Source organism: Jatrophihabitans sp., from assembly GCF_035474675.1.
Taxonomy (GTDB): domain Bacteria; phylum Actinomycetota; class Actinomycetes; order Mycobacteriales; family Jatrophihabitantaceae; genus Jatrophihabitans_A.
The window spans coordinates 1-48,443 of the sequence record NZ_DATINC010000107.1 but is presented as its reverse complement, the minus strand read 5'-3'; the positions used below and the strand labels follow the sequence as shown (position 1 = coordinate 48,443).

The following is a 48,443-nucleotide window of genomic DNA, read 5'->3' as shown; positions in this document are numbered from 1 at the left end:
AGCTGACCGAGAAGGCCGACACCGACGTGTGGGCGCCGATGTCGAAACCCGGACCGGTCAGGTAGCTGACGCCGGCCAGCACCGCGTTCGGGGTGGCGGCGATGCCCAGCAGAGCCACCGGCAGTCCCGCCGCACCCGGCGCGAGCTGGCGCTGCAAGGCCGCGGCGTCGGAGAAGTGCGCGAGCAGCATGCCCGCCGACAGCAGCGCGCCTGCCGCCAGGTAGCCGGCCGTCACCAGGGCCGCCGCCCGGCAGACCTGCTGCCACCGGTCAGCAAGCCGGGACCACAGGTCCTCGGCAGATCGCGCGAGCCCGCCGACGACCAGCACGAACAGCGCCGCCGCGATGGCGCTGCGCCCCGTCGGCGCATGGCTGCTGCCCAGTCGCGCCCACACCGCCAGCACCGTCGACGCTGCCGCGTAACCGACCACCAGGCCGGCGAAACCCGACCAGGATTCCTGCCGGCGGGCATGGCCGGCCACCAGCCAGCCCAGCAGGGCGGTCACCAGCAGCGGCGCGAGCGTCACCGTGGCGCCGGCCAGCACCACCCCGCCATGCGCGCCGGCCAGCGTCACCAGCGCCGCCGCCTTCAGCGCCGACAGCGCGGGTGTGGTGTCGGCGCCGGGCATCAGCCAGGCCAGAAAGGTGGGGACGGCGCAGCAGCCCAGCGCCGTCGCCAGCAGGCCGACCCCGGCGATGACACCGCGGCGAAATCGGGTCAGCCAACCGGCCGGGTGCTGCTGATCGGTGGAACTCACGCTGTCAGGCTCGCAAAGCGGGCGCCGATGTCGGACCAGGCGCGCCGGGCGCGCCGCCTATCGCGGGCCGGTGACTGCGGGGGTCGGTGGCAACCCCGTTAGCGGGGTGACTGCGGCCACTCCCCCGGCTGGCCGGGTTGGCCGGGGTGGCCGGGGTGATCGGGTTGACTCGATGCGGCGGGCTGGTTCGGTGGGCTCTGCGTGGCTGGCTGGCTCTGCGTGGCTGGCTGGTTCGGTGGCGCAGGCTGGCTCGGCGGCGCGGGGTGGCTCGACGGGCTAGGCGGTCCGGACGACGGCTGCCCGGCGGACCCCGCCGGCCGTCCCCACTCCGAGCGGCCGGGAGCCGGTTGCCAGCCGGGCTGGCCGTACCCGGGCTGGCCATGCTGGGCCTGGCCGTAGCCCGGCGGGGGCGCCGGCCGCTGGTTGTATCCGCCCGGACCGTAACTCGGCTGGCCATACCCGGGCCGGCCGTAGCCGGGTTGGCCATAGCTGGGTTGGCCATAGCTGGGTTGGCCATAGCTGGGCTGCCCGTACGGGGGTTGGCCATACCCCGGTGGGACAGAGCCCGGCTGGCCGTAGCCAGGCTGCCCGTACGAAGGCTGCCCGTACGGAGGCTGGCCATAGCCAGCCTGCCCGTACGGAGGTTGGCCATAGCTGGGCTGCCCGTACGGAGGCTGGCCATAGCCCGATGGGACAGAGCCCGGCTGGCCATACCCTGGCTGCCCGTACGGAGGCTGGCCATAGCCCTGATACGCCTGCGCGGCGGCCTGATCCGCGGCTGCCTGCTGGGCGTGCAGCACCCGGACCCGTTCGGCTCGCACCGTCTTGTTGCTGCCGCGCAGCCAGCCGAACACCAGGCTGATCGCCTGAGCGGCCGCGGTCAGCAGACCGGCCACCGAACCGGCCTGGACGGTGGCGCTGTCCGGTTTGGCGATCATCCCGCCCAGCACGATGACCGCGGCGGCGCCGGCCAGCATCGCGGCCACGGGTGGGCTCTCGGCCTGGTGCGCCCGTCCGGCCAGCACCTGGTTCACGGTCAGCGCGCTGGCGGCCAGCACCAGGGCGATGCCGGCGGCGCCGGTGCCGGAGTAGAAACCTGACGTGCCGCCGGCAGAGTCACCGGCGGTGCCGAACCACCCGAGAAAGCCCCAGAGCACCATGGGGGCGGCCAACGCGGCCCCTGCCACGTCCCACGGCCGAGCCCGCACCAGGGCGCCGGCGGCGAGCTGATCAAGGGAATTCATGGGTTGAATCTAGGCGATGAGACGTTCCGGCGGCCCGCAGCGGTCATCGCCACGAGCCGCCGGAGTGTGAGCACCGGTCCACCAGCGTCCTCAGCCGCGGTTGGGCAGCTTCCCGCCGGTGTCGGTGAACCGCTTGAACGCAAGGGCCGTTCCGGCCAGCACGGCGAGCAGGCTGACCCAGTATCCGATGCCGTGGCCCTTGTCGATCTTGACCCCGAACGAGTCGAAGCCGCCGGTGTTGCCCGGGACCACGAACAGCGCGAGCAGCAGCAGCAGCGACGCGAGCGCGAAGGCGCCCAGGACGACCAGCCGGACGGAGAACGGCAACTGCATCTTGGCGATGACCTGCACGGCCAGCAGCAGCGCGGCGACGATGACCAGCACGATGGCGATCGGCGCCAGCGCCCCGTGCCAGGCGCTGAGCGAGGCGTGCGTCGAGAAGGTCGCGATCTCGACCTTGTAGGTGTAGAAGTTGAACGTCGAGAAGATCAAGGCCACCACGGCGGCGGCGATGATCCCCCAGTCCAGCGGGTCGACGCTCCTGGCGTCGAAGCCCTGCACACCCCCGAGGCCCGGCCCGGACTGGCCGACGCCAGGCTGACCCATCGGGGCCTGTCCGTAACCCGGCGGCGGGTAGGCCGCCTCGCCCGTCGGGGGCTGCCCGTAACCCGGCTGCTGGCCATAACCGGGCTGCTGTCCGTATCCCGGCTGCTGGCCATAGTCCGGCTGCTGGCCATAGTCCGGCTGGGAGTGCCCCGGTTGCCCGGTCGGCTCCCCGTAGCCGGGTGGCGAGGTGGGCTCCGGCGGCACGTTACCGGCGCCGGGTGGCCGAGGCTCTTCTGTCATCGTCGTTCTCCGATCTATGAGGGCTCATAGCTGGTTCACAACCGAGCACAAGCTATACCCGGCGTCATCGGCGCACTGGCAAAACCGCCGAGCCTCCCGCAGAACGCCCCCAAGCCGAAACCACCCGTCCGGCGCGCCAAACGCAGCTGACCCGGACGAGAACGTCCAGGTCAGCCGAAGGAGCGCCTACCAGCAGCGGGCTAGGAGCGCAGCAGCTCCCGCATCAGCCGGGCGGTCTCGCTCGGGGTCCTGCCGACCCGGACGCCCGCCGCCTCCAGGGCTTCCTGCTTGGCCTGAGCGGTGCCGGACGAGCCCGACACGATGGCGCCGGCGTGCCCCATGGTCTTGCCCTCGGGCGCGGTGAAGCCCGCCACATAGCCCACCACCGGCTTGGTGATGTGCTCGGAGATGTAGGCGGCCGCCCGCTCCTCGGCATCGCCGCCGATCTCGCCGATCATCACGATCGCCTCGGTCTCGGGGTCGTCCTGGAAGGCCTGCAGGCAGTCGATGTGGGTGGTGCCGATCACCGGGTCACCGCCGATGCCGACCGCCGAGGAGAAGCCGAGGTCGCGCAGCTCGAACATCATCTGGTAGGTCAGGGTGCCGGACTTCGACACCAGGCCGATCGGGCCCGGGCCGGTGATGTCGGCCGGGATGATGCCGGCGTTGGACTTGCCGGGGCTGATCAGGCCCGGGCAGTTCGGCCCGATGATCCGGGTCTGGCCGCCCTTGCTGATGTTGTAGGCCCAGGCCGCGGTGGAGTCGTGCACCGGCACGCCCTCGGTGATCACCACGGCGAGGCCGATGCCGGCGTCGATGGCCTCGACCATGGCGCCCTTGGTGAACGCGGGCGGCACGAACAGCACCGAGACGTCGGCGCCGGTCTCGGCCATCGCGTCGGCGACCGTGCCGAACACCGGCACGGCGGTGCCGTCGACGTCCACGGTGGAGCCGGCCTTGCGGGGGTTCACCCCGCCGACGATGTCGGTGCCCGAAGCCAGCATTCGGCGGGTGTGCTTCATGCCCTCCGAGCCGGTCATGCCCTGGACGATGACCTTGGACTTCTCGGTGAGGAAGATTGCCATCTTTTCCAGTCCCTACTTCGCGCTGTGGGCGAGCTCGGCGGCCTTGTCGGCACCGTCGTCCATGGTGTCGGCCAGGGTGACCAGCGGGTGGGCCGCCTCGGTGAGGATCCGGCGGCCCTCCTCGACGTTGTTGCCGTCCAGCCGGACCACCAGCGGCTTGGTGGCCTGCTCGCCCAGCATGCCGAGCGCGGTCACGATGCCGTTGGCGACCGCGTCGCATGAGGTGATGCCACCGAAGACGTTGACGAACACCGACCGGACGGCGGTGTCGGAAAGGATGATCTCCAGGCCGTTGGCCATCACCTCGGCCGAGGCGCCGCCGCCGATGTCGAGGAAGTTCGCGGGCTTCACGCTGTGCCCGCCCAGCTGGGAGTACTTCTCGCCGGCGTAGGCCACCACGTCCAGCGTGGACATCACCAGGCCGGCGCCGTTGCCGATGATGCCGACCTCACCGTCCAGCTTGACGTAGTTGAGGTGCTTCTCCTTCGCCCTGGCCTCCAGCGGGTCGGCCGCGGCGGTGTCCTCGAGCTCGGCGTTGCCGGCCTGCCGGAAGTCGGCGTTGTCGTCCAGGGTGACCTTGCCGTCCAGCGCCAGCACGTCACCAGACGCCACCTTGGCCAGCGGGTTGATCTCGACCAGGGTGGCGTCCTGCTCGACGAAGGTCTGCCACAGCTTGACCACGGTCTGGGCGGTGGAGTCGATCACCTCGGCCGGAAAGCGGGCCTGGGTCAGGATCTCGACGGCCTTGGCGTGGTCCACGCCGGTCATCGCGTCGATCGGGACCCGGGCCAGCGCCTCGGGCCGCTCGACGGCCAGCTCCTCGATCTCCATGCCGCCCTCGGCCGAGGCCATCGCCAGGAAGGTGCGGTTGGACCGGTCGAGCAGGAACGAGAAGTAGTACTCGCTCTCGATCTGGGCGCCGGGATCGACCAGCACCCGATGCACGGTGTGGCCCTTGATGTCCATGCCGAGGATGGCTTGCGCCGCCGACTCTGCTTCATCCGGCGTCTTGGCCAGCTTCACCCCGCCGGCCTTGCCGCGGCCACCGGTCTTGACCTGGGCCTTGACCACCACCACGCCGCCGATCCGTTCGGCGATCGCGCGAGCCTGCTCGGGAGTGTCGGCAACCTCACCCAGGCCGACCGGAACGCCGTGCGCGGCGAACAGCTGCTTCGCCTGGTACTCGAACAGATCCACGAGACCCCTTCCGTCCTCCTCGGTGGGCGGCCGGTCAGCCGCGCCCACGTCCGGCTAGTCAGGCTAGTCCGTCCGCCGAAACCGCCGGAAACCGATCGGACGTGATGTGCGCCAGGTCCCACCCGCCCCGGCCTACCCCACGCCGGCCCCGACGTTGTCGCGCACCCAGCCGACGATCTCCTCCATCGTCGCGCCGGGGGTGAACACCTTGGCCACCCCCAGCTGGTGCAGCTCGGGGAGGTCGGCGTCGGGGATGATGCCGCCGCCGAAGACCACCACGTCGGCCGCGTCCCGCTCGGCCAGCAGCTCGGTCACCCGGCGGAACAGCGTCATGTGGGCCCCGGAGAGCACCGACAGCCCCACGCAGTCGGCGTCCTCCTGGATCACCGTCTCCACGATCTGCTCCGGCGTCTGGTGCAGGCCGGTGTAGATGACCTCCATGCCGGCATCGCGCAGCGCCCGGGCCACCACCTTGGCACCCCGGTCGTGCCCGTCCAGGCCGGGCTTGGCCACGACCACCCGGATCCGCTCGCTCATACTCTGCTCCCGCCCTGTGTTCGGCCCCTGCGCCATTCTCGCCACTTCACCGGTGCCAGCACCACAACTCTCCCGCCACGCCTGCCGGAGCCGAGCAGCGGTACGCCGGCGGGCGTGTCAGAGTGGTCAACGGCAAGCAGCGCCGACCATACGTGCAGACGTGTCTTTCGAGTCTTGCAAGGATTGTGCCGATGTCGGTCCGGGGTTGGGTGTCGCGGGGTCCGCAGCTGCTGCGGCGCACCCCGGCGACCCTGGCCGCCGAGGCGCTGGGAGCCGGCCGGGAACTGGTCTGGCTGACCGCGCACGCCCTGGCCTACCCGGCGGGCCTGCTGGCCGAGCAGGCCGCGGCGGAGGACTCCCGCTACCGCATCGACACGCTGTCCCCGCTCTCCCGTGGCCTGCTGCTGGCCGACCTGACCGCCGCCGGGCAGCCGGTGCTGCTGATCCACGGCATCGGTGACAACCGCTCCGCCTTCACCGTGCTGCGGCGCACCCTGCGCCGGCGCGGCTTCGGCCGGATCGTGACCGTCAACTACTCGCCGCTGACCTCCGACGTCCGCAAGGCGGCGGCCGACCTCGGACGGCAGGTGGAGCGGGTCTGCCGGCAGTCCGGTTACGAGCAGGTGTTCCTGGTGGGGCACTCCCTGGGCGGCATCATCGCCCGCTACTACGTGCAGTGCCTGGGCGGCGATGCCCGGGTGAGCACCCTGGTCACCCTCGGCTCGCCGCACGCCGGCAGCCAGCTGGCCCGGATGGCGCCGCTGCTGGTCGGCCGGCAGCTGCGGCCGAACTCGGAGTTGATGCGCGAGCTGGCGGCGCCGGCCCGGTGCCGCACCCGGTTCGTGGCCATCTACTCCGACCGGGACGCGGTGGTGGTGCCGCAGCGCAGCGCCCGGCTCGAGCACCCGGACCTGTCCGTCAGGTGTCTGCAGGTGCACGGCGTCGGACACCTGTCACTGCTGGTCAACGGCTCGGTGGCGCACGCCATCGCGACCGCGCTGACCGGCGACGCGAACTCGGAAACCCCGTTGCAGACAGCAGAAACCGGCGAGGGCGCGCCTGCGCCGGTTGGATAGTTGCCCTTCCAAAATCGATACGTTACGGTTCCGGCTTGCGTCCCCTTAACCTCAAGACGGGCTGCCAGCCACTTCGAACGTGCCGGGACTGCACTGTGCGCGAATTCTCCGCACGGCATGGGTCGACACGATGGGGAGGCAGCTGAGTGGGACGTCACAGCGCCCCCAGCTCGACCGCTCTTCCGCCTCCTCCCGAACCGGTTCTCCCCCGCCCCCGGCATGCCGCCGCCGAGTACCCGCCGGCCGAGCCCCGGGTCGGCATCCCCGGGCCGCTGGACAGTTCCGCACTGCACCGGCCGGCCCGGCACCGTTCGCCGTTCGACCAGCCGGGGCCCCGGCATCGTTCCGCACTCGACCAGCCGTCCCGGCACCACTCTCCGCTCGACCAGCCGGCCCGGCATCACTCTCCGCTCGACCAGCCGGCGGCCCGGCACCGTGCCGCGCTCGACCAGCCGGCCCGGCACCGCCACTCCCTCGAGCCGGCCGGCCGGCGTCGCGCGGCTGAGCAGGCCGGTTCCCGGCACCGGTCTGCGGCGGCGACCCGCGCGGCCGGCTCGCACCGGGCCAGGGCGCAACGGGCCGAGCCCGTCGTCGCGCCACCGCGAGCTCCGCTGTGGCGCCGGTCCCCGGCGGTGCCGGCCGCGGTGGCCGTGCTCGCGGTCTGGAGCGGGGCCAACGCGCCGCACCTGTTGACCCCCGGCCAGGCAGGTCCGCTGACGACGGCGACCGGCGTCAAGCTCGACCTCAGCGCGCTGGCCGCCGGGGTCGGCAATGCCGCTCCGGCCGGTGCCGCGACCCAGCCGGCCGGCAACCCGGTGTCGGACAGCCGGCTGTCGGACAGCCGGGTGTCGCGTACCAGCCGCACGCTGCTCGGGGCCGGGGCCACCGACACCACCACACCCGGCCACACCCCGGCGCCGAAGCCGACCGCCAAGGCAGCAGCCAAGGCGGCCAAGCCCGCCCCGCGGGTCGAACGCTGGGTACGGCCGAGCGCGGGCGCCGAGTCGTCCTGCTTCTGCATGCGCTGGGGCGAGATGCACGAGGGCATCGACCTGGCCGGCCCGATGGGCTCGCCGATCGTGGCGGTCGGCGACGGCGTGGTGGTCGAGGCGGGCCCGGCGGCCGGGTTCGGGCTGTGGGTGGTGATCCAGCACGCCAACGGCGACTACAGCATCTACGGCCACATGTACACCTACTACGTCAGCGTCGGCGAGCACGTGCGGGCCGGCCAGCACATCGCCGACATCGGGGCGAACGGCCAGTCCACCGGGCCGCACCTGCACTTCGGGGTCGCGCACGGCAGCCCGTTCGGCCCGTACCTCGACCCGGTGCCGTGGCTGGCGGCCCGCGGCGTCGATGTCGGCGCCTACGACCCGGACGCCTGAGCCCCTCAGCTCGATCGGCGATACTGCCAAGAGCTGCCGGTACGGTGCCGCAGCGCGACTCGAGGACGGCGGCCGCCACGATGACCATCTCCAGCGTGGTCCGGCGCCGTCCGCTCCCCCAGCTGGAACTGCCCGAGGCGATCGTGGCGCAGGGCCGGCACGCGATCGTGCTGCGCTGGCTGCTGTCGCGGGCGCTGACGCTGGCCATCCTGGTGTTCGGGCACGAGAGCGACGTCACCGGGGACGTGAAGTACTACGCCCGCAGCCTGCACCAGCTCGTCGAGGGCGGCTCGCTGCGCACCACTCTGCAGGAGTACCCGCTGCCGGTGTTCGGGGTGATCGGCCCCCAGTTCCTGCTGGGTTTCTTCAACCAGGTCGCCTTCGTCATCCTGTTCGTGCTGTCCATGCTGGCGGTGGACGCCGCGTTCACCGGCCTGCTGTGGCGCGGTGACGGCCGCCGGCGCGGTGACGCCACCAACCTGTGGCTGTGGTTCGTCCCGGCGATGGGGCCGCTGGCCTACTTCCGGTTCGACCTGGTGCCGGCGGTGCTGGCCGGCGGCGCGGTGCTGGCCGCGATCCGGCGGCCGGCGCTGGCCGGCGCGCTGACCGCCCTCGGCGCCGCCCTGAAGCTGTGGCCGGCGGTGATGCTGCCCACCTTCCTGATCCGCCGCGGCGACCGCCGCCGGGTGCTGGCCGGCTTCGTCGGCACCGGGGTGCTGGTCGGCGGTATCGCGCTGGCAATAGGCGGGATCAGCCGGACGCTGTCGCCGCTGCGCTGGCAGGGCGCCCGCGGGCTGCAGATCGAGTCGGTGGCTGCCACCCCGCTGATGCTGGCCCGGATGGTGCACCCGGTGGGCACCTGGGACATGCATATCTCGCAGTACAAGGCGTTCGAACTGTTCGGGCCGGGCGTGCAGCTGACCACCCGGATCACCACCGTGCTCACGGTGCTGGGCGGCCTGCTGCTGGTGCTGCTCTGGTGGCGCGCGCACTCGGCGGCGACGGTCTCGGCCGGCACGCTCGGCTGGCTGTTTCTGGCCACCGCCCTGGTCGTCACCGTCACCAACAAGACGCTCAGCCCGCAGTACCTGCTGTGGCTGGGCGGGCCGGCGGCGGCGCTGGCGGTCCGGGCGCCGGCCGACCAGGCGGTGCGCACCTTCGCCCGGGTGCTGCTGGTCACGGCAGTGGCCACCCATGTGGTGTTCCCGATCGGCTACAACGCGCTGCTCAAGACGCACTCGTTCATGCCGGTGGTGACGCTGGCCCTGGCCGCGCGCAACCTGCTGCTGCTCTGGCTGACCTGGTACGCGGTGCGCCAGGTCTGGACCCAGACCGGGCGGGCCAGGTGACGGTGCTGGCCACCGCTACCCGGTCGGTGCGCGCCCGGGTCGGAGCGCACTGGCAGGTGGCGCTGATGACCGGGCTGCTGTTCGTCGTCTACGGCGGCTACGGGCTGACCCGGCAGGCCACCTACCTGACCGCCGGCTACGACCTGGGCATCTTCGACCAGGCGGTGCGCAACTACGCCCGGTTCCGGGCGCCGGAGGTGCCGCTCAAGGGCACCCACTACAACATCCTGGCCGACCACTTCCACCCGATCATCGCGCTGGCCGCGCCGTTCTACTGGATCTGGGACTCGCCATCCGTCCTGCTGCTGGTGCAGATGGCGTTGATCGCGGCCTCGGTGCCGGTGGTGTACGCCTTCGCGCTGCGCCGGATGCCGCGGGCCGGCGCGCTGGTGGTGGCCGGCGCCTACGCGGTGAGCTGGGCGATCCAGGCCATGGTCGACTTCGACTTCCACGAGGTGGCCTGGGGGGTGCCGATCCTGGCGGTGGCCGTCGACGCGCTGGACCGCCGCGACGACCGGACGCTGCTGATCGCGGCCGGATTGCTGCTCGGGGTGCGCGAGGACATGGGCGCGGTGCTGGTGATGATGGGCCTGCTGCGGCTGGCCTGGCGTCCCCGGCGCACCGGCTACCTGCTGATCGGCGGCGGCCTGGCCGGCTATCTGCTGGTGACCGCGCTGGTGATCCCGGCGTTCGCACCGAACGGCCAGTTCGCCTACTGGACCTTCGACGCGCTCGGCCCGGACCTGCCGCACGCGTTGTGGACCATCGTGGCGCACCCGGTGCACACCGCCCAACTGCTGGTGACCCCGTCGATCAAGGCCGAGACGCTGGCCTACTTCTTCGTGCCGCTGGCGCTGCTGCCGCTGCGCTCGCGCTACAGCCTGATCGCGCTGCCGCTGCTGGCCGAGCGGTTCTTCAACTCCCGCGACCACCTGTGGACGACGCACTTCCACTACAACGCGCTGCCCTGGCTGGTGCTGGTGCTGGCCATGGTGGACGGCGGCGCCCGGCTGGGCGTCTGGCGCCGGATCTGGCTGTACCGGGCGATGCTGGCCTGGCTGGTGATCGTGCCGGTGTACCTGACCAGCGTCGCCAACATCACTGCCCCGGTGTTGCGCCGGATGCTGCTCGGCTCGGCCTGGCGGATGGACGATCACCTGCGCGCCCAGCAGGCGGCGGTGCGGTTCGTCCCGCACGACGTCTGCGTGTCGGTGGACGACCGGCTGGCCACCCAGCTGACCACCACCAACCGGGTGACGCTGCCGGGCATCCCCACCCCGCGCACCGACTTCGTGGTGCTGGACATGGGCCAGAAAGAGGTGGGCTACCTGCTGCCGACCCCGCAGCAGGTGCTGGCCGACTCTCGGGCGGCCGGCTTCGTGCAGGTGTTCTCGCAGGGCAACCTGCTGGTGCTGCGCTCGCCGGACTACACCGGCCCCAGCGCGCAGTGCCGCCCCTAGCTACCGGGCAGACCCGAGGTAGCTGTCAGGCTTCGCGACCGGGCGGAGCGGCGGGGTCATCCACAAACTATGCAGTCAGGGCCGCCGTAGACCAGGGCCGATGCTGAGATCGTTCTGGTCTGCCCCGCCTGGGTCAGCTTCAGGTTGGCCCAATAGGTCCTGTCCCGACCCTCTATGGAGCTGCCCTTCACCCTGATGGTGCACGTGGTAGCGCCATTGCAGTTCGTGCTCAGCACAGTGGTACCGAAGGTGACAGTCCAGCTCGTGGTATAGGTGCCGGACAGGTTGTGCGCAGCGAAGGTGATGTTGTGGTACGCGCCATCGCCTCCGCCGTCACAGGTGTTGGCCGTCCACGTACCACCGTCGAAGGAGCACCCGAGCACCTCGCTGCCGAATGCGTTGGCCGCCGGGCTGCCGACGACCAGCAACGCCAGTGCGGAAAGCAGGGCGAGGGCCGCTGTCCAGAATCTGCGCATGAGGGGCTCCTTTTAGGAGAAGTTGCGCGGACCATATAGTGCTGCACGAAATCGGTCAATACCGGGCTACATAGGGACTAACTGGAGTCAGGTTCGCGCTCATTCTGCGCGCAGTGCCGTCCCTGGTCGGGCGCTATGGCCGGCGACGCCACGGCGGGTCGGCGCGCTAGAGCTTGACCAGCGGGGCGAAGCGCAGCACCAGCCACTTGGTGCCCAGCGAGCCGAAGTCCACCTCGGCCTGGGCCTTCTCCGCGGCCCCGCGCAGCGCCACCACGGTGCCCAGCCCGAAGCCGTCGTGGCTGACCCGGTCCCCCACCTCCAGGCTGGGAATCGGCTTGGTGAGCTTGGCGGCGCCGAACGTCGACGGCCCGCTGGGGGTGAACCGGCGCGCGGCGGCCGGCCGGGCCCGGTAGCCGTGGTCGGAGTACTGGCCGCCGCCCCCACGATCAGAATCGTCCGGGTAGCCGGTGAACGGCTGCCGGTCCACCGCACCGCTCCAGCGCACGTGCTCAATCGGCACCTCGTCGAGGAACCTCGACGGCGGGTCGTAGGCCGGCTGGCCCCAGGCGGTGCGGGCCACCGCCCGGCTCAGGTACAGCCGCTGCCGGGCCCGGGTGATGCCGACGTAGGCCAGCCGCCGCTCCTCGGCGAGCTCGTTCGGCTCGGCCAGGGTGCGCTGGTGCGGGAAGATGCCGTCCTCCATGCCGGCCAGGAACACCACCGGGAACTCCAGGCCCTTGGCGGTGTGCAGGGTCATCAGGGTGACCACCCCGCCGCTGGCGTCCGGCACCGAGTCGGCGTCGGCGACCAGCGAGACGTGCTCCAGGAAGGCGTCCAGGTCGGCCGGCTCGTCGGCCTGGGCGCGTTGCTCCTCGAACTCGGCGGCCACGCTGACCAGCTCGCGCAGGTTGTCCACCCGGCTCTCGTCCTGCGGGTCGTGGCTGGCCTCCAGCTCGGTCAGGTAGCCGGTCCGGGTGAGCGTCTCCTCCAGGATGTTGCTCGGGGTGCCGTGCTCCTCGCTGGCCGCCAGCGTCCGCAGCTCACCCAGCAGCCGGACGAACTCGGCGATCGCGTTGGCCGAGCGCGGCGCCAGCCCCGGAATGGAGTCGGCCCGGATCAGCGCCTCGGCGAACGGGATCTGCTCCTGGCCGGCGAAGGTCTCGACGAACAGCTCGGCCCGGTCGCCGATGCCGCGGCGCGGGGTGTTGAGGATGCGGCGCAGGCTGACCAGGTCGGTCGGGTTGGCGATCACCCGCAGGTAGGCCAGCGCGTCGCGGATCTCCTTGCGCTCGTAGAACCGCACGCCGCCGACCACCTTGTAGGGCAGGCCGAGCCGGATGAAGATGTCTTCGAAGACCCGGGACTGGGCGTTGGTGCGGTAGAACACCGCCACCTCCGACGGGGCGGCCAGACCCGCGTCGCCGAGCTCGTCGATCTTCTGCGCGACCCAGCGGGCCTCGTCGTGCTCGTTCTCGGCGACGAAGCCCTCGATCTGCTCGCCGGGCCCGGCGTCGGACCACAGGTTCTTCGGCCGCCGGTCCGGGTTGCGGGCGATCACCGCGTTGGCCGCGCCCAGGATGGTCTGGGTGGAGCGGTAGTTCTGCTCGAGCAGGATGGTGGTGGCGTTCGGGTAGTCCCGTTCGAACTCGTCGATGTTGCGGATGGTCGCGCCGCGGAAGGCGTAGATCGACTGGTCGGCGTCGCCCACCACGCACAGCTCGGCACCCGGCAGCCCGCCGGTGCCCTCCGGCCCGGCCGGCACCGGCTTGCACAGCTCGGACACCAGGACGTACTGGGCGTGGTTGGTGTCCTGGTACTCGTCGACCAGCACGTGCCGGAACCGGCGGCGGTAGTACTCGGCCACCTCGGGCAGCCCCTGCAGCAGCGCGACGGTGCGCATGATCAGGTCGTCGAAGTCCATCGCATGGGACTCGCCGAGCCGGCTCTGGTAGCGGGAGTAGACCTCGGCGAGCACCTTCTCCGGCGCCGTGCCGGCCCGGTCGGCGAACTCGGCGGCCGAGATCAGCTCGTTCTTGAGGTTGGAGATCTGCACCGCCAGCGACCGCGCCGGATAGCGCTTGGGGTCGAGGTTGAGCTCGCGCAGCACCATGGTCAGCAGCCGGCGGGAGTCGTCGGCGTCGTAGATGGTGAACGAGGACTTCAGCCCGATGTGCTTGGCCTGGGCGCGCAGGATGCGCACGCACATCGAGTGGAACGTCGAGACCCACATGGCGTTGGCGCGGCCGCCGATCAGGTCGGCGACCCGGCTCTTCATCTCGCCGGCCGCCTTGTTGGTGAAGGTGATGGCCAGGATCTCGCCGGGCTTGACGCCCCGGGCGGCCAGCAGGTAGCCGATCCGGTGGGTCAGCACCCGGGTCTTGCCGGAACCGGCACCGGCCACGATCAGCAGCGGCGAGCCGGCGTGCTCGACCGCGCGGCGCTGCTGCGGGTTCAGCCCGGCCAGCAGCTTGTCGACCGACAGGGCCGGCCGGCGGGGCGGCGCGCTGCCGGCCGCCGGGTCCGGCTCCTGCTCCCGCTCCGCGACGCGCTGCACCTCGAAGGTGGGCGCGTCGAACAGGCCGGCGTCGGCGGCCACCGGCGCGGGGCGGCGGCGCGCACCGGTGGCGGTGGAGCGGGCATCGGCAGTCATCGCCGTTCAGCCTACGACGGGCCACTGTCAAAACCGCTGCCAGAGCACCGCCGGGAACACCGTCCGGGGCCGCGCCGACGACCATCCTCGAACAACCGGGTTGCCCGCGGCTGCCGGCACATGACACGATCAGCGATGTGCAGATCACCGGACACGAGTTTTATGGGTACCGCAGCGCGGTACCCATCCCGACCGGTTGACCTGACCCGCCACCGATCGCCCTGGGCCGCACGAGCCCGGGGCGTTTTTCGTTGTCGGGACCGGCGGCTCGATAGGCACCGCCCCATCGAGAGGAAACACCCCGTGCCGAACAGTGCCGACGCAGTCATCCCACCAGCTCCCGCCACCGCCGCCGAGACCCTTACCGCCTCGGCGGCCGACACCGCCATCGACCCCACGGCCATCGCCACCTGGCGGGGCCAGATCGATGCCCTCGACACCGCCATCGTCCGGCTGGTCGCCGAGCGCGCCCGGTTGTCCCAGCGCATCCAGGCCGCCCGGGTGAACGCCGGCGGCGCCCGGGTCGAGCTCGGCCGCGAGCGCGCCGTCCTCGGCCGCTACCGCAACCGGCTCGGCACCGAGGGCAGCGCGCTGGGCGAGGCGGTGCTGCGGGTCTGCCGCGGCACCCGCTAGCCGGGACGGCCCGCCCGGGTCAGACGATCCGGCGGTCGGCCGCCCACCGGGTCAGCTGGTGCCGGGAGGACAGCTGCAGCTTGCGCAGCACGTTGGAGGCGTGGGTTTCCACCGTCTTGACCGAGATGAACAGCTCCGAGCCGATCTCGCGGTAGGAGTAGCCGCGGGCCAGCAACCGCATCACCTCCTGCTCCCGGGGGGTGAGCTGGTCCAGCTCCGGATCGGTCGAGGTCAGCTGACCGCCACCGGGCATGCCTCCGTCCGGGCCGCCGTCGCGGAATGCGTCCAGCACGAAGCCGGCCAGCCTTGGTGAGAACACCACGTCGCCGTCGGCCACCCGCCGGATGGCGTCGGTAAGGTCCGCCCCGGAGATGGTCTTGGTGACGTAGCCACGCGCGCCGGCCCGGATCACCGCGATCACGTCCTCGGCGGCGTCGGAGACCGACAGCGCCAGGAACTTGGTGGCCGGCAGCTCCGGCAGCACGGCCGCCACCACCGCGGGGCCGCCGCCGTCGGGCAGGTGGACATCCAGCAGCACCACGTCGGGCTGGGTGTGCCGGATGGTGGCGACCGCCTCGGCCACGCTGGCGGCCTCGCCGACGATGTCCAGCCCGGTGCCGATCTCGGCCCGGACGCCGGCCCGGAACATGGCGTGGTCGTCGACCAGCACCACCGTGGGCCGGTGCCCGTTCCCGCTCGGAGTACTCATGAAGTCCCGTCCGTTTCCTCAGTCCAGCTCGACCCGTAGTTGCACCTCGGTGCCCTGGCCAGGAGCCGACCGGATGGTCGCGGTGCCGTGCTGGCGCTGCAACCGGCCCACGATCGAGCCGCGGATACCCTGCCGGCTCTCCGATATCCGGTCCGGGTCGAAGCCGGCTCCCCGGTCCCGCACGAACACCGAGGCGCTGTCGCCGGTGAGCTCGGCGTACACCGACACGGTGGTCACCTGCGCGTGCTTGGCGGCGTTGACCAGCGCCTCGCGGCTGGCCGCGACCAGCGCGTCCAGCCGGGCGTCCAGGGTGTGATCGCCGACCACCACCACGTCGACGGTGACGGCGTAGGTGTCCTCGACCTCGGCGGCGGTGGCCTGCAGAGCGGCGGCGAACCGGCCGGTGGGAACGCCGGTCCCGTACAGCTTGGTACGCAACTCGCGTTCCTGGCGGCGGGCCAGCCGGGCGACCTCGCGGGGTTGGGAGGCGTTGCGCTGGATCAGCGCCAGCGTCTGCAGCACCGAGTCGTGCAGGTGCGCGGCGATGTCGGCCCGCTCCTCGTTGCGGATGCGTTCCCGGCGCTCGGTGGACAGGTCCCGCATCAGCTTCAGCCACCAGGGCCCGGTGATCAGCGCCAGGCCGCCGGCGGTCACCAGCACCGCGGCCAGCGCCGCACCCGCCGCGGTGATGCCGGCCCGGGCCAGGATGAACACCGCGCCGGTGAGCACCAGGGTGACGCCGGCGATGATGCGCAGCCAGCCGATCCGGTCGGCGGCACCGGCGGCCAGCGACGAGCTCGACAGCCGGCGCCAGCGTTCCCGGTCGGTCTCGGAGGCCTGCCGCCACAGCAGCGCGCCGCCAAAGCAGGCCAGCAGCGACGGGGTGAACCACCAGCCCAGCGGCAGGGTGTGGGCGTTGACCAGCAGCACCCCGGCCGCGGCGACCGCCGCGACCAGGTACTGCACCGCCGAACGGGCCGAGCCTTCCTTGCCGTCCTCGGACCGGGTCTGCAGCACGATCCAGAACGCGCCGTAGAGCAGCACCCCGAGCCCGGCGCTGAAGGACAGCAGGACGAAGGCCAGCCGGACGAGCTTGCGCGGCAGGCCCAGGTGATCGGCCAGGCCGCCGGCCACCCCGCCGAGCACCCGGCCGTGCTGGGCACGGTAGAGCCGGTTGGTCTGCTGCGGCTCGGCCGGCAGGACGGCGGGAGGCGGGAACGTCGTCATCAGGTCACCATTCTGGCCGCTGCCGAGCCCGGCCGGCATCAGGTGAAGGCCCGAGTTCCTCCTGCCGCCCCGGGTGCGCGGCTCAGGGACGGTTGGGGGTGGTTCCCGATACCGTGGCAGCCGCTCCTGACCCAGGCTGAACGGCATGACGATGACTGACCCGCCGACGACCCCACCGCCCGGCCGGCCGCCTGGCTCGGCGGACGTGCCACCCGTTCCGCCGACCCCGCCGCCGCCCGGCTTCGGCGTCCCGCCGGGACCGTCCGGGGCCGGCCAGCCGCATGGGCAGCGCTGGCTGCGGCGCAGCCGTACCGACCGGATGGTGTCGGGCGTCGCCGGCGGCCTGGGCGAGTACTTCGCGGTCGACCCGGTGATCTTCCGGGTGTTGTTCGCGGTGCTGTCGTTCTTCGGCGGGGTGGGCCTGTTGATGTACGGGCTGGCCTGGCTGCTGATTCCCGAGCCCGACGTCAACACCTCCGCGCTGGACCGGGCGATCGGCCAGCTGCGGGTCCGCCGGGTGCCGCCGTGGCTGGTGCTGATCGGCGGGGCGATCGTGCTGTGGCTGGGCTGGTTCTCCTGGTGGTCGCCCGGGCCGACCTTCCCGGCGCTGATGCTGCTGGCGATCCTGCTGCTGGTGCTGATCAGGCGGGTCGGGCGGTCCGCACCGCCGGCCGGTACCGGCACTGCGTCTGGAGCGCCTGGGGCTGCGTCCGGGGCGGCCGGGGCTGCGTCCGGCGCTGGGACGGAAACGACCGGCGCAACCACCGCCGGGCCTGGGTCGGCGGAGAGCCCGACCCTGGAGTGGTCCCCGCCGGGCGCCGGGATTCCCGGCGTCGGCCAGCCGCTGATCCCGCCGCTGAACGACACCCGGCGCTCGATGCAGGCCTGGATCGCCGAGGCCAGCGCGGCCCACCGGGAACGGGTCCGCCGTCGGCGCCCGATCAAGGTCGGGGTGGCGGTGTGCCTGGCGATCGCCTGGACCGTGGTGGCGCTGGCCGACGCGTTCAACCGGGTGCCGTTCCCGGCCTACCTGTGGGTCGGCCTGGCGGTGCTCTGCACCGGCCTGGTGGTCAGCCTGGTCACCCGGCGGATGACGCTGTCGCTGCTCGTTCCGATCGGGGTGCTGACGGCGCTCACCTTCGTCCTGGGCGGCACCCGCACCAGCCTGACCGACGGCTCGGGCCAACAGGGCTGGAAGCCCGCCAGTGCCGACCAGCTGGTCGACCACCGCCAGTTCGCCGGCCAGACCACCTTGGATCTGACAGCCCTGACCGGCGTGCCGGCGGCCCGCACCGTGCACCTGGACCAGGCCGCCGGCGAGGTCCGGGTGCTGCTGCCGGCCGGCCTGAACGCCACGGTGATCGCCGATGTCCACCTCGGCGAGATCAGCAACGGACGCGACTACGACACCGGCCAGCACGTCAACGGCATGAACGTGCACTCCGAACTGCGGCCGCCCGCCGGGGTGAGCGGGCAACCGATCACCGTCTACGTCCGGCTGTCGGCCGGGCACGTCCAGGTGGAGCGAGCCACCAGCTGACCGGACCGGGCGGCGTCACACGCCGCCCGGTTCGATGGCCTCGGTGCCGGTAGCTCGCCGTACCGCCCGCACCAGCCAAAAGCCCCGCAGGTTCTGCTGATCCGGCTCGGGCCGGGCCAGGCCGGCACGGACGCGATCGATCTGCCTCTCGATGGCGTCGATCACCGACCAGCGGATCTGCGTCATGGGCCGTAATCGCCGCCAGTGCCGCGGGCTCACCGTGAGGCCGAACAGGCACGACAATGGCGGAAGAAGCCAGCACGCCATTCCGTATACGCCATTACCCGCTTCGCTGCCGATTGCATCGGCATTCATCGATTCCACCAAGCTCGCCTGCGCGACCAGGCCCACCAGCAGATAGAGCACTGCGAGCAGCGAACAGAGATAGAGAAGGTCCCAGCGTCGGGTTGCGAAGGTGACCGCTACACCGTGGGCGGCCAGTTGACCGATGACGAGGCTGGCAACAGCCTCGAGGCAGGACCTACCCAGGTAGCTCGCTACCGCAGGCCTGCCGCTGAGCATCGCCAATGCTGCGACCAGTACCAGCGCGATCACGCCCGCCGCAAGCACGGTCTGACCAAGCCGGTTCCACCGCTGGCGCCGGGCTTGTTTCCATCCGGCGTCCCGGCTGCGCCGCAACCAGTTGCTTTGGGCGGTTTGCAGGTTGGACAGCCGGTCTTCGGCATCGAGGCGCCGTAACGCCCTGTCGAGTACTCGGTCCTGTTCGATGACGAACGCGACGTCGGCGGACGCATATGCCAGCACCAAACCGAGACACAACAGTGCCGCGGCAAGGGAAAGGTTCAATCCCTCGTCCGGGCGGTGCGCCGCCCCGGCGACACCGATGACGACGCTGCCGATCCCGGTCGCGGTGGTCACGGCAGTCAAAGCTCTCCGCCGTCCTCGCGCCATGTCAGCTTCCGCGACCTGCCCGGCAGCCCAGAGGGTGGCCACCAGGGCGATCAGCACAGTTGCACTGACACCCAGCAGGCCCAGCGTGGTATCGACAGGCAGGGTCACCCCTTGGCTGAGCAATTCCTGCCCGGGCAGCGCGGTGACTATCAGCACGACCAGCACAAGAAATACATAGGTGAAGATGCCGAAACCGAAGATCAGCCAGGCCATCCGATGCGACAGGCGACTGCCGCGCCGGACGCTGACCAGATCCGGATCTACCGGCTGGCGCTCAGCATCCATCGCTACCCCATCACCTATGGCAGGTGCCCGTCAGGGCAACCGCTACCTCAGCGTTGACGCGGGCGATGCTATCTGCGCTGTCCGACGATTCCCGGCAGCTGAGTAGGTCAGCGCATGCTGGAGCCGAGTTCCTTGTCCTCCTCGGCCGCCCCGGTGGTCATCAGCTCGACGTTGTTGGCGACTTCGTCGCTGGTCAGCCGCACCCGCATCGCCAGCCAGAAGACCAGCGCCGACAGCGCGAGGATCACCAGGAAGCCGACCCCGAAGCCGATCGTCGAGGTGTTGCCGGCGTGCTTGCTCTTCTCCGGGTAGTCGCCGAGGTAGCTGATCAGGCACAGCCCGCCCAGCCACGGCAGCGCCCAGCTCGCGCCGGCCTTCCAGTCCAGCGCGGGCATGTTCTCCCGGTCGGTCAGGTGGAAGATGGCCAGCACCACGAACCCGATGGCGACCGCCACGAACAGCTTCCAGTTGGTGTCCCAGCCAGCCCAGAACACGATCATGTTCGAGCAGTAGAAGGCCAGGAACGGGATGACGTCGCCCCCCGGGAGCTTGAACGGCCGGTGGTGGTCGGGTAGCTGGCGGCGCATCGCGGCCAGCACGATCGGGCCGGAGCCGAAGGACAGCACCGTCGCCGAGGTGATGAAGCCGACCAGCTGCTGCCAGCTCGGGAACGGCAGGAAGACGATCAGCCCGACGATGAAGGTGAGCAGCAGGCCGATCAGCGGGACGCCGCGCGGGGTGGTCCTGGCCAGCGCCCGCGGGGCGTTGCCGTTCTTGGCCATGGCGTAGGACAGCCGGCCGGTGACCGTGGTGTAGATCAGGCCGGTGTCGGCCGGCGAGATCACCGCGTCGATGTAGAGCAGGGTGGCCAGCCACCCCAGGCCGATGGTGGTGGCGATCGAGGCGAGCGGGCCGGCGCTGTTCTCCAGCTGCCCCGAGACTCCCTCCCAGCCCTTAGACAGCGCGCTCGGCTCGACGGCGGCGATGAAGGCGATCTGCAGCAGCACGTAGATCAGGCCGGTGATCAGCACCGAACCGACCACCGCGATCGGGATGTTGCGCCGGGGGTTGCTGGTCTCGCCGGCGAGTTCGACGCCCTGGCGGAATCCCAGGAACGAGAACACGATCCCGCCGGTGGCGATCGCGGTGAAGACCGCGTGCAGGCCACCGTGGGAGAAGCCGTGGCTGGTGAAGTTCGAGCTGTGGAACTCGGTCAGGAAGAACGCCACGACCACCAGGGCGATGATGGCGAGCTTCCACCAGACGGCGACGTTGTTCACCCGGGCGAACCAGCGGACGCCGTAGTAGTTGATGACGACGAACGCCGCCATCGCGATCACCGCCACCACGTACCCGAGCGCGGTCAGGGTGTGCACCGTCTCACCGGCCACCTCGTGCTCGCGGGTGAAGCCGATGTAGCGGGTGGCGTACTGCAGGGCACCCTCGACCTCGATCGGGGCGACCGCCGCGGCGGCGATCCAGGTCACCCAGCCCATCGTGTAGCTGGCGAACGAGCCGAAGGAGATGTGCGGGAACCGGATGACCCCGCCGGACACCGGGAACATGGTGCCGAGCTCGGCGTAGACCAGCGCGATGATCATGATCATCACCGCGCCGATCACCCAGGAGAAGATCGCCGCCGGGCCGGCGAGCTCGGAGGCTTCCAGCGCCCCGAACAGCCACCCCGAGCCGATGATGGACCCGACCCCGGCGAACAGCAGGCCGACGGTGCCGATGTCGCGGCGCATGTTCGGTTCGACCTCGGCACCGGTGGTGTCGCGCGGTGATGGCGTTTTGTCTACGGCGGTCATTGAGGCACTCCCCAGATGCTCGCGCCGGTGGTCGCTGCTCACCCCCGGTGGTACGGGTCACACAGACCTACAACATTCTCAAGTTACTCCCAACGGTCACTGGACCGCATCCCACCCCATCCTGCCGGCGGTCACACCGGATCGGTGTCGGCCAGGGTGCCGTCCAGCAGCAGCCAGCGGGTGATGCCGATCCCGCGCAGGAACGCCGTGTCGTGGCTGGCGACGATCAGCGCGCCCCGGTAGGACTCCAGCGCGTCCGTCAGCTCGCCGACGCTGGCCATGTCCAGGTTGTTGGTGGGCTCGTCCAGCAGCAGCAACTGCGGGGCCGGCTCGGCCAGCAGCAACGCCGCCAGACTCGCCCGGAACCGCTCGCCGCCGGACAGCGTGCTGACCGGTTGGTCGGCCCGCCGGCCGCGGAACAGGAACCGGGCCAACCGGGCACGGATCTGGTTGTCGGTGGCGTTCGGTGCGAACCTGCAAACGTTCTGCGCCACGGTGAGCGCGCCGTCCAGCACGTCCAGCCGCTGCGGCAGGTAGCGCACCGGGACCGGCACCGACACCGAGCCGCCGGCGGGCTCCACGGCGCCGACGATGGTGTCGAGCAGCGTCGTCTTGCCGGCCCCGTTGCGCCCGACCAGCGCGACCCGTTCCGGCCCGCGCAGCTCCAGGTCGGTCGGCTGCTGGCACCGGGTGCGCAGCTGCCGCAGGGTGAGGACGTCCCTGCCGGGCGGCACCTCGGTCGCGGGCAGGTCGATCCGGATCGTGCGGTCCTCGCGTAGCGCCTCCTCGCTGCGGGCCAGCCGCTCCTTGGCGTCGGCGAGCCGCTCCAGGTGCAGGGTGCGGTGCTTGCCGGCCGCGACCTGGGCCTGCCGCCTGCGCTCGTTCATGACGATCTTCGGCTCGCGCTTGGTGTCGTGCATCTTCTGCCCGTAGCGCAGCCGGCGGTCCAGCTTGACCCGGGCGTCGGCGAGCTCGCGCTGCTGGCGCCGCAAGTCCTGTTCGGCCACCCGCACCACCCGCTCGGCAGCTTCCTGCTCCTGCGCCACCGCCGCTTCGTAGCAGGTGAAGTTGCCGCCGTACCAGCGGATCTCGCCCTTGCGCAGGTCGCCGATCTGGTCGACCAGCTCGAGCAGATCCCGGTCGTGGGTGACGACCAACAGGCTGCCCCGCCAGCTGCGGACGGCATCGTAGAGCCGCTCCCGGCCGGCCAGGTCCAGGTTGTTGGTGGGCTCGTCCAGCAACAGCACCGCCGGTGCCTGCAGGAGCTGCGCGGCCAGGCAGAGCAGCACCGACTCACCGCCGGACAGCTCGCCGATCCGCCGGTCCAGCGCCACTCCGGTCAGCCCGAGCGAGTCCAGGGTGGCCCGGGCCCGCTCGTCGACGTCCCACTGCTCGCCCACCACGGTGAAGTTGGCCTCGCTGCTGTCGCCGTTCTCGATGGCACGGAGCGCGGCGCGGACCTCGGCGATGCCGAGCGCCTGCTCGACGGTGACCGCCGCGGCCAGCGACACGTCCTGGGGCAGGTAGCCGAGTTTTCCGTGCACGGTCACCGAGCCGCCGGTCGGCCGCAACCGGCCGGCGAGCAGGTGCAGCAGGGTCGACTTGCCCGAACCGTTGACGCCGATCAGGCCGGTACGCCCGGTGCCCACGGTCATCGACAGGTGGTTGAACACCGGCTCGCCGTCCGGCCAGCCGAACGACAGGTCGGTGCAGACGACGGCGGACGTAGGGGTAGACATGGGTGCCCTCCGAGGGAGAGGTGAGTCGACTGGGACCCGTGGCGGTCGCGCGGGAACACCGCGGACCGCTTTCCCTCAGTAGCGCAACGGCTTGTCCTTTCCTCGGCTGGCTTCTTCACCGTACGGCGTGCCCATGCCGGGCCGCCACGCATTTTCCGGCTTTCCTTTCCCGGACCGCTGGAGAACGTTTAGCCGTCAGCGGTCAGGAGGTCTGAGTACCGGCTTTCCGCGCCGAGGGAAACGCCGACCTCACGGAGCGACCGGACCTGCTCGGCAGCCGGCCGGATGTGGTACTCGTAGAGCTGGACGCACAGGTTCTCGAAGGCAACCAGGTGCTCCCCCGCCCGGATCAGCACCTCGATCTGGTCGATGGTCTCGGCTGGCAGCCCGACCGCCGCATCCATCGCCTGGTGCAATCGCACCACCACCTCGCCGCGGTTCAGCGTCGACCGGCCGGGCGCCGCACCGTTGCGTAGCACCGGGACCAGCAGGGCCAGGGCCACCGCCTGGGTGACGAGGATGAACAGCGCGGCGGCCGTGCTGCCGTGCTCGTACAGCCAGCCGATCAGCGCCGCTCCGGCCAACCACGCCAGGCCGTAGACGGCGGTGAAGGTGCCGTACCCGGCCCCGCGGCGGTGCGACGGCACGAAGTCGGCGACGGCGGCCCGCATGGTCGACTCGTGCACGCCCATGGCCGCGCCCCACACCACGGCGCCGACCACGAACAGCGCGGCATGGTTAGAGAACGACAGGTACGGCACGGCCGCGGCCAGGAACGGCAGGGCGAGCAGCCCGCGCAGCCCGAGCCGGTCGTAGATCCTGCCGAAGGCGACGGCGGCGACCGACGCCGCAGCCATGGCCAGCGCATACAGCACCGGGACCACGGCCGGGCTGATCAGGTGCCGGCTGGTCAGCGAGTAGGCCAGGACAGCCCAGGTGGAGAAGCCCAGCATGGTGGCTGCCGAGAATGCCGCGTACTGCCAGAAGCGCCGGGGCAACCCCTTCTCCAGCCGCAGCTTCTTCTGCTCCGCCAGCTGCACGGCCGGCTCCCAGGCCAGCGGGTCGGGGGCGGCGACACGCAGCCGGGTCAGCGCGAGCAGCGCCAGGCCGCCGGGAATGGCCAGCAGTGCAAAGGACAACCGGTAGTTCCCGCCGGACGCGAGGACTGCCGCGATCAGCAGCGGCCCGACCATCGCGCCGATCTGGTCGAGGGCCTCGTGCAGGCCGAAGGCATAACCGCGGCCCAGATCCGTCGAGGCGTGCGCCAGCATGATGTCGCGGGCCGGGGCACGGACCGCCTTGCCGACGCGTTCGCCGTTGTAGAGCAGGCCCGCGGCGGCCAGGTTGCCGGTGACCGCCAGCAACGGCACGCAGACGAGGGTGATCAGGTAGCCGGCGACCGTCTGTGGCCAGGGCCGGCCGGTGCGGTCGGCCCACCGGCCGGTGAACAGCCGCAACACCAGCGCGGCAGCCTCACCGGCGCCGGTGAGCAGGCCGATCACCGCCGCGGTGGCACCGAGTGAACCGAGGTAGGGGCCGATGACCGACCGGGCGCCCTCGTAGACGACGTCGGCGAGCGCGGACACCACGCCGAACCCGACGACGAAGCGCACCGGCGAGATCCGGTTCGGGCCCGGCACGCCCGCGGCAACGGGTGCCGGGGCCGGCTCATCCGGCATGGCCATGACCCAGCCTCAGCGTCGCTCGGTTCATGTCCTCGACGGTACGAGGCTCGGTCGGGGTGCGAGAGAGCAGATCCAGCCTCCTACCTTCAGTGCGCCACACCGACGAACGTCCTGCCCATAACGTTCTGCCCAGAGGGCAGCCGCGTACAGGGCATCGCCGGATCTTCGGCCGGGACCTCGGGGGGACACGAGAAGCTGGCACAGCACCTCCTTGCCAACCCAGCGGAGGATGCGGAATTCGAGGACCTAGCCTTAGTTGCCACAACGCGGTGGTTGCAAAGACGATCCCTGCGCATAAGGTCAACCACCAGAGCGCCTTGTGCTCGCCTGCATATTCGGAAATGTGCTGCCGGATTCCCATCCCGGGCTCGGTCGGGCGTAGGCGAGGTGGGGAAGCTATCCCAATATGTAATTGATCCTAATTCCCTGCATCCTATTCTGGCTGTTCAACTAGCCCGGGAACCCGAGTACCACTGTTCGGAATCATGTTAGATTTGGATTAAATGTCAGGGGTAGCCGTTATCGTCATAGACATGGGACATGCGGTAAGGAGGTCCGGTGACCCAGTCGGCGCCTGAGCCCTCTGCGAGCGACGGCCGATCGTCGCCGCTTTCCGGACCCGAAGCCGAACAACGACGTGCTCTATTCAACTATCTCACCGCCGCCGCGTTCGACGACTATGTGGCGGTCATGGACCTGTTCACGGCCACCCTGCTCGCGGACCTGTCCGCGTCCGAGGTCGCCGCGCAGCTGGGCGAAGCCGGTATTGACTTAACCGCCGAACTCGCCGAAGAGCGTTGCCAGAAGCTGGTCACCTGGGGCAACCTGGTCCGCTCCGTGCGGGATACCCGGGTCCCCACGATCACCGCCTACCAACGCTCCCGCGCCCGTTACCAGGTGTCCAAACTCGGCGGCCGGCTTCACCGTCAGGCGTCAGAAATCCTGCAGATCGCGGACGGCGCCCAGGAAGTCGCTCGGGAGCTACTCGCCCGCATCGCCGACACGCTTCGCGACATCGGGCTACTGGTGGCGAACCCGCACCGCGAAGTGGACCAGGAAGCGCTCGCCGGTGCGGTTACCTCCGTCTTCAACGATCACCGGCTGTTCACCTCGTCGGTCACCGACTTCTACGCCTACCTATCCGGTGTCCTGACTCGCTACGACCTCGCCGGCGAGGAGTACGCCCGGTTCAAAGACTTGCTGCTGTCCTACGTCGAGCTGATCTCCGCCGATGTGAACCGCAACGCTCCCCTCATCATCGACCGCATCACCAATCTGCTGGCCATGATCGACTTAGTCATCAACAACCTGCCCGCCGTGCCGAACGACGACTCAGGCTTGCTGCACATGGAGCGACTGCCCGGCCGTACCTCAGCCGAGTGGGAACAGCTCGCCGCCTGGTATGGCGCAACCACCGGCAGGTCCGGGCCCGAACAGCTCCGCGGCGCCGCACGCCAGGCCGTCGGACAGCTGCTCGCGAACGCGAAACGAATGGTTGCCGCACCAGGCACCGGCGTATCCCGCCGGGCAGACATGCTCAAGCTCGCCGGCTGGTTCGCGACCGCGGACACCGACACCGCACACCGGCTGTTCGACGCGACCTTCGCTGCCTACTCGTCCCGTCACCTACTGCTGGGCCCGGAAGAGCTCAGCGTTCGCGGCACGGCCACCCAGTCCTGGTGGGAATCCGATCCAGTGGACGTGCCCGTCTCGCTGCGTGAACGCGGCGACCGGGCCGCTCGCGGCCGGACATCACGAGTTCCCGACCCCGCTCTGGACCGAGAACGGCTGCTGGCCGCAGCAGAGGAACGCGCCCGCCGGCGGCGCGCCGCAGCCCGGGAGCTGTCCGCTGCCGGCACCCTCAACGGGGCGCGAGTGTCACGGGTCGCCCGTGCCATCCTGCTCGACAAGCTCGGCCCGCTACTCGCCGCGGCCGGCCCAAGCGCCGCCGCTATCGAGTCGATCGATTCCGACCTGGACCTGATCGTGCGGGCCGAACCGTCCCCGGGTCGGCACACCGTCGTCTACGCCGACGACGGCACCGTCCGGGTCGAGAACATCCAGCTGACCGTCCGGCCCGTCACCGGCTACCTGGCAGAGGATGCGAGAGCCGCCCGATGAGCCCGTCACTGGGCACCACCGACCGGGCCGCGCGGGAACGTGTCGACGCGGCCCGCGCCCTGCTGGCCCGTCCAATCCTCACCAGAGCCGGCGACCCCGACCTGCTTGCCTTGGTCCGATTGCACGCCCAGGCGTTGCGTCGGGCGTTCGGTGAGTACCTCGGCTACACACTCGTCGTCGAAGCCGGGTTCGCCCGCCTCATCAAGGGCCCGCTCGACGCTGACGCACCTGCCCGGCCTGCCCGTCGTGGCGACGGGCAGGACTTCACCCCAGCGACGTATGTGTTCCTGGCGCTGCTGTGTGCGGCGCTGCTCGCACCGGACACCGGCGAGCAGATCCTCATCTCCACCCTCATCGAGCAGGTCCGCGCCGACGCGGTCACCTTGAGCATCGACATCACCGACCAACTGCCGGACCGGCGCCGGCTCGTGAACGCGCTCAGCCTGCTCGTGTCGTGGGGTGTCATCGAGGAAACCGACGGCACCGCCGTCGGGTGGAGCGAACGGCGCGACGAGACGCTGCTCACGATCAACCGAGCGTTGCTGCCGCACCTGCTTGCCCGACCGCTGCTGGCCGCCGACATCCCGCAGGACACGTGGGCGATCGACGAGCAGCTTGCCGAGCAGCCCCGCAGATCGCTGCGCCGCAAGCTCGTGGAGAACCCGCTCGTGCGCCGAGAAGACCTCACTGACGCCGAGCAGGACGTCCTGTCGCGCGAACGAACCGAACAGAGCCGCATTCTCGAGGAGTACTTCGGACTCACCCTCGAAGTTCGGCTGGAAGGCGCGCTCGCCTATGACTCGTCTTCGGCGACGACTGACATCGCGTTTCCTGGGACCGGCAGTGTCAAGCAAGCTGCGCTGCTGCTGCTGGCCGAACTCACCGATCGGCTTGAGCCCGAATCCGGCACGGCCGCCGTCACCGACGACGGTCGCGCCGTTCCCGGAGCCGCCGCGTCCCTGACCGTGGTTGACGAGGTGCTGGCCATCCTTACCGAACGGCACGCCAAAGCATGGGGTGCCGACGCAGTCGAGAACCCCGAGGGATTCCGGAACTCCGTACTGAACGTGCTGAACGAGGTAAGTCTGGCCCGTACCACCAGCGATGGCATCATCATCCACCCGGCATCGGCGCGCTACCGACCACTGCCGGAAGCGTCCGCACCGACCCGCGCCGCCCGCCGAGCCGTGACCCTGGTCGACCAGGCAGGGCTGTTCGGATGAACCCGTCGCCCCACTCGCTGCGCCCAGCACCACGGCCCACCCAGGAGACCCCGTGACCGCCACCGCCGAACCGACCGACTCGTTCGACCGGACCGAGATCAAGCAGTTCCCGCACCGGTGGACGATCGCGCGCGCCGGCATCCAAAACGTCTGGCACTACTGGGACAACGAGTTCGTCGCCTCCGGCGGCCGGTTCATCCTGCGCGGCACCAACGGCTCCGGTAAGTCGCGGGCGCTGGAGATGCTGCTGCCATTCCTGCTGGACGCCGATCGGCGCAACATGGGCACCGGCTCCGCAGTGAAGATGGAAGACCTGATGCGCGTCGGCAGCAACGGGCAGACGACCAGGCTCGGCTACCTGTGGCTGGAGCTGGAACGATCCGTACCCGAGCCCGGCACCGAACTGTCGCGGCAGTACCTCACCGTCGGCGCGCTCGTGCGCTACTCCGAATCGGCTGCCGAAGCCAAGGTCTGGTACTTCACGACAGAGCTGCGTGTCGGACACGAGTTGCAACTCATCGGCGCCGGCCGTGAACCGCTGTCACGCAAGGAGCTCGGCGAACTCATCGGCGACGACCGGATCGTGGACTCCCCCGAACGGCACCGGGAACGGATCGCTTCGCTGATGTTTGGCGCTACCGGTGAGCTTGGCAAGGACCGCTTCGACGGGCTCATGAAGCTGCTGCACACCCTGCGGGCACCCGACGTCGGGAACCGGATCGAGGAAGGCAAGCTGCCCGCGATCGTGTCCGACTCGCTGCCGCCGCTGTCCGAGGGCGCCCTCACCAACGCCGGCTCGCAACTGGACGGGCTCAAAGACACCCGTTCCCGCCAGCAGGCGCTGCTGCAGGCTCGCGAGGAGGTCCGCACCTTGCTGACCGCGTACCGCCGCTATACCACCGGCGTGATTGCCGAAGCCGCGCAGGCGGTGCAGGCAACGGCGGCCGCCGCGCGCAAGGAGAGCCGCAACGTCGAGCAGTTGCTCGGCAACGCCGAACTCCTCACCCAGCAGCAGCGGGACAAGGTCGCTGAGCAGACGTCGCTGGCCGACCGGGCCGGTGCACTGTCCTCCGAGCTCGAGGGGCTCAAGGAATCCGACGCCTACCGCAGTGCCAAGGACCTCAACGACCGGGAGCGGACGCTAGGTGTGCTTGCTAGCGGCGCCGACCTGGCGTTCACCGCCGCGCACACGTCGCGTGAGGTCCATCGCAGCCGAGTGGGCGACGCTGACCGTGACGCGCACGAGGCGGTCACCGCAGTCGAGAGGCTCGCCGCGGCTGTGAACGACGCGCGCAGGAGCCTGCTCGGCATCGGCTTGACCGAGCACAACCTGCCGGCCGCTGTCACCGCCAATCTCCCCGACCAGCCTCACGCCACTGTCGACCTGCGGATCCGGCGCGCCGAGGACCCGACCCCGGTGGACCGGCCCACACCGGCACCGCTGACCATTGTGCCCGCCGAACCCGACCAAGTGGCTGAACCGGCCGAGAGGTCCAGGCGGGCTGCCGAGGAGCGCGGCACCCAGGCTGCGAACCGGGCTAGGGACGCAGCCGACCTGGCCCGGGCGCAGCAGAAGGTCGAGCAGGCCCGGTCCCGTGCCGACGACGCTGACACGCGCGCCGACACCGACCGGGAGCAGGCCGAGACTGCCGCCAGCGGCCGCGACAGCATCGCGATCGAGCTGGCCGAGCAGTGGCGGCTGTGGGTGGCAGACCCGGACACGCCCGATCTGCTCGGCGCCGACATCGCCTGGGCCGAGCACCCCGCGCTCGGGCCCGTTCTCACCGACACCACCGAGCTCATTGGAACCGACTCACGCGTCGACCTGCGCGCCCTCGACCACGCCGTCGACCAGCCCTTGGATGCCGCGATCGCGAGCCTGACCCACCGCGTCGCGGCCGTGGACACCCAACGGGAGACGATCGCTGCGGAGGTCGACGAACTTACCCACGAGCGGGCGGCCCGCCGCGCCGAACGCGACCCCGACCCGGAACAGCCGTTCTGGCAGTTCGGCACCGACGGCCTGCCGCTGTGGCGCTGCCTAGATTTCACCGCGGACGCCGACCCGGCGGCGCGGTCCGGTATTGAAGGGGCGTTGCACGCGGCGAGCCTGCTCACCGCCACCGTTCACCGTGATGGCACGATCATCGCCGCAGACGGTCAGCTCCTGCTCCTGCCCGCCCAGGCCGCCCTGGACGGGGCGACACTCGACGCTGTTCTCACCCCAGATGAGAACCTGCCAGCGGAGACCGCGGAACTCGTCCGCGCCGCGCTGGCCGCGATCGGCTACACCAGCCACCCTGGCAACGCCCGCCCGGACAGCCCGATCTGGATCGCCGCAGACGGGTCTTGGCGCAACGGTCCGTTGACCGGCCGGCACACGCCAGCGGCGGCCCGTTTCATCGGCGCGGCCGCGCGAGCGCAAGAGCGAGCGAGGCGCCTGGCCGAGATCGAGGCACGGCTCACCGAACTCGCCGACATCGACCGCAGCCTGACGGACCAGCGCAGCCAACTCCTCGCCCGGCAACAGCGGGTCCGCAGCTATGTCCGCGACACCGGGCCGCAGTCCCGCCCGCTTGAGGTGGCCCGGGCCGCCGCGACGACGGCCGCCACCCGCGCCGCCGAGTCAGCTGCGACCGCGGCTACGCGGCGAACCGAAGCGGACACCCTTGCTCAGCAATGGGCAGCGCAACAGCGCGCCCACCAGGCGCTGTGCGCCGAGTGGGGCCTGCCCGTCGAGCAGGCCGCGCTCAGCGAGATTGCCTCCTCGGCCCGGCATGCCGCCGACAGCTGCCGAACGGTCGTCACCCAGGCGGCCTCGGTACGCGCCGCGCTCGCACGACACCAACGGTCCTGCCAGGCGGCCGCGGGTGCCGAGCAGGTGCGCGACCAGGCGGAGACGACCGCGCGGACCGAATGGTCGCGATGGCATGAGGAGGAGCGCCAGCTGCAGACGCTGCGCGACGCCGTCGGCAAGGACGTCGCCGAGGTGACCGCGAAGATCGCCCGCGCGAGCGAACAGCTGCGGAAGGTACGCGAGCGCACCGACACCGTCCATACGGAACTCCGCGCCCTGGACAGCCAGGTCGGGGAAGCAACGGCGAACCTAACCGACGCCCGCCGACGGGCCGGCGAACGAGCGCACGAACTCGTGACCAAGGTCGGGACGCTCGAGCAGATCCTCAACGCGCCCGGAGTACTCGCCTCCGCGCTGCCGGATGCCGACGAGCCACCCACCATCAACGCGGCAGACCCGCGCCGCGCCGACGCGGACTGCGAAGTGCTGCTGGCCATGCTCAAGCGAGCCCGCAGCGACGAGACGCAGCTGGCCGCTGCACGCATCGCGTTCGCCAGGTCGATGCAGAGTACCTATGACCTCGTTGAGTCCCGGGTCGGAACGCTCGCGATCATCGAGCTGACCGATTCCGCCGGCCGGCGCACGTTGGCCGCCGCTGCCGCGGATCTCGAGCGACGCTGTGAGGAAGGTCAGCGCGCTCTTACCGAGCGTGAGCAGCAGGTATTCCGCGACTTCGTCCTCGGTGACGTCGCCGAAGAGTTACGCCGGCGGCTGTCGCACGCCGAATCGCTGGTCGGCGCGATGAACACCTCACTGCGCTCCATCCGCACCTCGCACGGTATCGGCGTCCGCCTCACCTGGAAGCTCGCCGAGGACGCCTCTGGCGACGTCGGCCGGATCAAGACCCTTGTCGCGACCGCGGCCTCGGTCCGGACGCCGCTGCAGGACGAGGAACTGCTGCGACTGCTGTCGGACCGGGTATCGGCCGAAGCTGGCGCTGACCCGTCGGCCGGGTCGGCGACCCACCTGCGCCGCGCTCTGGATTACCGGTCCTGGCACTCCGTCGACGTGATCATCACCGGGCCGGAGAAGGGCCGAGAGCGACGCATCTCGCGACGCGCGAAGCTGTCGCAGGGCGAAACCCGATTCGTGTCGTACGTGACGCTGTTCGCGGCGGTCGACGCATATCTGTCCGGCCTGACACCGGACGGGTCGAACCTGCGTCTCATCCTGCTTGACGACGCGTTCGCCAAGGTCGACGAGCCGACCATCGCAGAACTGCTCGGTCTGCTCGTGCGTCTCGACGTCGATTTCGTGATGACCGGGCACGCGCTATGGGGGTGCTACCCGCAGGTGCCCGCACTCGACATCTACGAGGTATGCCGCGACGAAGGTTCACCTGCCGTCACCGCCCGCGTGCACTGGGACGGCAAGACCCAAAGCTTCCTGAGGTCGGTGTGACCGGCAAACCGCTGCCGCCGCGCATGGCGGACCTACTCGGGCACCCGGACCTCGCGCCGCTGTGGCGCACCATCGCCGCCCGGCTGGAGGGCAACGGTTTAAGCCCAGCGGGGGTCGTCAAAGCAAACCTGGGCGACGAGGCCGCGGACCGGTTGAGCGGCCTACTTGGCGCCACAGTCAACCCGGGGCCGGCGGTGCGGATCAACCTGATGCATCTCGACGCGGCGTTCCGCCGGTCGGTCGCCGCGACCGGGCTGCTCCCCGCCATCGCCGCACTCACCGGAACGGCTCTGGCCGACCGGCGCGCGGCGAAGCAGCAGCAGGATGCTGAACGGGCGCAGATGTGGAGCGAGATCGATGCCGCGCTTGCCGACGCCGGCCTAGCTACCGCGTCATGGGTGCAGGCCTGGCAGGACGCGCTGCGGCAGACAGGCATCCTGACCCGCGCAGGCATCACCACCGCGACCGTGCAGGCGAAGGTTGCGGTAAGCGCGCTCCGCCTGCTCGCCGACACCACCGTGCCAGCCCTGCGTCCCGTCAGCACCGGCGACGCTGATCCGGCCGAGGTAGCTCGCTCGTGGGAGCTTGGACAACTGGCAGCGGCGGTCAGCGGGGACGCGCACGGGCTCGACGACGACCGGCTGGCAACCGCTCTCACCGTGAAAGCGCTCGCGCTCGCCGCTGGGACGCAACCACCCGCGTCGGCCGCCGAGCGGCGCGCTGTATGGTCTGCGGCCGGGGTGGCGCCGGACTCGGTGTCGGGCACAGCAATCGTGTACGGGCTCCGCCCGCCCGGCGATGACCCGTGGTCGCAGATGATGCGTTCCCGTGCCGACCTCGGCTTGGTCAGCCATCTGACGGTGCTTGAGCTGGCCGCGTTACCAGACGAAGTCGTGCTTGCCTCACCGGGCCGTGCGGTATGGGTCTGTGAAAACCCGCAGGTGCTGCAGGCCGCGGCCCGAACCGCGACCGCCGCGACTCTGGTCTGCCTACTGGGGAACCCGTCCAGCGCTGGGTCGATGCTGATCCGGCGCCTGGTCCTCGGCGGCAGCTCACCGGCTTACCACGGCGACTTCGACTGGTCAGGGGTCGCCATCGCCGGACGCATGATCGCGGCTGGCTGTGTCCCATGGCGGCTGTCTGCTAACGACTACCGCGCGGCCGTGTCGGCCGATGCGGCCAGGCTGCCGCTGTCGGGTGCGCCGGTACGAACCGAGTGGGATCCGGATCTGTCCCGCGTGATGGCTGCCACTAACGTCGCGGTGCACGAGGAGGCTCTGCTCCCACTGCTGCTCGCCGACCTGTCCGCGACCTTCCCGGTCCGTTGACTCTCGTAGGCCATGCATTTGGCTATGCGCGTAATGTTGCGGTCGTGCGGCATGAGATCGGCATCGGAGAAGGCGAACCTGACCCAGCCGAGGTATCCACCGCGAGCGCGAACGACGGCGATGGCCGCGTCGACCCGGTCGAGCAATGCCTCGGCGTCGAGCAGCCGGTTTCAGCAGGCCAACCTGGTAGTCCATCACCAGCAGCGCGGTGCGGGTCGGATCGAGGTTCACCCGCCCATGCCGGCACGCCTCCGGGCAGCGCCCGTGCCGCGCCAAGCAAGGCCGCCGCTCCGCTCACCCCAGGAGCTGGCTTGCCGATGAGCCATACGGTGTCCTGGAATGCGAGCCGGAACACGTCTCCCACCATATGGGAGTCGCGTCATCTGAAGGGTGTTGGAGGTCGATATCCCCAATTCCGCCTGCCATCGCCCGTACCCTCTTGCCCGGAGCCATAGGTCGGTCCGGAGTGGCGCTGACCGGCATGTTAGGTGGGCTGGGGGCTGCGACGGAGGCGGGCGTGACGGAGTCGAGTAGCGGGAACGTGATCGGACGTATCGCGGGCACGGCGGACGCGACGCCGCTGAAGTTCCACGTCGCGATCGCCGAAGACCGATATCTGCAGCTCGACGACATAGTGGCGACGGCACGCGAGGTCCAGGGGCACGGCCCGGTGATGATCGCCGGCATCGTTACAGACGTCGTCTCGCGGCATGAGGGCGCGAGCTTCGGTAGCGACGTGTTCCTCATCGCGGACGGGGTGCTGCCCGCCCAGGTCCAAGAGATCGCCGAGGTGACCACGACCCGGGTGGAGCCCGAGTGGTACGTGCCACCTCGGCCGGGCGCGGCCGCACATCGCGCCACCGGCGACGAGCGGGCGCAAGCGCTGTACTTCGACCAGATGGAGCGTCGGGTGGTCGTCGGCACCGCGCGGGACGGTGAGCTGATCTACCTCAACATGGACTTTCTGGACGGCACCCGTGGCGCCCACGTCAACATCAGCGGCATCAGCGGCGTCGCCACGAAGACCTCCTTCGCGCTGTTCCTGTTGCACTCGATCTTCCGAGGCGGAGTGCTGGCCAACGCGCACAACGCCAAGGCCCTTATCTTCTCCGTCAAGGGTGAGGATCTCCTCTTCCTCGACCACCTCAACAACCGGCTAGATGTCGACACGCAAGATGAGTACGCCCGTCTAGGGCTGGCCGCCGAGCCGTTCTCCTCCGTCAGCTTCTACGCACCGCCCACTCCTGGAGACCTGACCGGTCGCCCGAACGTCACCGGGCGGACGAGCGGGATCAGCGCGTTCTGGTGGACGATCGCTGAATTTTGTGCCAACCAGCTGCTGCCCTACGTGTTCGCCGATGTCGAAGACGAGCGCAATCAGTACACGATGGTCGTCCACCAGGTCACCAACCGGCTTCGGCTCGACATGGTGCCGCACGGCACGGACGGCGCGGCCAACGTCGACGGTGAGATCTGCCGAACTTACGAGGATCTGGTCGATCTCGTCGTCGACCGGGTCAGCAACCCGAACAGCGCCGCCACCTGGGCCGGTCCGGTCGGAGCCGGCACCGTGAACGCGTTCGTGCGCCGGCTGCGGTCGAGCCAGCGGGTGCTGGCCGGATTGATCCGCGGCGACCTAACCGACACGCCGGGCAGGCGGGTCAGCACCGAGAACCAACAGGTCACCGTCGTCGACCTGCACAACCTGTCCGAGCGGGCCCAACGGTTCGTCGTCGGCGTCGTCCTCGCCGCCGAGACCGCGCGCAAGGAGGCAGCCGGAGCCGGCAGCCTCTTGTTCACCATGCTGGACGAACTCAACAAGTACGCGCCTCGCGACGGCGCCAGCCCGATCAAGGATGCGCTGCTGGACATTGCCGAGCGAGGACGATCCCTCGGCATCATCCTGATCGGCGCGCAGCAGACCGCGAGCGAGGTGGAACGACGCATCATCAGCAACAGCTCGGTGAAGATCGTCGGTCGGCTCGACGCTGCGGAAGCCGGGCGACCCGAATACGGGTTCCTGCCGGCTAGCCAGCGTCAGCGCGCCACCATCGCTAAACCGGGCACCATGTTCATCAGCCAGCCGGAGATTCCGGTTCCCCTCTCGATCAGCTTTCCGTTCCCCGCTTGGGCAACCCGACTCAGCGAGGCGGGCACACCGTCGAGCAGGGCTAACGGGCACGGCACCGGCGATCCGTTCGCGGGGCTGCCCGCCGCCGACCCACCGCCGTTCTAGGCCAACCCGCCTCAGCCACCGGATCGCACAGGAAGGCCCGGAGTGAAGTTTCTCCACACCTCTGACTGGCACGTCGGCAAGACCCTCAAGAATCGGAGCCGGCATGCGGAGCAGGCCGCGGTGCTGGCCGAGATTATCGACATCGCCCGCGACCAAGAAGTTGACGCGGTTCTGATCGCCGGTGACCTGTACGAGACCGCCGGGCCATCGGCAGAGGCGCAGACGTTGCTAGTCCAGGCGCTGATGGCGTTGCGCGCCACCGGCGCGGAGGTGATCGCGATAGCCGGTAACCACGACCATGGCACGACGTTCGAGGCGTACCGGCCGTTGATGCGTGTCGCGGGCATCCAGTTGCTGGGGCAGGCACGCCGTGTCGACGACGGCGGGATGGTCACCTTCACCGCCCGGTCCACGGGTGAGAGAGTCAACGTCGCGGTGTTGCCGTTCCTGTCCCAACGCTATGCGATCAAAGCGATGCAGTTGCTGTCGGCGACCCCGGCGCAGAACGCCGGGAGGTACGACCAGCAGTTGCGCGACATCATCGACCATCTCAAGACTGGGTTCACGCCGGGCGCGGTAAACCTTGTGATGGCACACCTGACCGTGACCGGTGCCGCGTTCGGCGGTGGGGAACGGCAGGCGCAGTCGATCTTCGAATACTCCGTGCCGGCCACGGTATTCGGCGCTGAACCGCACTACGTCGCGCTTGGCCATCTTCATCGCAGGCAGTCGCTGCCCGCTCCCTGCCCGGTGCATTACTGCGGCGCGCCGATCGCGGTCGACTTCGGCGAGCAGGACAACACGAGCATGGTGTTGCTGGTGGAGGTGTCACCGACCACGCCGGCGGAGGTGACTGAGATCCCGCTGACCCGCGGCCGACGGCTGCGCACCGTGTACGGCACATTCGCCCAACTGCTCGCCCGCGCCGACGAGTTCGGCGAGGACTACCTGAGGGTGTACGTGAGCGAGCCCGGCCGGGCCGGCCTTGTTGAGGAACTCAGAACCGCCCTGCCGAACGCGCTCGAGATTCGGATCGATCCGAAGTTCGTCGCGGCGACGACTAGATCCTCCAGCGCCGGAAGGATGGAGCAGCAGACACCGCAGGAGTTGTTCGATGCATACTGCGCCGAGCGCACGGTCGACGACGAGAAGGTGAGGGCGTTGTTCGCCCGCCTACACGACGAGGTGACCAGCGCCGACGGGCCCGGCCGGCGTCCGGCCGCGACGGCGTCGGCGACCAGCCGCGGGCCCGGCCGTCCCAGGAAGCGACAGTGAGATAGCCATGCGTCCCGTCCTGCTGGAGATGACCGGCTTCGCGTCCTTTCGCGAGCGCACCGAAATCCGCTTCAACGACACCGACTACTTCGTCCTGGTGGGGCCAACCGGCGCCGGCAAGAGTACCGTTATCGACGCGCTCACCTTTGCGCTCTACGGCACCGTGGCCAGGTGGGACAACGAGAACCTGGTCTCCCCCGCGCTTGCGCCCACCGCCAACCGCGGAGTGGTCAGGCTCATCTTCGACGTGTCCGGATCCCGCTACAGCGTCGTGCGGGAATTGCGCCGCTCCGGCGGGAAGAACTCGAGCGTCGGCATCAAGTCATCGCGCCTGGAGCGATTCGCCGATCCGAACGCGACCGGTGCCGGGCAGGACGACACCGGCGGTGGTCAGGACGACACCGAGGTGCTGGCTGCGGACTCCGAGGTCACCGGCGCCGTGGAGAAGCTGCTTGGGCTGACCTTCAAGCATTTCTGCACTTGTGTCGCACTCCCCCAGGGCGACTTCGCCGAGTTCCTGCACGTCAAGGCCGGGGAGCGGCAGCGGATCCTCACCAAGCTGCTCGGTTACGAGAAGTACGAGCAGATAGCTCGCAGCGCGGGAGCGGAGGCCACCGCGCTGCAGCAGCGGGCGGAGACACTCGAGGCCCAACTCGGCCAATACGCCGACGCCACCGAGGAGGCGGTTGCCGACCTCGCCGGCCGTGCCGACGACCTGACCGAGTTGTCGGAGAGCGTGCGGGCGATGCTGCCGCGCTTGGACGAGGCGACCCGGGCTCACCTCGCCGCCGACGGCAAGGTGACCACGCTGACCGGGGAGATCGACGCACTGACCAGCGTGCGGCGTCCGGCCGGGATCGCCGAGCTGGCAGCGACCCAGCTGGAGGCGGAGGAACAGCTGGCTGTCTGCGAGGCCGCCTTCACTGCCGCTGACGCCGCCGACCGGGCCGCGCGGCGAGCGTTGTCCGAGGCACCAGAGCGGGCGAAGCTCGAGCACGTTCGACGCGCCTGGGCGGAGCTTGCCGCGGCCGAGGCGGAACTGCCCAGCCTGGTCGAGACGGCGCGTTCGACGGCGGAGAAGAACGAACAGGTCTGCACGGACCTCGACAAGGTGAACCAGGCGCTTCCCGGGCTGCGGCTGGAGGTCGACAAGGCCTGCAAGCGGGAGACCGAGGCCAAGGAGAATGCGGCGCGGGTGCAAGGCGAACGCGACTTGCTCGCGACGCTCACCGAACCGCTCGACACGGTGGATGCCGGCGAGGCGCATGCTGCCGCGATCGCCAGGCTAGCCGAAGCCGACAGCACCTTGGCGCAAGCCGAATCGGAGTTGGCCGGCGCGCGCACCAGGCTGTCCGGTAGCAGGCAGATCGCCGTCCTCGCCGGTGCGATCTCCCGAGCGGACGATCTCGCCCAGGTGCTGACGGAAGACCTGGACGCGGCCGGCGAACGCGCCGAAGCCACCCAGGGCCTGGTCGAGGCTGAGGCCGCGCATCGTGCTGCCCGTCGAGAGCTCACCGAGGCCGAGGATGCGGTCCGGACGGCCGAGCAGGCAGAGCTTGCCCTGACCCTGCGTGCTCGGCTCAGCGTCGGACAGCCGTGCCCGGTGTGCGAGCAGGACGTCCATGCGGTGCCGGAGCATGCGGAGCTCGCACAGGTGGAGGCGGCCCGGCAGCGGCTGGACACCGCCGCCACCCGGCACACCACCGCCCAGCGCGAGCTGGCCACCGCGCAACGCCGGGCCGACCATGCGTCGGCGAACCACGGCCAAGCACTGAGGCGCGCCGGGCAACTGCGAGCGGACCTGGCCGGCGACTGGGAGGCGCTGCCCAGCACCGTGCCACCCCTCGCACCGACCATGCCGATCGCTCAGCCGATCACGGCGGACGCCGATGACGATACGATCCGGCGTCTGCTCGGCGAGGTGCGGAAGGCGTCCGGCCAGCTACACGAGGCCGACAACGCCGAGCAGGAACTCGGCCGGGCGTGCCAGCTGTGCGAAGAGCAAGCAGCCGGCGCCCGAGCCGCGGTCCGGGCTGCTCGGGACGAGCTGCGATCGACGGAGCAGGCCGTGCGGCAAGCCCAGGCCGGACTGCGCAGCGCGCGGGAACGGGTGCTCGCGCTGAACCCACCGGCGATCGACGACGAGGACGTCCGAGCGGCCTGGACGCACCTGAGCAGTTGGGCGACGGCGCAGGAGCGCGAGCGCGCCGAGCAGCTCCCGCGGCTGCAAACCGAGTCAGATGCCGCTGCCGGCGACGCGGACGAGCAGCGGAAGAAGTTGCGGGACGCCGAGGCAACAGTGGCCGCGTTGCAACGAGCCGCCACCGAAACCGCCCGCGCCGCCCAACGGGCCGAGTCCGAACTGACTGCCTGCCACAAGCGTCGAGACGATCTGACGGCATCGCTGGCCGACGGCATGACCGACGCCCAGGCGGTGGCGGAACTGGACCGGGTCGCGAAGCTAGAGGACGCCGTCAGCGAGGCGGAAGGGAGGTTGGAGACGGCGCGAGTGCGGCGCGACCAGGCCGCGCAGATCCGGCGGGAGGTTCAGGCCGATATCGCGGCGGCCCGGCGTCAGCTCGCCAGCGCCCGGGATCCGCTGGTGCGGCTCGGCGCCCCGCTGAACGACTCCGATGACGTCGCCACCGGTTGGACCGAACTGCTGGGCTGGGCAGCGCAGCAGGCCACGCACCGGCAGCAGCAGCTCGCCGAGGCCCGCGCCCTGACGGAGCAGAGGGCAGCCAACCTCCGGGATTCGGAGCAGGAGCTGTGTGACCTGCTCGCCGAGCACGCTGTTCAGATGGAACTCGCCACGCACACGCTGCGGGATGCCGCGCCGGTCGCCGTGGCCAGCGCGCTGGCCGACGCGCGCTCACAGCAGCAGCGGATGGCCGAACGGGTCGAGCAGGTCGCGGGGTTACGGGCCGGTATCCGGGACGCCATCGAACAATCCCGGGTCGCGCGGCTGCTCGCCAACCTGATGCGGGCCGACGCGTTCCCCCGCTGGCTGGTCGCCAGCGTTCTGGACGTGCTGGTGGCCGACGCCTCGGAGATGCTCGACGAGCTGTCCGGGGGCCAGTTCGCGCTGACCCATGCAGACGGTGACTTCTACATCATTGACCACAACGAGGCGGACGCGTCCCGACCGGTGAAGACCCTCTCCGGCGGCGAGACCTTCCAGGCCGCCCTGGCACTCGCGCTGGCGCTGTCGGACCGGATGAGCTCGCTGGCCGCCGACGGTGCCGTCCGACTGGAATCGATATTCCTGGACGAGGGATTCGGCACGCTGGACGAGGCAAGTCTCGGCACGGTCGCCGATACGTTGGACAACCTCGCGAGCTCCGGTTCCCGCATGGTCGGCATAATCACGCACGTCGGCGCGCTCGCCGAGCGGGTGCCGGTTCGATTCGCCGTGCGGCGAGACAGCGCCGGCTCGCACATCACCCGGGAAAGCGCATGAGTAGCTCGCAGCCCTCCCTGCCCGACCTGGATGTCGCCGGCGGCGGGATGCAGTTCAACGTCGACGGGTGGGAACCCGAGTACGGCCAGGCCCTGGACATGGAGCTGCAGCTGGCCGAGTCCCGCGCCGACGTCGATCCCGACATCGAGGTCCCGCAGGATCGGTGGCGGCCCATCGCGGTCGATCCGGCGGTCACCGCGCCGCGGGTCGTACTGTTCGTCGACGGCGTCCGGCGGGTGGACGCCCGGGTATGGATCGACGAGCCGATCGGTGCCGACGGGGTAGTACCGACAGCGGCGACCGCCGGCGTCTGTGCCTCCTACGCCGCCGGCGTCGTCTGCTGTTGCGAAGGCAAGGCACACGTCATAGCAGTCGAGCTGTGTCGCGGCATGTTCACGATCGCCCCGCACGCGACTGATGTGCACACCCGGGCCGGCACGTATCAGGCGTGTTTCACCGTCGCGAAGGAAGGCACGCCGCTGCCGGTCACGCTGTCGTCAGCGGTCCAGGAGCGGCTGGCCGGCGTGGAACTGCGGACCGCGAACCGGGCCAGGTCATCACTGGCCGGCCACGTCGAGGTCGACGACGACTTGCTGGTGGTCGACGGCCCGCTACGTGCCGGGGCGCATCTGGATCGCGCCGTCGGCTACATCAAGTCGCACCACAGCGAATACCTTTCGCGGCAGCTGAACTCGGTCGTCGGCTCGCTGGGTCCACGGCAGCGCACACCGGTGTTCCGGATGGTTACCACCTGGGACCGATATTCCTGGTACTTGCGGTTGCCGTGCGCCCCGGCCGCCCCGTGGGCCGGCGTCATCCGGGTGGAGGCGTCGGTGGATCTGGTTCCGGAGCAGGTGTTCGCGCTGGCGAATCTCACCCAGGTGGTGCTGCCCCGTTACGCCTCGGCCGAGTACAAGGACGCGAGAGCTCCGCAGAACCTGTATCCGATCGGCGGATTGGAGAAGGATCTGCGGCACAAGCTCGGTGATCAACAGCTGCTGTACCGGGCGCTGCGGCAGGCAGCCGCGATGTAGCACCGGTTCTAGCCGGTCACTGCCGCGCCTGTTTGATCGAGGATTTCCCTCAGGGCGTGCCAGGCACCGTCGACGTCCAGGCTGCGTGCGGCGAACGCCTCGTTGAGCAGCGCCTCGCTCAGCCGGTCGTCGTACTTCTCGACAACCTTCGTGCCCACCCGCGCGGCAAGCTCGACCGGGTCGGCCGGGCCCGCCTCGAGCAGCTCGGTCAGGTGCGCGACGGCCTGCTGCCGGCTGCAGTCGGGCATGGTGAGGCACACGCCGTCCTGGGCGACCTCGATGCCTGCCCCGGTCAGCGCGATCGCGAGCGTCGAGCAGATTCGGTCGCCACGCCAAGGGAAAACCAGCGTTTCCTTGCCTACCGTGAGCAACGGATCGCTCGCCAGGCCGAACCGCGCGAAGTTCGCACGACCCTCGGCAAGCAGCCGGGTGGCTAGGCCGTCCAGGTAGCTGGGTACGTCCGCGGTCAGGTAGCTGCGGCGCATCTCCTGCCGAACGCGGTCGGCGACCTCACCGCCGCCACCGGTGAACAGCGGCGGCCGGCCACCGGACGAGCGAGCCAACTCGACGACCTTCGCCTGCGCGTCGACCGTGAGCACCTTCCACCGACGGCCACCGAAGATGAGCAGCGAGCCTGGCATTAGCGGATATTCGACCGGCAGCGTGCCCAGCGTGCGGCCGTTGGCGATCAGGCGGTAGTCCTCACCGGTGCGGAACGCGGCGTAGAACGAGTAGTGGTTGACCAATCGCTCGCCGGCGACGCCGAGCAGCAGCAGGCCGTCGCTCGCTTGGCAGAGCAGGTCGACATTCGGTGCGCCGAGCGCGCGCAGCAGCGAGGCGAACAGGTCGGGAGTCACCCGGGCGAATGGCCCGTGCTCGCACAAGGTGCGGTACGCATCGGGCGGGGAGATCCCGCCGTGCTGTGCGATGAGCGACAGCAACTGCTGGATCAGCGTGGACAGGTGCAGGCCGCCGGAGTCCGGAGCCTCGTTCCACCGGTTCAACAGCAGGTTCACCATTGCGATGCTCTGCACGATCTGCGTCCGCAACGCGTCCTGCGGCCGGGTGTGCGGGGTGACCTGTTCCTCCGTGAGGTACAGGCGCAGCGTCGCGGCCCCGCCCCGGCGTCCGGACCGGCCGAGGCGTTGCCGCAGGCTGGCGACGGTGGGCGGTGCCCCGACCTGCGCGATGGACGCGACCGAACCGATGTCGATGCCCATCTCCAACGTCGTGGTGCAGATCGCGTTCACCGGGTTGGACCGGTCCTTCAGACGTGCCTCGACGTGCTCGCGCAGCTCCTTGGAAAGGCTGCCGTGATGCGGAAAGAACTCGTTGGGTACGCGGTCCCGCTCGCAACGCCGTTGGAGCAGGTCGGCGTAGATCTCGACGTCCCGGCGCGAGTTCGCGAAGATCAGGTTGTCGGTGCCGCGTAGCGTCGCGTAAAGATGATCGGCTATCGCAAGCCGGTCGCCGCCGACTTCGGCCAGCTGCGCCTCGGACGGCTCCGCCGGCTCGTCCTCGGCCGGCCCGAGGTTGGCCGGCTTCGCCTCGTAGCCACGCAGCTGGAGTCGCAACTCGTGGGTGTCGTCGGTCGAGGTGATCACGGTGACCTGCTCGCCTCGGCCCGGGCGCAGGTAGCCGGCTGCCGCTGCCATGTCGCCCAGGGTGGCGGACAGGCCGATACGGGGAACGCGGCGGCGGATCGCGAGTTCCAGCCGGTGCAGCAGCGACTGCAGCTGCGCTCCACGCTCGGTGCCGAGAAAGGAGTGCATCTCGTCGATGACGACGTACCGCAACGCGCCGAAGATCCGCCCGATCTTCGGCCCATGGATGACCAGCATCGCCTCGATAGACTCGGGCGTGATGAGCAGAATGCCGTCGGGCTGCGCGAGCACCTTCGCCTTGCGGGCTCCGGCCACGTCGCCGTGCCAGCGGTGCACCGGCAGTTCCATGTGCTCGCACAGCGCGTCGAGGCGCCCGTACTGGTCGTTGATGAGCGCCTTGAGAGGGCTGACATAGAGCGCCTTCACACCGTGGCCCTCGGCTCCCTCGCCGGTCGCGTCGAGCAATGCGGAACAGATCGGCAGGAACGCGGCCTCGGTCTTTCCCGCCGCGGTCGCCGCGGCGATGATGACGTCCTCGGCGCCGTCGAGGATCGGTCCGATGGCGCGTTCCTGTGCGTCGCGCAACTCAGTCCAGTTCTGCTCCCAGATCCATCGCTGGATCCGCGCATCCAGCCGGCTGAACGCCGTGGACCGCCGGTCGGCTGCGTCCTGTTGCCCGGGCCTCATCAGCAGAGCCGGACGGCTGCGGGCTGCCGCGGTTCAGAGTCTGAAGCTGGCAAGCTCGTCTCCGCCCGAATCCGGTTGCCCGTCGTCATCGGGCAACGGCACCAGATCCGGGTTCGACTCGGTCTCGATGGTCACGCCACCGACGAGCGATTCCCAGTCCGCACCGGGGTTCTGATCAAGCACGGCGAGCAGGTTCACGAACTCCTTGATCGTGGTGCGCGGTGTCCGGAAGTAGGCATCCCCGATCCGGGTCGAGCAGTGCGTCATGAACGCGGTCAGCCCTTCGTCGGGCAGCAGATACGCGGCGGGGTCGCCGCCGGCGAAGACGTCCCGCAGGCGGGTGAGCAGCAGGTAGAAGTCCTCCGGGCTGAGGTTGGCCAATCGTAGGACGGGGCCGGAGTAGTCGACCAGCCCGTTGGTGGCGAACGCGTTCTCGGCGAGACGGGACTGCAAGGCGGCGTAGGAGTACAGGCCGCGACGGGTGTCGAGCAGGAAGTCGGGTGTGCCGCCGAACACGAAACCGAGATGTGCCGCGCTGCCTTGCAGGCTGTCGTTGAGGATCCGCAGGATCTGTTCGTAGTTGGCGTTCCTGGCCTGGGTGTGCGCGAGCTTGTAAAGGTTGACCATCTCGTCGAGGCAGACCAGCAGCCCGGTGAAGCCGGCCATTACGACGAACCGTGCGAGCAGCTTGAGTTGGTCGTAGAACGTTGCATCGTCGACGATGGTCCGCACGCCCAGTGCGGCGCGGGCATCGGTCCGGGTCGAGAACTCGCCGCGAAGCCAGCGCACCGCATCGCTCTTGAGCTGATCGTCTCCCATGTCGTGCCCGCGCCAGTACGCGGCGATCACCTCGGCAAAGTCGTACCCACCGGTCAGTTCGGCCAACTCCGCCAGCCGGATTCGGATTACCACGTCCGGGCTGTTGCCCATCTCACGCGCCTCGGTGAGCGCGCTCGTCACGAACCGCTCCACGATGCTGCCCATCGCGCCGCCGTCGGGCTTGGCCCGCGTGCTCATGTTCCGCATCAGCTCCGCGTACAGGGAGCGGGCCTGCCCGCCGGTGGCATGCAGTCGCCGGTCCGGCGACAGGTCGGCGTGCACGGTGACCAGCTTGCGTTCCATCGCGATTGAGCGGACCAGATGCAGGAAGAACGTCTTTCCGGAGCCGTACTCGCCGATGGCGAGTCGGAAGCCGGAACCGCCGTCGGCGATCCGGTCGATGTCCGCGAGCAGCGACCTGACCTCCTCGACCCGCCCAACCTGCACGTGCTGCTGCCCAACCCGGGGTACGACACCGGCGCGTAACGCCTGCACGATTGCGTCCCGCTCCCGTGGGCGAATAGTGGCCCGGGTCGATCCTTGCGGTTCGGTGGTACTCATGCCTGCATCTCCTGCGCGACGTCGAGGTCAATGGTGATGGGATCCTCACCGGCGGTGACCGGATCGCCCACCGTGTCGTACGCGGCCTCGTTCAGCGTGTCCAGTGCTCCATCGGGCAGCAATCCGAGTATCGAGCACTCGGCTTCGAACTCCGCGCGACTCCAGCTGCCGCGGCCGGCCAGGGCGGACAGTAGCGCGGAGTGCGCTACGTCCAGACCGGCGATCGATGCAGCCGGAGCCTGTTTCGCCGCCGGTTCGGGGGTGGGTTCGTCGTCGGTGAAGATCGAGCCGAGCAGCGCTGACACCGCCGCTGTTTCGGCGAGCTTGGCAGCGACCGCAGCCTGGTCCAGCCGCACGACACCCTGCGGTGCCAAGCTTTCGCCCGCGACCGCGGCGGATTCCGATTCAGTGCTCGGAGGTGGCGGAATCGAGTAGCCAGAGGGGCCGGGAGTGGCAGGACGCACGGTCACCGGAGCAGTGGCGCCGATGTTCGCGGGACCGCCGACGGTGGCGGCATGCACACGCGAGTACACCGAGGCGGGGTCGAGCCCCAGCAGCTTGAAGATCCTGGTCAACGTGGTGATCTCGGACGGTGAGACGTGGCCGTCGGCGGCGGCGACCGTGGTGAGGAAGTCACCGATGGCCTCTCGCTGCGCATCGTCGAGCAGGGCGAGGCGTTTGGTGAGTCCGGTGAGCTTTACCTGCCCGGCGAGTAGCCAGCGCAGATGCGCCTGCAGCCGGACCCGTTCGGGATGTGACAGATGCATCGCCGTCTCGAGGTGACGGGCGAGGTGGGTCGTCTCGGCGTCCGACACCTCGCCGTCGGCGATGCTGACCGCGGCCGCGAGGTGCAGCAGGACGGCGGCGGCCGCATATTCAGGGCTCGCCGCGGTCGGCTGGTGCGCGGCGGTCCGGAACAGGACCGCGGGCGAAGCGGCTGCGAGGACCGGGCCGCCGAGCCGCACGTCGGGCTCGACCCCAACGCCTCTCGTCGCCAGCAGTTGTGCGATCGCGACCGCGTCCGCCTTCGCCACCTTGCCGGGCGTCTTTGTCGGCCAGAACGCCAGCAGCTCGGCGGCGTCGATGAGCACGGCCGGCTGGCCGCCGAGACGCTCCTCGAGGAAGCCGGCCAAGCGGGCGAGTTCGCCGCCCGCGTCAGCGACGAGCTCCGGTGGCAGCAACGCGGTCGCGGCGAGCGTGCCGGCTCCGTCCGGATTCCGGCCGAGGTAGCGGCTGTATGCGTCCAGCGAGTTCGTGCACTCCTCGACCAGTGCCGCGAGCTTGGCTCGTGGCGCCGCCTGGGTGAGGACATCTGGCAGATTGGTGGACAGCTGGACCTGCCCGATACCGGCACTGGCGGGATAGTAGTCGTAACGCAACGAACTCTTCGTCGCGCGGATCGTCAGCCCGGCGCCGTGCCTGGCTGCATACCGTCTCAGGAACAGCGCCTCGAACTCGGCCGGACAGCGGGTCGCAGGCGTTCGCGGGTAGATCTCGGGGTGATAATGCGCCCACGCGAGTGCCCATTCGGCCGGGACCGGCAGGCCGGTTGCGGCGAACTCGCCGAGTCCGGTTCGCAGCCGCATCGGAATCCGCCATTTCTCCGGTCGTCGCTCGGGCGCGCCGCCGGCCTCGGCGTCGGCCTGGTAAAGGTCGAGCAGGCCGAGGAAGCTGGTCGCGTAGGAACGGAAGGAGTTGTTTCCTCCGTACAGTTCAAGCAATCGGCTGACCTCTGCGCTGATGATCGGCAGTTCCTCGCGTGCGGGACCGGGCTTGGCCGCCTCGACCAATGCGCGGCGCTCCAGCCCGTAGAAGAAGAGGAAGACCCAGCTGATCGGCGCGTTCGGCTCCTGCCGGCCGCCGGAGAGCCAGGTGAGGTATGCGGCGCGGGCGCCGGCGGTGATGCCGTGGTAGGACGGCCAGTACCCGACAGTGCTCCCCTGCCAATCTGGCCGCCGATGATCCACCGGCAGGCGTGGGTTGATGAGCGCCGGCTCGACACCCTGACCATTTGCCGAGCGCAGATCCTTACCGATGTAGAGCATCCCGCCGGGTAGCGTCAGAGAGCCGATCTGGGCCGGTACTCCGGGCGGAACCCACAGGCCGCTGCCGGCGGCGACTGGCCGGGCTGGCTGCCTCCGGGGCAGCACGGCGTCAGCCGGCGGCTCAACTCGAACCGCGCGCCGGGGCTGCGTCGGAGGCTGCGAAGACGACGGGCTCGGCAACGGTCGACCGATCGCCGGCGGTGCAGTCGGGGGCACTGGCTGAGCACGGTACGCATGTCTGCCTACGGTGGGAGTCGACTTGTTCCGTTTGAACAGGTCGAGCAATCCCACCGGTGTACCTCCGTATGTCAGCGTCTGCGCATTACCGCCGTGTTGGAGGATAGACCGGTGAGAACGCGCTGCACGTCGCCTCGCGCGGACTGCCGCAGTCAAAGATCGTTGTCGATCATGACGGCCATGTCGCGCAGCCGTCCATTGACGAGTACTCCGGCTGCGATCCGAGAGGACAGGTCGGCTTGGAGCGCGGCCATCACCATGATCGGGTTGGGCTGGCGCGCCAGTGGCGCCGCAGCGATCGTCCGAGCGGTGGCATGGTCAAGCGGGCTGAACCTGGTGGTTCCAACAGGATGGGTGGGCCAGTCGCCGAGGTATTCAAGGGTGTTGTCCTGCGTCCAGGACGATGGCAACTTGCTTGGCCTGCCAGGTCGCATCCGGCTCGAAGCCGTAGCGCTCGTGGCGAGCCTCAGGCCCTGGGCCGATGACTCGCGCGGCGACGGCGCCCAGTCCGTGGTGGTTGGCGCGATGGCCGAGCAGGAGGCCGCCGGTTTCCATAGGCCACGATGCCCACCCTTCGGCCAGGATCGTGGCGAGCGTCGTGCCGGGGATGGTCAGGCTGCCGACGGGTCGACTTAAGACGCGCTGCAGACGGCGCATTCGGGATCCGGAGGCAACAGGCCGAGCGCGAAGAAAGAGGCGCCAGAATGCCTTCCTCCGCGAATAAACCGCCAGCAGGCCCGCGACTCAGCTCGCCGAGCTACTTCAGGATCTGGCGGGCGATGACCATCCGGTTGATCTGGTTGGTGCCCTCGTAGATCTGGGTGATCTTGGCGTCGCGCATCATCCGCTCCACCGGGAAGTCCTCGGTGTAGCCGTAGCCGCCGAACAGCTGGACGGCGTCGGTGGTGACCTTCATCGCCACGTCCGAGGCGAACGCCTTGGCCGAGGCCGA

The 48,443-nt window shown here is 70.0% G+C and carries 33 protein-coding genes; 14 read left to right on the top strand and 19 right to left on the bottom strand.

Annotated elements, in window-relative coordinates:
* The 6 genes from VLJ82_RS12975 to VLJ82_RS12950 form a co-directional block, all read right to left on the bottom strand.
* A partial coding sequence (locus tag VLJ82_RS12975; protein WP_408663778.1) for a DUF6350 family protein occupies window positions 1-757 on the bottom strand: 757 nt, incomplete at its 3' end.
* Between the two features lie 98 nt (window positions 758-855).
* Entirely contained in the window at window positions 856-2,001 is a 1,146-nt protein-coding gene (locus tag VLJ82_RS12970) for a hypothetical protein (protein ID WP_408663777.1), read from the bottom strand.
* Window positions 2,002-2,091: 90 nt separating this feature from the next.
* Window positions 2,092-2,847 (bottom strand): hypothetical protein, encoded by a 756-nt coding sequence (locus VLJ82_RS12965; RefSeq protein ID WP_408663776.1) that lies wholly within the window; start codon window positions 2,845-2,847, stop codon window positions 2,092-2,094.
* A gap of 200 nt (window positions 2,848-3,047) precedes the next feature.
* On the bottom strand, window positions 3,048-3,932 hold the full coding sequence (gene sucD, locus VLJ82_RS12960) for a succinate--CoA ligase subunit alpha (RefSeq protein WP_408663775.1): 885 nt from the start codon (window positions 3,930-3,932) through the stop codon (window positions 3,048-3,050).
* A gap of 12 nt (window positions 3,933-3,944) precedes the next feature.
* Window positions 3,945-5,129, bottom strand: coding sequence for an ADP-forming succinate--CoA ligase subunit beta (gene sucC / locus VLJ82_RS12955; RefSeq protein WP_408663774.1), 1,185 nt, complete (start codon window positions 5,127-5,129; stop codon window positions 3,945-3,947).
* Window positions 5,130-5,261: 132 nt separating this feature from the next.
* Complete coding sequence (locus VLJ82_RS12950) at window positions 5,262-5,666, bottom strand: cobalamin B12-binding domain-containing protein (protein ID WP_408663773.1); 405 nt, start codon at window positions 5,664-5,666, stop codon at window positions 5,262-5,264.
* A gap of 191 nt (window positions 5,667-5,857) precedes the next feature.
* Between VLJ82_RS12950 and VLJ82_RS12945 the strand changes: the two genes are divergently transcribed.
* The 4 genes from VLJ82_RS12945 (at window position 5,858) to VLJ82_RS12930 (ending at window position 10,936) form a co-directional block, all read left to right on the top strand.
* The gene (locus VLJ82_RS12945; protein ID WP_408663772.1) at window positions 5,858-6,742 is read left to right on the top strand and encodes a lipase family alpha/beta hydrolase; all 885 of its coding nucleotides are present in this window, start codon (window positions 5,858-5,860) and stop codon (window positions 6,740-6,742) included.
* A 146-nt stretch (window positions 6,743-6,888) separates the two neighbouring features.
* Window positions 6,889-8,127 carry a M23 family metallopeptidase gene (locus VLJ82_RS12940; RefSeq protein ID WP_408663771.1) on the top strand — a complete coding sequence of 413 codons (1,239 nt, stop codon included), beginning with the start codon at window positions 6,889-6,891 and terminating at the stop codon, window positions 8,125-8,127.
* An 80-nt stretch (window positions 8,128-8,207) separates the two neighbouring features.
* Window positions 8,208-9,476 carry a glycosyltransferase 87 family protein gene (locus VLJ82_RS12935; protein WP_408663770.1) on the top strand — a complete coding sequence of 423 codons (1,269 nt, stop codon included), beginning with the start codon at window positions 8,208-8,210 and terminating at the stop codon, window positions 9,474-9,476.
* Window positions 9,473-10,936: a DUF2079 domain-containing protein gene (locus tag VLJ82_RS12930; RefSeq protein WP_408663769.1), complete on the top strand. Its 1,464-nt coding sequence runs from the start codon at window positions 9,473-9,475 to the stop codon at window positions 10,934-10,936. The genes VLJ82_RS12935 and VLJ82_RS12930 overlap by 4 nt, the downstream gene beginning before the upstream one ends.
* A 56-nt stretch (window positions 10,937-10,992) precedes the next feature.
* On the opposite strand, the gene VLJ82_RS12925 is transcribed toward VLJ82_RS12930, so the two are convergent.
* A complete protein-coding gene (locus VLJ82_RS12925) occupies window positions 10,993-11,412 on the bottom strand; it encodes a hypothetical protein (protein WP_408663768.1) in 420 nt (139 codons plus the stop codon).
* Window positions 11,413-11,578: 166 nt separating this feature from the next.
* Complete coding sequence (pcrA, locus tag VLJ82_RS12920; RefSeq protein ID WP_408663767.1) at window positions 11,579-14,062, bottom strand: DNA helicase PcrA; 2,484 nt, start codon at window positions 14,060-14,062, stop codon at window positions 11,579-11,581.
* Between the two features lie 303 nt (window positions 14,063-14,365).
* On the opposite strand from pcrA, the gene VLJ82_RS12915 reads away from it, so the two are divergent.
* Entirely contained in the window at window positions 14,366-14,695 is a 330-nt protein-coding gene (locus VLJ82_RS12915; protein ID WP_408663766.1) for a chorismate mutase, read from the top strand.
* A gap of 19 nt (window positions 14,696-14,714) precedes the next feature.
* Here the strand turns inward: VLJ82_RS12915 and VLJ82_RS12910 are convergent, their stop codons facing one another.
* Together VLJ82_RS12910 and VLJ82_RS12905 are read right to left on the bottom strand one after the other, a co-directional pair.
* On the bottom strand, window positions 14,715-15,404 hold the full coding sequence (locus VLJ82_RS12910) for a LuxR C-terminal-related transcriptional regulator (protein ID WP_408663765.1): 690 nt from the start codon (window positions 15,402-15,404) through the stop codon (window positions 14,715-14,717).
* An 18-nt stretch (window positions 15,405-15,422) separates the two neighbouring features.
* Window positions 15,423-16,631 (bottom strand): PspC domain-containing protein, encoded by a 1,209-nt coding sequence (locus VLJ82_RS12905; RefSeq protein WP_408663764.1) that lies wholly within the window; start codon window positions 16,629-16,631, stop codon window positions 15,423-15,425.
* 145 nt (window positions 16,632-16,776) lie between these two features.
* Here VLJ82_RS12905 and VLJ82_RS12900 point away from each other — a divergent pair, with 145 nt between their 5' ends.
* Window positions 16,777-18,171: a PspC domain-containing protein gene (locus tag VLJ82_RS12900; protein ID WP_408663763.1), complete on the top strand. Its 1,395-nt coding sequence runs from the start codon at window positions 16,777-16,779 to the stop codon at window positions 18,169-18,171.
* A 15-nt stretch (window positions 18,172-18,186) separates the two neighbouring features.
* Here the strand turns inward: VLJ82_RS12900 and VLJ82_RS12895 are convergent, their stop codons facing one another.
* The 4 genes from VLJ82_RS12895 to VLJ82_RS12880 all read right to left on the bottom strand — a co-directional run bounded on the left by VLJ82_RS12895 (window position 18,187) and on the right by VLJ82_RS12880 (window position 24,603).
* Window positions 18,187-19,368, bottom strand: a complete 1,182-nt coding sequence (locus VLJ82_RS12895; protein ID WP_408663762.1) for a hypothetical protein — start codon at window positions 19,366-19,368, stop codon at window positions 18,187-18,189.
* A gap of 107 nt (window positions 19,369-19,475) precedes the next feature.
* Window positions 19,476-21,179, bottom strand: coding sequence for an APC family permease (locus VLJ82_RS12890; protein ID WP_408663761.1), 1,704 nt, complete (start codon window positions 21,177-21,179; stop codon window positions 19,476-19,478).
* 131 nt (window positions 21,180-21,310) lie between these two features.
* A complete protein-coding gene (locus tag VLJ82_RS12885) occupies window positions 21,311-22,918 on the bottom strand; it encodes an ABC-F family ATP-binding cassette domain-containing protein (protein ID WP_408663760.1) in 1,608 nt (535 codons plus the stop codon).
* Window positions 22,919-23,106: 188 nt separating this feature from the next.
* A complete protein-coding gene (locus VLJ82_RS12880) occupies window positions 23,107-24,603 on the bottom strand; it encodes an MFS transporter (protein WP_408663759.1) in 1,497 nt (498 codons plus the stop codon).
* 558 nt (window positions 24,604-25,161) lie between these two features.
* Here VLJ82_RS12880 and VLJ82_RS12875 point away from each other — a divergent pair.
* The 8 genes from VLJ82_RS12875 (at window position 25,162) to VLJ82_RS12840 (ending at window position 41,538) form a co-directional block, all read left to right on the top strand.
* A complete protein-coding gene (locus VLJ82_RS12875; RefSeq protein WP_408663758.1) occupies window positions 25,162-26,724 on the top strand; it encodes a DUF2397 domain-containing protein in 1,563 nt (520 codons plus the stop codon).
* The gene (locus VLJ82_RS12870) at window positions 26,721-27,947 is read left to right on the top strand and encodes a TIGR02678 family protein (protein ID WP_408663757.1); all 1,227 of its coding nucleotides are present in this window, start codon (window positions 26,721-26,723) and stop codon (window positions 27,945-27,947) included. Before VLJ82_RS12875 ends, VLJ82_RS12870 begins: the two co-directional genes overlap by 4 nt.
* Window positions 27,948-27,999: 52 nt before the next feature.
* Complete coding sequence (locus VLJ82_RS12865; RefSeq protein ID WP_408663756.1) at window positions 28,000-32,205, top strand: TIGR02680 family protein; 4,206 nt, start codon at window positions 28,000-28,002, stop codon at window positions 32,203-32,205.
* On the top strand, window positions 32,202-33,533 hold the full coding sequence (locus tag VLJ82_RS12860; protein WP_408663755.1) for a TIGR02679 family protein: 1,332 nt from the start codon (window positions 32,202-32,204) through the stop codon (window positions 33,531-33,533). The genes VLJ82_RS12865 and VLJ82_RS12860 overlap by 4 nt, the downstream gene beginning before the upstream one ends.
* 481 nt (window positions 33,534-34,014) lie before the next feature.
* Window positions 34,015-35,769, top strand: a complete 1,755-nt coding sequence (locus tag VLJ82_RS12855) for an ATP-binding protein (protein ID WP_408663779.1) — start codon at window positions 34,015-34,017, stop codon at window positions 35,767-35,769.
* A gap of 42 nt (window positions 35,770-35,811) precedes the next feature.
* The gene (locus VLJ82_RS12850; RefSeq protein ID WP_408663754.1) at window positions 35,812-37,044 is read left to right on the top strand and encodes an exonuclease SbcCD subunit D; all 1,233 of its coding nucleotides are present in this window, start codon (window positions 35,812-35,814) and stop codon (window positions 37,042-37,044) included.
* 7 nt (window positions 37,045-37,051) lie between these two features.
* Window positions 37,052-40,504: an AAA family ATPase gene (locus VLJ82_RS12845; protein WP_408663753.1), complete on the top strand. Its 3,453-nt coding sequence runs from the start codon at window positions 37,052-37,054 to the stop codon at window positions 40,502-40,504.
* Window positions 40,501-41,538, top strand: coding sequence for a hypothetical protein (locus tag VLJ82_RS12840; RefSeq protein ID WP_408663752.1), 1,038 nt, complete (start codon window positions 40,501-40,503; stop codon window positions 41,536-41,538). The genes VLJ82_RS12845 and VLJ82_RS12840 overlap by 4 nt, the downstream gene beginning before the upstream one ends.
* 8 nt (window positions 41,539-41,546) lie before the next feature.
* Here the strand turns inward: VLJ82_RS12840 and VLJ82_RS12835 are convergent, their stop codons facing one another.
* The 5 genes from VLJ82_RS12835 to VLJ82_RS12815 form a co-directional block, all read right to left on the bottom strand.
* A complete protein-coding gene (locus VLJ82_RS12835) occupies window positions 41,547-43,829 on the bottom strand; it encodes a DEAD/DEAH box helicase (RefSeq protein WP_408663751.1) in 2,283 nt (760 codons plus the stop codon).
* Window positions 43,830-43,862: 33 nt separating this feature from the next.
* Entirely contained in the window at window positions 43,863-45,209 is a 1,347-nt protein-coding gene (locus VLJ82_RS12830) for an ATP-binding protein (RefSeq protein WP_408663750.1), read from the bottom strand.
* Window positions 45,206-47,359 carry a TerB N-terminal domain-containing protein gene (locus tag VLJ82_RS12825; protein ID WP_408663749.1) on the bottom strand — a complete coding sequence of 718 codons (2,154 nt, stop codon included), beginning with the start codon at window positions 47,357-47,359 and terminating at the stop codon, window positions 45,206-45,208. Before VLJ82_RS12825 ends, VLJ82_RS12830 begins: the two co-directional genes overlap by 4 nt.
* 507 nt (window positions 47,360-47,866) lie before the next feature.
* Complete coding sequence (locus tag VLJ82_RS12820) at window positions 47,867-48,148, bottom strand: hypothetical protein (protein ID WP_408663748.1); 282 nt, start codon at window positions 48,146-48,148, stop codon at window positions 47,867-47,869.
* 100 nt (window positions 48,149-48,248) lie between these two features.
* A partial coding sequence (locus VLJ82_RS12815) for an acyl-CoA dehydrogenase family protein (RefSeq protein ID WP_408663747.1) occupies window positions 48,249-48,443 on the bottom strand: 195 nt, incomplete at its 5' end.

Coding starts and splice junctions, on each gene's coding strand:
- VLJ82_RS12925 (WP_408663768.1), bottom strand. CDS start 11,412: ATGCGCAGATTCTGGACAGCGGCCCTCGCCCTGCTTTCCGCACTGGCG.
- VLJ82_RS12890 (WP_408663761.1), bottom strand. CDS start 21,179: ATGACCGCCGTAGACAAAACGCCATCACCGCGCGACACCACCGGTGCC.
- VLJ82_RS12970 (WP_408663777.1), bottom strand. CDS start 2,001: ATGAATTCCCTTGATCAGCTCGCCGCCGGCGCCCTGGTGCGGGCTCGG.
- VLJ82_RS12820 (WP_408663748.1), bottom strand. CDS start 48,148: ATGCGCCGTCTGCAGCGCGTCTTAAGTCGACCCGTCGGCAGCCTGACC.
- VLJ82_RS12855 (WP_408663779.1), top strand. CDS start 34,015: ATGTTAGGTGGGCTGGGGGCTGCGACGGAGGCGGGCGTGACGGAGTCG.
- pcrA (WP_408663767.1), bottom strand. CDS start 14,062: ATGACTGCCGATGCCCGCTCCACCGCCACCGGTGCGCGCCGCCGCCCC.
- VLJ82_RS12845 (WP_408663753.1), top strand. CDS start 37,052: ATGCGTCCCGTCCTGCTGGAGATGACCGGCTTCGCGTCCTTTCGCGAG.
- VLJ82_RS12830 (WP_408663750.1), bottom strand. CDS start 45,209: ATGAGTACCACCGAACCGCAAGGATCGACCCGGGCCACTATTCGCCCA.
- VLJ82_RS12870 (WP_408663757.1), top strand. CDS start 26,721: ATGAGCCCGTCACTGGGCACCACCGACCGGGCCGCGCGGGAACGTGTC.
- VLJ82_RS12965 (WP_408663776.1), bottom strand. CDS start 2,847: ATGACAGAAGAGCCTCGGCCACCCGGCGCCGGTAACGTGCCGCCGGAG.
- VLJ82_RS12935 (WP_408663770.1), top strand. CDS start 8,208: ATGACCATCTCCAGCGTGGTCCGGCGCCGTCCGCTCCCCCAGCTGGAA.
- VLJ82_RS12950 (WP_408663773.1), bottom strand. CDS start 5,666: ATGAGCGAGCGGATCCGGGTGGTCGTGGCCAAGCCCGGCCTGGACGGG.
- VLJ82_RS12910 (WP_408663765.1), bottom strand. CDS start 15,404: ATGAGTACTCCGAGCGGGAACGGGCACCGGCCCACGGTGGTGCTGGTC.
- VLJ82_RS12885 (WP_408663760.1), bottom strand. CDS start 22,918: ATGTCTACCCCTACGTCCGCCGTCGTCTGCACCGACCTGTCGTTCGGC.
- VLJ82_RS12945 (WP_408663772.1), top strand. CDS start 5,858: ATGTCGGTCCGGGGTTGGGTGTCGCGGGGTCCGCAGCTGCTGCGGCGC.
- VLJ82_RS12895 (WP_408663762.1), bottom strand. CDS start 19,368: ATGGATGCTGAGCGCCAGCCGGTAGATCCGGATCTGGTCAGCGTCCGG.
- sucD (WP_408663775.1), bottom strand. CDS start 3,932: ATGGCAATCTTCCTCACCGAGAAGTCCAAGGTCATCGTCCAGGGCATG.
- VLJ82_RS12880 (WP_408663759.1), bottom strand. CDS start 24,603: ATGGCCATGCCGGATGAGCCGGCCCCGGCACCCGTTGCCGCGGGCGTG.
- VLJ82_RS12835 (WP_408663751.1), bottom strand. CDS start 43,829: ATGAGGCCCGGGCAACAGGACGCAGCCGACCGGCGGTCCACGGCGTTC.
- VLJ82_RS12840 (WP_408663752.1), top strand. CDS start 40,501: ATGAGTAGCTCGCAGCCCTCCCTGCCCGACCTGGATGTCGCCGGCGGC.
- VLJ82_RS12905 (WP_408663764.1), bottom strand. CDS start 16,631: ATGACGACGTTCCCGCCTCCCGCCGTCCTGCCGGCCGAGCCGCAGCAG.
- VLJ82_RS12900 (WP_408663763.1), top strand. CDS start 16,777: ATGACGATGACTGACCCGCCGACGACCCCACCGCCCGGCCGGCCGCCT.